Here is a 57671-nt window from a genome sequence, read left to right as displayed (position 1 = left end):
CCTTGCTCAAGCGCTGCGCCACTTCAATCAAGGCCAGATCGCCCGCTTCATGCCCCAGTTGGTCATTCACGGCTTTAAAGCCATCAAGATCCAGATATAACAGCGCTGTGCCGGTTCGCTTCACACGTCCCAGCTCTATCGCCTGCTGCAAACGCAAAGACAGCAGCTTGCGGTTAGGCAAGCCCGTGAGCGCATCATGGTGCGCCACATGGTTCAGCTCCTGGTTCTGGGCAGAAATTTTGTGATAAGCGTCTTTCAAGGAGCCGATCAGGTCCTCGTTTTCAAAACTGATACGGGCCGCCTGCCGCAATGACTGGTTAAAACGATAGGCAATGCCTATCATCAGCAGGTAAAAAATCACACTAAACACTGCCATAATCAAGCTGGACAGGTTTTCGCTAAACGAGAAGACCAGCACCGTTGGCAACATCGCGGGCAAACTAAAGGCAAAAAAGGCAGGGATACACGACGCCATGGTCACCACACCACCCATTACCATCGCCTGAATGGCCGTGATCACAATAATCACCGTCATGGGCGGTGCGTCTTTCACCAGCAACCCCAGCGCGCCCCACGCCAGCCCTGACAGCGCCAGGGTCAGGCAGTAACGATAAGCCAGGGGATAATTGAATCCATGCTTGGCCAGCCGGTGCTGGCAGCGCTTGAGTAGCCACACGCGCAACACAATGACGGCATAGACCACGCTGCACCATAACAAGAACAAATGACCTTTTTCAGAACCCCATTGCGAAAACGCAATCAACAAACCGCCGAACGCACTCCCGATTAAAGGAATGCGCGCTCCCGATAACAGCCTGTGAAATAATGCCTCGTCAATCCGAGCCTGCAAACTCATTAACGCATGACCTCTTCTTTTTTATTCTTACGCCAGTTTTACATACACTGTTTTAACTAATGCTAATGCAAGCCTTTAAAAATAACCAGTTAAATCAAAGGGGTTTTCAATACATTACACCCGTGTTGCATCCAATGCGGCGGCACTGAACACCCTAAAAACAAAAACGGCTTGCAAATATGCAAGCCGTTTTACATTCAAGCGCGCCCTCCTCACAGAGGACGAGAGGCAACACAACTTATGCCTGGGCTGGACGTCTTTTCAACGCAACCAAGCATACCAAGCCAGCCAGCAACATGCCCCAGGAGGCAGGCTCCGGCACCGGCGTCGTCACGATGGAGTTCAGATACCAGGCACTATCCCCTTGCGCTTTGGTCAGGCCTTGCACATGCAGGGCATAGTCGTCCAAATTGACCTGAGAAGCGGAAGCAAATGTCGCCGTCCAGGTAACGGACTCATTCGCCAGTAAGCGGTCATTCGCTCCTTGGCCAAGCACAAACCTAAAGTCCCAACCACCGCCAGGGCCACCACCATTCCCTGCAGTCAGGCTAGTGACACCACCGCTAATATTGCTAATCGTGATATTGCTGGCGCTGACATCCGGCGTTGCTTTGACAGCGATTGACCCGATAAAAGCTTTATTCGTAAACAAGGCATTCAAATCATAGGCGGACAAGGTAAATGTATAGACATTGCCGGTGTTGCTAACTGACAACGAAGCAAAATCAGAGGCTGGTTCATAAGTCCCTGACAACAGTTCGCCATAGGTTTCTACTGCCGCATGTGATGACACCGACACCATCATCGCCAGAGAAAAAATCAAAGAATTAAAAAAGCGCATAAGCTTATCTCCCACTAAAATTATCGCAATAATATTTTCCCGAACAACCATTATTGCAACCTTGATTTTAGCGAGCAAAATATAAAAGCCAATAGCCCGTTAGGGTGTTTTGCAAGACTTAACATTTAGTAAAAAAAACCTGCGTACACCACATGAAAATGGCGGCGTGACTAGCGCTTAAACCCGAGGCGATTGACGCGCAACCCGAGCCAAAAACTGGTCCAGCTGCGCGGCAAAAGTATGCCGGTCAGACGACTGCATCGCGCTCGGACCTTGCGTCTCCACGCCACTCGCACGCAACGACTCCATAAAGTCGCGCATGGCCAAGCGCTCTTTGATATTTTCGGGTGAATAAAACTCACCGCGTGGATTCAGCGCATGACCACCTTTTTCGATCACTTGCGCGGCCAAGGGGATATCTGCCGTAATCACCAGGTCACCCGCTACCAGCGCGGCGACAATGGCGTTATCTGCCACATCAAAGCCTTTATCGACCTGCATCGCCCGTAAATAAGGCGAAGGTGGCACCCGTAACAGCTTGTTGGCAACAAAGGTCGTTGTCATGTGGGCACGCTCAGCCGCCCGGAACAGGATTTCCTTGATCACCACCGGGCAAGCATCGGCATCCACCCAAATGTGCATTAGCGCGCTTTCGGCGGTGTTTTGGCGCTGTTCGCGCCTGGCTTAGACGTAAACAGTGCGCCCTGCGGCTTGTTGCCACCCTGGCGATGTTGCGCCTGGTGACCATTGCGCTGACCGGAGTTCGCATGCCCGGACTTGTGCGGATTGGGTTTATTGCCTTGACCAGATTGGTTAGCACCCGCTTGACCCTGAGCTTGCCTAGGCTGAGACTGTGCCGGTTTAGAAGACTGTTGTTTATTGCCTTGAGGCTGTCTCTGTTGTGATTGTGGCTGCCCCTGTGGTTTCCCTTGGCGCCCACGGCCGTGATTCTGCCCGCGTGGTGGGCGGTCAGGCTCTTCGCTGTTTTTCTCTGGCGCAACAAAACCCTCTACCGGCACCCGCGGAATATCACGCTTGATCAGCTTTTCAATGTCTTTCAGCATGCCAAACTCTTCGCGATCCACCAGTGAAATGGCGGCACCACTGGCACCGGCACGGCCAGTACGGCCAATGCGGTGTACATAGTCTTCCGGCACATTAGGCAGCTCAAAATTCACCACTTGTGGCAACTGGTCAATATCCAGCCCACGTGCGGCAATATCGGTCGCCACCAGCGCCGTGATAGTACCTGCTTTAAACTGTGCCAGCGCCGCCGTACGCGCATTCTGGCTTTTGTTGCCATGAATCGCCATGGCCGGGATTCCGTCTTTGACCAGTTTTTCCGCCAGGCGGTTGGCGCCATGCTTGGTGCGGGTAAAAATCAGCACTTGTTGCCACTGATGATGCTTAATCAAATAGCTGACCATTTCGCGTTTGTGCGCCTGCGACACCATATGCACGCTTTGCTCAATCAATGCATTGGAGGCATTGCGGCGCGCCACTTCCACCAGGTCTGGCGCGTTGAGCAAACTGTCAGCCAGTCGTTTGATATCGTCAGAAAACGTGGCCGAGAACAGCAGGTTTTGGCGCTTTTTAGGCAGCAAGGCCAGCACCTTTTTAATGTCATGGATAAAACCCATGTCCAGCATACGGTCGGCTTCGTCCAGCACCAGGATTTCAATGCCAGACAAATCCAGCGCCTTTTGCTGCACCAGGTCTAGCAAGCGACCCGGTGTCGCCACCAGGATATCCAGCGGTTTGCTCAGGCGGTTGATTTGCGGATTAATGCTGACGCCGCCAAACACCACCATGCTTTTGAGTGGCAGATATTTGCCATAAGTGGTGACGGATTCGCCAATTTGCGCCGCCAATTCACGTGTGGGCGACAAGATCAGGCAACGCGGCCTGCCCTTCACGGCCTGTGCCAATGGCACTTCAGACAAGCGATGCAAAATCGGCAGCGTAAAGCCCGCCGTCTTGCCAGTCCCGGTTTGTGCACCGGCCAGCAAATCGCCGCCACGCAGCACATAAGGAATCGCCTGCGCCTGGATAGGCGTCGGTGAGCTATAACCAGCATCGGCAATCGCGCGCAAGACTGGCGCGCATAAATTCAAATCAGCAAACGTGATGTTTGCAGGGATATTTTCTTGTGACAAAGTAATTCAACTTATAGAAATTGCATGGACGAATTAAAACCAGCCATGCAAGTATTAATAGGCGTTGGTCTGTTGCCTATGGCAACACCAATCTGGACAAACGAATCAAACCTTAAAGAGGGTAACAAAGCCGCTACGTTGATTGGTAAGCCGTAGGGTAAGCGCATTATACCCGCTATTACATAAAATCCTAATCGATTGAATAGACTAGGATTTTATGCAATCCTGGGACATTATCGGCCGGCCGCCATTCTGGCACGGGCAGCATGTAGCTTTTTGTAGCTGTCGATGAGACGGTGGTGCCTGTCCAAGCCTTCCAGTTGCATGCTGGTTGGCGTCAGGCCATAGAAGCGTACGCTACCGGTGACCGAGCCAATCACGGCGTCCATCCGCGACTCGCCAAACATCTTGCGGAAATTGGCTTCGTAGTCAGCGAGCTCCAGTTCATCATCCAACTCAACTTCCAGCACAACATTCAATGCCTGGTAAAACAGGCCGCGTTCCAGCGAGTTGTCGTTGTACTGCAAAAAGGCACCGACCAGGTCATGCGCCTCTTCAAATTGCTGCAAGGCAAGATGAATCAGCAACTTCAACTCCATGACCGTGAGCTGGCCCCAGTCAGTATTTTCGTCAAACTCAATGCCGATCAACGTGGCAATATCGCCGTAATCATCCAGCTCGTTATTCTCCAGGCGCTCCAGCAAGGCTTCCAGGCTGTCGTCGTCCAGGGTATGCAGGTTTAAAATATCCTCGCGGAACAACAATGCCTTGTTGGTGTTATCCCACACCAGGTCCTCAACCGGATACACCTCAGAATAACCCGGCACCAGGATACGGCAAGCCACTGCGGGATATTGACCACCCAATTGGTCATACACGGCAACATAAGCCTCTTTGCCCAACTCAGCCAGCATGCCAAACATGGTCGCCGCTTCTTCAGCGTTCGCATGCTCGCCTTCGCCGGAGAAATCCCAGTCGACAAACTCATACTCTGATTTGGCGCTGAAGAAGCGCCAGGAGACAATGCCGCTGGAATCAATAAAATGTTCAACAAAGTTATTCGGCTCCGTCACTGCTTCGCTGGCAAAAGTTGGCTGCGGCAGGTCATTCAGGCCTTCAAAGCTGCGGCCTTGCAGCAACTCGGTCAGGCTACGCTCGAGCGCGACTTCCATGGTCGGGTGCGCGCCAAAAGAGGCAAATACACCGCCAGTGCGCGGATTCATTAAAGTGACGCACATCACCGGGTACTGTCCGCCCAGCGAAGCATCTTTCACCAGCACCGGAAAGCCCTGCTCTTCCAGGCCTTTGATCCCGGCCACCACGCCAGGATATTTCGCCAGCACAGCTTGCGGCACATCCGGCAAGGCGATTTCGCCTTCGATGATTTCGCGCTTTACGGCGCGCTCAAAAATTTCTGACAAACATTGCACCTGTGCTTCCACCAGCGTATTACCAGCGCTCATGCCATTGCTAACAAACAGGTTTTCCACCAGATTGGTTGGGAAATACACGGTTTCGCCATCCGACTGACGCACAAACGGCAATGAACAGATGCCACGTTGAGCATTGCCGGAATTGGTATCAATCAGGTGCGAGCCACGCAACTCGCCATCCGGGTTGTAAATCTCCAGGCAGTAGTCGTCGAGAATCTCTTTCGGCAGCGCATCTTTACGGCCCGGCTTGAACCAGCGCTCGTTCGGGTAATGCACAAACTCAGCATTGGCAATGTCTTCGCCCCAGTACGCCCCGGCATAAAAATGATTGTTACTCAATCGTTCAATATACTCGCCCAACGCCGATGCCAGCGCGCTTTCCTTGGTCGATCCTTTGCCATTGGTAAAGCACATGGGCGAATGCGCATCACGGATATGCAGCGACCACACGTTAGGCACAATATTGCGCCACGACGCGATCTCGATCTTGATACCCAGACCCGCCAGCAGGCCGGTCATATTGGCGATGGTTTGCTCCAGCGGCAAATCTTTGCCGGTGATATAGGTCAGCGCATCCGTGTCTGTATCCACTGTCAGCAACGCCTGCGCGTCTTCGTCCAGGTTAGTCACTTCTTCAATGATGAAATCCGGTCCGGCCTGCACCACTTTTTTCACCGTGCAACGGTCTATCGAACGCAAAATGCCTATACGGTCTTTTTCGGAAATATCGGTCGGCAACTCAATCTGTATCTTGAAAATCTGCTTGTAGCGGTTTTCCGGGTCAACAATATTGTTGTGCGACAAGCGGATATTATCGGTGGGAATATTGCGCGTGCTGCAATACAGCTTCACAAAATAAGCCGCACACAAGGCCGACGAAGCCAGAAAATAATCGAACGGGCCGGGCGCCGAGCCATCGCCTTTATAGCGGATAGGCTGATCGGCAATCACCGTGAAGTCATCAAACTTGGCTTCCAGGCGTAGCTTATCGAGAAAATTGACTTTGACTTCCATGGGGAGAATTCCAAAAATGCGGCAAAAATGCTGAGGGCGTTATTATCCCTCACATCGCCTGCGCTGTGTTGAGGTCACTGAATACAGATAACAAGCTCGGCCTAAGCCGCTTAGCTTCCGGTATCCGGATGCTCAAGCTCGAGCAGGGTTTTGAGATCCTGTCGCCCTTGCTCCATCACGCTGGACAAGGCCTTGCGGTCATGGCGGATTTTGCGCGTGGCTTCCAGTTGCTCAATATCATGCTTTTCAAATTGCTTGATGATCTTGGCCGCCGCGCTTGCTGTTTCTCCGATTGCCAGCAACGCCTGTCGCGAAGCTTCTAAGGAGGAATAAAACGTCTCGCGTACCGGCTGCAAATCCAGGTCACGCAAGTCAAACGCATCGGTCCGGCTCCGGGCGCGCACCACAATCTTGACCTGCGGCCAACGCTCTTTGACCAGCCTGGCCATTTCCAACGTCGCCGCTGCATCGTTCACCGCAATCACAAATAAACGTGCCTCGGCAATGCCTGCCTCCTCCAACACATCCAAGCGCGACGCATCGCCGTAATAGCAACGCCAGCCAAATTGGCGCGTTAAATCTACCTGGTTTGGGTCGTTATCAATCAGCGTGACACTGATGCCCCTGGCCATCAACACGCGAGCTACAATCTGCCCAAAACGGCCAAAGCCAGCAATGATGACCGCGTTATTTTCGGTAATCGCCTCTTTGGGCGGCTCACCGCATTGCAAGGCTAAAAAGCGGTCATATAACAATAACAACACCGGCGTGATCAACATGGAGACAGCGACAACCGCATTAAGGATATTGTAGGTTTCGCGGGAAATAGAGGCTTGCGTCAAAGCCACGCCAAAAATCACAAATGCAAACTCACCGATTTGCGAGATGGCAACGCCGAATAATAATTTGTCACGCAAGGGATAATGAAACATTCTGCCGAGCCCAACCAGCACCAGAAATTTCATGGCAACAATCAGCAAGGCAAAGCCAAAAATCAGTCCTGGCTGGTTGGTGACTAAATCCAAGTCTACCGTCATGCCGACCGAGATAAAAAACAAACCAAGCAGCAAGCCTTTCACCGGCTCGATATCCAGGCGCAACTCATAGCGGTACTCAGAATCAGCCAACAACACCCCGGCCAAAAAAGTCCCCAGCGCCATCGACAACCCTACCGACGCCATTGCCAGCGAAACGCCGATCACCAGCAATAACGAAAAAGCCACAAACACCTCACGTATGCCGGTTTGCGCGACGATGCGCATGATGGGCCGCAAAATGGTTTTGCTCGCCAAGATAATGACCAGAATCACCGCAATCGACTGCGTCACGGCCCACACATCAAAGCCCGACGCACTCTTGTTAGGCGCAATAAACGCCAGCACCATAAACAATGGGATGACCGATAAATCCTGGAACAACAAGGTGGCAAATGCCGCCTGCCCGCCTGGTGTGCGCAACTGTTTTTTCTCAATCAAGGCCGTCAGCCCAATCGCCGTCGACGACATCGCCACGCCCATGCCAATAATCAGCGCCTCAGCCCATGAAAAACCAAGCAGGTGCGCCACCAATGTCACCAGCGCAATCGTCAGCGTCACCTGCAACCCGCCCAGGCCGAACAACAATTTGCGCAGCTCCCACACCTTTTGCGACTCCAGCTCGAGCCCGATGAGGAACAACATCAACACCACGCCAAACTCGGCGAAATGCAGCATATGCTCAGGATCGGCAATCAGCTTTAAGGCATAAGGGCCAATCAAAATGCCAGCAATCAGATAACCCAGTACCGAGCCCAGACCCAGCCGCTTAAACAGTGGTACTAACAGGATGGCGGACGCGAGGTAGATCGCTGCTTGAACAAGAAAACTAGAGGAATCCATGGTGTACCTTTGCAATGACATGACGCTGCATGGATTGTAGCTAAAATGCCCGCAAAACATGTAGCGGGATCGTCGATTGCATACACTTAAGCTGTGATTAGCGGCTCAATGATGCGAGGAGACAGTCCACGACACTGAAGTTGTAGGCAGGCAATAAAAAAGTCACGCTGATAATATCAGCGTGACTTTTGACTTAACGCACAAATACTTAAGCTGCGTTTTTGCGGCGTGCAACCAGGCCCAACAAACCAAGACCCGCCAGCATCAATGAATAGCTGTCCGCTTCTGGCACAGCAGCAACGTTTGAAGACAGGAATTCGACGCGCAAACCAGTTGGGTTACCAAAACCTTGTGCCTGATTAGTCACTACAAATGACAACGTATTCACGCCTGCAACAAAGTTACCTGCAGTGGCTGAAAAGGTGCTCCATGATGAAAAGCCATTAGAAGTGCCAATCTGATTGCCGTTCAGGTAAACAACTGCAGTATTATCAGCCGCAAACTGCGCATTAAAGCTAGCGGTGGCTGCGTCATAACCAGTCAAATCAAAGGTCGTCGTCCAGGTGTAGAGGCCATCAGCAGAAGGATCAAATGAATCACCCTGGTTAGCCGTAGGTGTTAACCATGAAGAAGTAGCAGTATTCGCCAGCCAGTTGCCCGCAAGTGGAAAGGAACCATTTGCAGTCACATAACCATATGCATCAACTGTGGTGGTTGTGCTTGATAATGCGTAGTTCGTATCTTGTGCGCCAGCTGCAAAGCTAGCGCCCGTATTGTATAAGCCAACAATATCAACCGCGTATGCGTTCACTGAGGCCAAACTCATTGCTGCAACTAACACTAAACTTTTCATCGCTATCCCCTGTTTATTAATTAACATTTACCAACGTCTTATAAATCATAAATAGTACATACGATAATCATTCTAGTGTAAAAGTATTATCATGTCGTTAGCCTGTTTGGGCCAGACCAATCCAAACAACCACTTAACCTCGGCATGGAGAAAAGAAAAACGGCTCGCATGTCTGCAAGCCGTTTTTTTGTATGTTGGCAATGTGGCGGAGATCAAACCCACGACAAATGAATCATGTGTTTAGCCTTCTCCACCAGATAACACACACCATCAATGGCCTTTACCGCTAGGCAGAATATCGGTATTAAAACCAAACACCTTACCCGCCCAGAGAAACACCACCCACACCAGCACACCAAAGGGCAAATAACCTGCAAAGCCCAATAATGGCATTTCAACATTAATATGAATCACATTCACATAAGGGATATCGTAGACCCAGTAATTCGGGTTGGTGACAGGTACTGCCGGATGCGCGCTGCCATAGTTCCAAATCTCCCAGAAAAATCCGTTAAACAATGAGCTGAGTGCCATCAGTAACACTGGGCTCCAGTTGCCATTCGCGACATCGGTAAAAGGTGTCCAGATGCCACGCATCATCAAGATGCCTGCGATACCTATCAGTGGCGCGATCCACATCGCCCAGAACAAAGGATAAGGCCAGAACGGCACGGCAGCAAACAACACAAAGCTCAGGTATAACATTGGCTTTGCCGGGAGAGCCAGCTTAGGGCCTTGGGCATATCGCCCTGCAATCTTTGGAAAAGCATTGAGCAAGGTATACCACTCAAAAATGGCCGGCCACACGGTGGAGTAAGCAAAAATAAAAATCCACACAACCGTGGTATGGCTTAAACCTGGGATGTCTGTATTAGGGTAATACCAGTTACCCAAGGCAAAATAATCGAAATATTCAAAGAAATACCAGCCACCAATTGAGACAACCGCACTAATCAGAAATGTTTTAGGACGACTCGCAAACAGTGAATAGCCTCCAGAATAGCGGTATGCCAGACCATCCAACACAAAAATGAATCCCCACCACATCGGCGTAAAGGCGTAATACACCAAATCACCAAACGGTGTGATGCGCGTCCACATCAACCACCAGAAAAACAATGTGACAACCGCCCCCACCCAAAACCACCAAGGCAATGCAAGTGGTGCAGGCCGCGGGGATGGCGCTGGCGGCTTAAAGCCAAACCATTGCGGAAATATTAAAAAAACAGCAAACGCGGCTTCGAGCAGCGCAACCCCAATAAAAACAATCAGATTAAACCCAGGCGGCTCGGCTACAAACTGTGGTGGAAAAACGCCAAACCCGGGCGGTAGATGCGTGTCTGGATAAGCGAACCAGGATGCTACTAACGGAATCAGTAACATCGCCACAACAGTCATCACCAACGCAGAACGTGTTGAAGTTGAAAACATAGATACCCCTTTTGATCGACAAATTATTTGTGCTCAATCATGAGCCCTTATCAATATTGCATAGTCACCGCCAAATAGCGTGACCGTTTATTTTCATACATAAACACATTCGTCAAACGTATGAACTAAGGTATGTTTTCTGCTTAATCATAATGAGCACGCCAAAGCGCAATAAAGGTTGGAGCAACTACCAAGTGATGTATATCTTCTAATTTGAACTTATGCTTACGAGTGGGTAAGCTTTGAATATACGATGTGTATTTAGACTAAACTCAAACAACAAGGGATGGTAACAATGCGTGCAATTGGAAATTTACTTTGGTTTATTTTCGGTGGTTTTTTAATGGGCTTGGCCTGGTGGCTTTTCGGCATCTTGGCCTTCGTCACAATCATCGGTATCCCTTGGGGAAAGGCCTGTTTTGTCATTGGTCAATTTACCTTCCTCCCATTTGGTCGTGAAGCAATAAGTCGTAAAGATTTAAATCAGAAAGACGATATTGGTACCGGATTACTGGGACTGCTTGGAAACATCATTTGGTTTATCTTTGCTGGTGCATGGCTAGCAATCGGTCATATTGTTTCTGCACTGGCATGCTTCATCACAATTATCGGCATTCCTTTTGGCATTCAACACCTCAAGCTTGCAGTGCTTGCGCTTGCACCAATTGGAAAAACAATAGTGACCAAATAAATTGTCGAGGTAGCGAGATCAACTAATCCAGGGGGGAGCTATTTGCTGTGCGGCTTGACATTCGAATCTAGTCTCAACGCTGGTGCTCCTGCCTGGACAAAAACGCAACCCTATTTACTTCTATTAAATGAACCCCACCCCAGAATGACGAAGATCACAAATGCAATTGTTTGCGCTGCAGCAAAAGCTGGCGCAGCGGGCGTGGGTGCAAGTATTGCTAAAGGAGGTGTTTTGGCTAAAAGCTGTGCAATCAGCACGAATACATTTAAGTACAAGGCCAGAATGCTGGTCACTACAAAAACCTTTCGCCAACCACCACTAAGCCCCTTCAGATAAAGGGCAATACTTGCAACCACTAAAACGGCTAATGAAATTGCACCAATAATGTGGGCTGGCAGAATCGTTGTAAATGGAAAGCCAAACCCAGTCACGTTGGTAAGAATAGTTGTAAACATAAAAGCGTTTATCCAGCGATTGTAATAATGGCCCGACATCAATCCACCGGCCATGATCAAGCCTGAAATAATTCCAACCAAACTTAATACAACGTGAACAAGCACAAAAGTATTTGAAACTGTAGTCATGACACCCTCCCAAATTGTTGATCAATCATCGAGCCGTGAATACTGATATTTCATACCTCTAAAAGAGCTCACCACATCTTGCTTAAATATATGGTCAGCTCTGTCATTGCTATTTAACTTTACGATCCAAGAAATCATGCATCAACTTCGCAATCAGGTCGCCATCCTCCTCTAGTGCAAAGTGCCCTGTATCCAGCAAGTGCAGCTCAGCTTTTGGCAGATCGCGCAAATACGGTGTAGCGCCTTCACCAGGGAATATTTTGTCGTTTTTACCCCAAACGATCAACATAGGTGGCTGGTGCTTACGGAAGTACTCTTGCCATTTTGGATACAGTGGCGGATTGGTACCATAGCTGTAAAACAACTCCACCTGGATATCCTTATTCCCGGGACGATCCAGATAGGCCTGATCAAGCATCCATGTATCTGGGCTCACATGCGCCACAGGGTCACGGAAACCTTCAGTATATTGCCATTTGGTGGCATTCAATTCCAGGACCGGCCGTACTTTTGCCGCATTAGCTTCAGATTTATCTTTCCAGAATGCTTTAACGGGATCCCAAAATGGATTGTCTATACCTTCAACATACGCATTGCCATTCTGCACAACGATTGCACTAATCTTTTCTGGATGCGCAGAAGCTAAACGATAGCCAATCGGTGCGCCATAGTCCTGCACATACATCGCATATTTTGTTAATCCGATTTGTGTTGTGAATTTATCAACCACTGCCGCCAAATTGTCGAAGCTATAGGTAAATTTATCCATGGCCGGCTGATCACTCTGTCCATAGCCAGGGTAGTCAGGGGCAATCACATGGTAGCGATCAGCAAGTTTTGGTATCAGGTTTCTAAACATATGTGACGACGTTGGAAAACCGTGCAGCAGTAACACCGTTGGCGCGTTTTTAGGTCCAGCCTCCCTGTAAAAAATCTTCACACCATCAATGGTCACCGTGCGATACGACGCCGCCGTTTCACTCTGGATGCTTGTGCTTGAAACGGGTGGCGTAGCTAAAACCTCCAAGGGGGTGAGTGCGAATACCGAAACTACTGCACCCAACAGAATTGGAATATTTACCATCAATCTAACAGTCGCGTTTCTCATCATCAGTCAGTCCTTTATTAAATATTAAAAGTGAATCAAGTCATCGATCTCGTCTGATCCGTCAACTTGCGGAGTGACTTAAATTTAACTGATTGATCATTTGTTGAGAATTGGCGCTGAGCGCAATTGATTATTTCGATTGCAGCAATAATCTTCCAGCCTTCCACACCAAGCCAACATCCTGGCCAAGGATTGCGACCGGGACTCGCATCAGCCAGTCCTGATTGGCTAAGGATGACTCAGGGCGTGCGATGCGGGGGAGGGAGTTTAGAACCTCAGGCGAGTAAAGCACCCGATTTGATGAATGGCATAGAGAAAAGAAAAACGGCTCACATTTCTGCAAGCCGTCTTTTATATTTCGGTAAGGTCGGAGCCGAACCTTGCAACCGATTTACAAAGCTTTCTTTTTCCTTTTTTGCGCAAATGCAATTAAACCGAACCCGGTTAACATCAAGGCAAAAGACTCAGGCTCAGGCACCGTTGTTAAAAAACTGCCGGTGAGTTTTACTGCCGTAGCGCCGAATGCATAGTAAGGATTGTCGAAAGTATAGCCCCCTTGCGCAGGTGAAACGACCACCACAGAATCTCCGTATCCAGCATAAAGAGGCAGTCCCAAATGATCGCCAAAGTAGTACACAATATAATCACCTGCACCCAAGTCAAAAGGTGTAAAAGCGGCATGAATATTATAATTTTGACCTGTGCCCGGCCCCAAGAAACGCTCTGTCTGCGTGTACTCACTGGTATTAAAGGTCTGTGAATAGACTAGGCTATAGGATGAAGCATCATAAAAAGCAACCGTAATATCAGATGGAATATCTACAGGCTCAGAGATAGGATCCGTATAAAACAGCCCTTTGTAAAAATCAATCGTCTTTATAGTGGCGGCTGAAGTGAGTGAAAATGTTTCTCCAATATACTGTGAAGGATCATCCCATTGGGTTGGATCTAAACAACTAGCGCTGGAACACACTGCACCAAAAGCTTGAGTCGAACCATAAGGTGCTGATTGATAAACCACACTGTCAGCATGCCCTACTTGCGCTGACAACAACATAGCAAGAACCAATATCCACTTCATCATCCTCTCCTCAAATAATTATTTAAATAGACTAGCTGAGAACTATTAATGCAGTTTTAACAATATTACATTGATGATTGGGCACAACTGATTCTCAATTGTATTCCACATCAATTAAATTTATGGAAATAATTTCATCAGCAGTGAAAACTTGAACACGCCCCAACTGAGAAACTAAAGAAGACCCGGAACTGATCGTTTGGCTATGGCACGAGATCTATGACTATGCGCCGGGCTCTTGGCTGCAAGCGGGTGAACTCCAGAGATGGCTTGAGAGATTAAACTTAAAAACCGCAAAAATCGCGAGATGCTGAAAAACTGAAACGCTGTTCAGTATCGAGAACAGAGAAACGGCTCACATTTCTGCGAGCCGTCTTTTATATTTTGGTAGGATGTGCGGGGATTGAACCCACGACAAACTTATTATTCATTAATTTTTTTACGTCTTTTTATCAAAACTACCAGACCTAAACCTGCCATCAACATTACCAAACTTTCCGGCTCTGGTACCGTTAAAGGAGAATAGTAAAGTCCAAACAGTAAAGGTTTATCTTTATATGAAAAATATCGAGATAAGGTTGGGTCAATGAAGTTAATTGTAACTTCATTTCTGACTATCGGTAAGAAGTCCCCAGTCTCAGAACTTAAAAGAAGTTTACCTTCGGCTGAACTTCCATAACCAGGGACAGCACTGAATTTTAAAGTGAAAGATTTTTCAACAGCAATACCTTTCAAATCGTAAACAATTGGCGTTATATCTGCACCATAAGGTAATGTATTAGTTACGTTAAATATCGTACCATTTATTGTAAATGTAACAAACTCAGGACCAGATTGATCATAAAGATCATAAAGTGTAATGGATTCCAATTTAGCAGCTATTACAGGAAGCACGATAGTCTGTTCAAAACCGTAAAAATAACCCCATTGATCCGAATGCTCCGGATCGACTTCTGCACTCCGAACATAAACTTCACCACCCCATTTTGCAAAATCCTCGAAACTAGGAGGATTAGTAGTATTTCCTAAAAAGTCTGCATAAGCAGGATTTGCAAATAATATTGCTACAGGTCCTAAAAACTTTAGGACAATATTTATGAATTTCCTAAACCTTTGCATTTTCATTTTTAGCCTCTACATAAAAGTTAGTTAAGTATACTCATCGAAGAACTGATTCAGCGTGATCACAGCAAGCCGAGCTTTTTCTTCAACTCGAGGATCTAGATGATTAAAGCCCGGCCCAATGTTGAGATTTTTCTTATCAGGCTCAGACACTCTTGCCTGGACAAACCAGCGTCTGTGCAATGCATCGTGTAATTTATCTGCTTGCAGATAATGCGAATGGAACGTACATTTTAAGAGTAGAGATTAAACAATAAAATCAAATTTGATACAGATCCTCAAGTTGCTGTAGCATTGATATTTATAAACATACTCTTCTCAATGGATTCAAAATATCCTATGTTCCTACCTCCACTACTTATCGGCGAAGATGAAGATGGCAATGTAGATTTTGTCTCGACTAGTAATACCTCGATAAAATATCCAAAGTTTGCAAACAAAAATGCAATGGAGTATTCGCATCTAAAACACTTCAAAGAACTACTTGATACACAACTCCCAGAACTCTCCTTCACTGCGCCAATTCGCGCAAAGAGTGATCCACCAGACTTTTACATAAATCGCAGTGGCAAAAAAATTGGCCTAGAGTTGACTATGCTCATTTTTAGAGACCTCAGACAAGAAGTTAAGTTTTTTGCCAAAATTCAAGAGCGCTTATTAGATAAATACTCACATGGTAAACTTAAAAAGCTAGAAGGAATTGAGATTGATATTGAGTTTTCAAATCACGTAAATAGACCTGCGGTCATTGGTGAAAATATTTTGCAAGAATTGATAGCCTCACTAAACAAGCTCGCCGATAAGCCATTCGAATTTTCAAAAAGAATGACAGACAATGATATTCCTTACCCCCTTTCAGAAACAGACTCAGTTGGAAATAAGCTTATTACATGGACAGTTACTCACTTAGGTTCAATCGAACCCAAAACTGAATTAGGAAAAAGAGCAGGTTTCGAAATTGGACATTCAATTAAACAATATTTGAAAGTGGACTTTATCAATTTGCTAAATAAAACAATCGAAGCAAAAGACATCGAGAAAAACGCTGGAAATGAACTATTAATTTCTGCTGGAATGCCTGATATTGATGGATGGATAACAACTATCGAAGCTATAGGGGTTTCTACATTCTTTGAAGAGTGGCTAAAAAACTTTAAAGGGCCTAAATTTTTAAGTAATATTTATCTGGATCAATGGGGGCAAAATAAAATTTATATTTTATATAAATCATAAATTTGAGGCTTATTGAATCTAGGTATTTTGCATTTGCATGAAATACCAAAAATTAAATTGGATTATTTTCTAATAATCTCTTTGCAACACACTTTAGAGAATCGAACCTCCCACGCCAAGCCAACATAACGGCCAACGATCTCACGCGGGATCACCGTCCGAATAGTCTGCCCCTGATTGCATGGCTATGACTCAAGACGTGCGTCTGTGAGCTAGCTTTTCATCAGCTAGTGTGTGAGTTTCTGAGATTGACTGACAGGTCAACTGGCTAGAAATCCTGAAACGCCGAAATTCTGAGTCGCCATCAGGCATTGAGAAAAGAAAAACGGCTCACATCCCTGCAAGCCGCGTTAGTATTTCTATCTGGAAATTACTTCCAGATGTGCAACACCATTTCATAAAGCAACTCGTGCCGCTCATCTAACTCATTTTGGCCAAACTCATTCATTGCTCTAAAGTTAAGTTTGTATTTTTCAATCATGTTAGAAAAGTCTAATTTGGATTTATAACTATCTTCTCTGAGAGTTTCATTCCAATAAAGTGTATTCGCATAAGATTGGAGCTTTTTTTTGTAACTTTCGTTATTACTAGAAATATTGTCTTTCCCCTTAAGCAAAAGCAATCCACCCAGCCGATTTCTTTCACTTTTGAATTTCTCTTCATCATCATTAAATAGCTTTAAATTCTCATCATTATCTGCAAGTATATGTTCAATGTGAAAGCCGTTTACTGTACCTGTATTTTGAACAAGATCGTAAAGTGAATGTTTCATTTTTAGATTCGTATTGTCTGCAATAAACTTTTCAATTCTGGCAAAGAAATAACGTTTAAACCGTTTATCCAATTCAATACCAGTTTCCTTAAAGAAGCCAGATGATAATGGCGCAGTTGCTGGGACTCCTCTAGCCTCAGTAAGAAGCTCAAGTAAAGTACTATCAAATGCCGGACGAATTGCTGAAATATCTTTGCCACGTATTGCAGCACTAAGCTTGTAAATTGCAACCGCGAATGCATTACTACCGTAACTACGCTGTAACTGAAGTAAACAAAACAATCTATCGACTTCATAGGCAATAGTCTGAATTTTGGCATCTTCTTGTGCATCATTAAGTTCACATGAAGAAAGAATCAATAGAAACTGCATATCCATTTCAGTCAAGCTATTGTAATAGACGTGAGCTGAAGCATTGTTCAAAGTGCTGTCGTTATAATGACCTAAAACTTTTGTATAAAGATCTGTGTAATATTTGAAATCGTTTTGTAGAAACTTTTTTACCTGCTCCGGGTTATGATCAAGCTGTAATTTATTTTCTGAAAAAATCACACGATGGTAATCCTTATCATATCTACGCCCCTCTCCAATAGAGTCCGCAAATTTTGCCCTTAAAAAATAGGTGAAAAACTCATCAATTTCATCTTCATTGAAGGCATTGATCTTCGAAACCTTTTCTTCCCAGAGTTCATTAAGATTGAGGCCATCCAATTCCTCTTTAGAAACTTGTCCTAACAACTTCCCCTTCAATATTTCGTAAGGTTTTAATTTAACCCCTCTATCATTAATCACTTCAAACACCATAGGCACATCTGTTTGCTCTACGTTCAAATTAATCAGAACGAGTCGATGCATAAAATAAAAAATGAAACTTTCTAATTTATGTAGGTCTTTAAACTCACCATCAAGGCGCGTTGAAAGTGTCGAATAATTTTTTACCATATTGAATGCAGTAAGGCCGCTATCGGTATTTATTTGCTCAGTATCCTTTCCAACAAATAAATCCTGCATGGCACTTTTATGCATTTCGTGATTCATCCAGAAATCCGTTTTGTAACCTGATAGCCCTACAATTTTTTGCCCAACCCAGCCTTCAAGCTCTGAATTGAATTTCTTCGCAAGATGTTTCAATTTAATAAGAATTAAAGTTAACGTTGTTAAACGTTGCTGCCCATCGACTACATATAACTTGCCATTAACCAAATTGGTGACATAGGTATTAATGTAATACCACGAGTATTTATTAATAACCTGATCCAAAGGCAGGCTTATATTTTTGTACTTGTTGTACTCCTCATTAAATTTATAGAGTGTATCGTCAAGTAATTGCTTTACTGGCTCACTTGTCCATTTATATTGTCTCTGATAGAAATCAATATAATAGGTCCTGTTAGAAAATAGCTTATCTATATTCTGCGTATCTGGTTGAACATCCATATTTACCCATTTCTTATAAATTGTTGTTGGCTTACTAACTCTTTGATATGTTTAATCAGAAAACGGATTTTGATTACCATAGAAAGCTTAACTTTCAGTAAAGCAGCTATTAAAGAAAGTCTTTGCAGATTTTCTACGCAACCTAATTGCGGCGTGAAGTAAACATCCCTCAAATATTAATCTAAGCAATTATAGCTATCAATACCAAGTCACTCTCGCCTGGATAAATTCTAAGTTACACATTAAGCCAACATAACGGCCAACGATTGCTACAGGGATTCCGTCGTATCAATCAGCCTGTGATTGCCTACCTATGGATCAAGACGTGCGACTATGGTCAGTGTTTAAAACTGCGAGTGGTTGAGTTTCGGGGTCGGCTCGGGGATGGATAACCTGAAAGCCGCCAAAATAACGAAATGCTGAAAAACTGAAATCTGAAACACCGATTGGCATTAAGAAAAGAAAAACGGCTCACATTTCTGCAAGCCGTCTTTTATATTTTGGTAGGGTGTGCGGGGATCGAACCCACGACAAACGGATTAAAAGTCCGCTGCTCTACCAGCTGAGCTAACACCCCATCTGTTTCTTGTCTGCCGCTTGTTTTGCGTCAAATTTGAAAGAACGCGATTATGGGGGATGAATTAAATTTGGTCAATGCTGTTTTTGCTTTTTTTGTATAAAAAGTTTATTTTTTTATTCATCCCCATTTTTCGCTTTACATTCCGGGGAATTTACCGCCCATCATGCTGCCCATCCCGCGCATCATTTTGGCCATGCCGCCTTTGCTGAACATCTTCATCATCTTTTGGGTTTCTTCAAACTGGTTGAGCAGGCGATTTACTTCTTGCACTTGCACGCCGCTACCAGCCGCGATACGTTTTTTACGGGTGGCTTTGATCAACTCGGGTTTGCGGCGCTCTTCTGGCGTCATGCTATTAATAATGCCTTCCAGGCGGCGCAGCGATTTATCGACGTCGTCAGTATTGATTTTTTGCGCCATGCCAGAGATTTGCGCAGGCATTTTGTCCATGAGTGAGGCCATGCCGCCCATCTTTTGCATTTGCATCATTTGCGCTTTAAAGTCTTCGAGGTCGAACTTGGCGCCGGACTTAATCTTATCGGCGACTTTTTGCGCTTCGGCCATGTCGACCTTTTTATGCGCTTCTTCAATCAGGCTTAATACATCACCCATGCCGAGAATACGGCCAGCCATGCGGTCGGGATGGAAAGGTTCCAGGCCATCGACTTTTTCGCTGACACCGATAAACTTGATTGGCTTGCCAGTGACGTGGCGCACAGAGAGTGCGGCACCGCCACGCGCATCACCGTCCAGCTTGGTGACGATGACGCCAGTGAGTGGCAAGGTCTCGCCAAAGGCTTTAGCCGTATTGACGGCATCCTGGCCTTGCATGGCGTCGACTACGAACAGGGTTTCGGTCGGCTTGAGGTAGGCATGCAGGTCTTTGATTTCGGCCATCATGGCTTCATCAATCGCCAATCGGCCCGCCGTATCGAAAATCACCACATCGTAGTAACTCTTTCTGGCTTGCTCCATGACCTGGGCGGCTATGTCTAACGGCTTTTGCTGCGGATTGCTGTCAAAGCAGTCAATCTCCAATTGCTTGGCCAAGGTTTGTAGCTGTGTGATGGCCGCCGGACGGTAAACGTCAGCACTGGCGAGCAATACTTTTTTCTTTTGCTCTTTGAGCAATTTGGCCAGCTTGCCTGAGGTGGTCGTTTTACCAGCCCCTTGCAAACCTGCCATTAAAATCACCACCGGCGGCACGGCCGCCAGGTTGAGGCCTTCGTTGGCCTTGCCCATGAGCGCAGTGAGCTCTTCGTTCACGACTTCAATGACGGCCTGGCCGGGCGTTAAGCTCTGCAATACATCACGGCCATTGGCGCGCTCTTTCACGCGGGCAATAAAGTCTTTAACAACTGGCAGCGCAACATCAGCCTCCAGCAAAGCCATCCGTACTTCGCGCATGGCATCGGCAATATTTTCTTCGGTCAGACGTGCTTGGCCGCGCAGGTTTTTAATCACGCCCTGTAAGCGGCCGGTCAGGTTTTCCAGCATGGAATGCCTTTCTTTCACAATTCATGAATATGCAATGCGTACGATTTTACCTCATGCCAGCCCAAGCCAAAAATAAACTATTGGCTAACGTGATGCGGCTAACCGTTAGCACGCTGGTCGAATGCAGCGAGTTTTGCCATAATGCCAGGCATGACTCAACACCTGCTTCCTTATCTGATTGTGGCTTTTGTTTATATGGCCGTGGCGCTGGATTACTGGCGCATCGCCAAACAGGACAAAGCAATCAACGAACATGCCTTCCCGTTTCAGTTACACAGCGCCATGGTGGCGTTGGGTTTGGTGATGCATGGCGGGTTGTTGTATCGCGATATTTTTGCTATCGGCTCGCTGAACCTTGGCGTGTATTATGCGCTCTCGGCTATTTTATGGCTGACGGTGCTCATCTACTGGCTGGCCGATTTAAAACACTCGCTACGCAGCCTACAAGCGTTTGTGTTGCCGCCTGCGGCCTTATTTGTGCTGATGCCAGGGTTTGCAGTGAAAGACTATTATGTAGACACGCACGGCTTCACCCTGTTTAACCTGCACATTTTAATTGCCATGGTGGCGTATAGCCTGTTTACCTTTGCTGCCTTGCACGCGTGCCTGATGCGCATGGCCGAGCGTGCGCTGCACAAAAAGAACAGCTGGCTGGCCCTGCCTGATTTCCCGCCGCTGATGGTGCTGGATGCCTTGCTATTTAAAGTGTTGCATGTTGGCTTTGTGTTGCTGACCATTACGCTGATTAGCGGCATGCTGTTTAGTGAAGAGATTTTTGGCAAGCCATTGCAGTTCAACCATAAAACCATCTTCTCCATTGCCTCATGGCTGATTTACGCCTGGCTACTGTTTGGCCGCTTTAAATATGGCTGGCGCGGCAAAGTGGCAACACGTTGGACACTGTTGGGCTTTGCTTTATTGCTGCTAGCCTATATCGGCAGCCGCTTTGTGCTGCACGTGGTGCTGGGCCGTTAACAGCAGCCACGCGAATTAACCGGCTTTCCCCTTGCTGTCCGGCACAATCACATACAACACATTGCGCTATGTTTATGTGATTGATAGGTGTGGCACTTTATTCTGCTGACACCTTGTTGTTTGGATGCTCAGCATGAAACCCTCGCTCTTATCGATTACGCCTTTATTCTGCCTGGCCTTGACTGCTCAGGCAGACGAAGTACAACCCCCTGCCAGCCGTAGCCCGGTGCAGCTTAGCGCTTACCTTGAAAGCTACCTGATCCACGACTTTAACAACCCGGCCAATGACAGGCGTCCTGGGTTTGTCTATAGCCACAACGTCACCGACAGCCCCAGCATCAACCTGGGCATGTTAAAAGCAGCATTATCGACTGAGCGCGTGCGCGGCAATCTGGCGCTAGGCAGCGGCAGCTATATGCGCGCCAACTATGCCGCCGAGCCGCATGGCTTACGCAATATTTATGAAGCCAACCTGGGCCTTAAGCTTTCCGGCGAACATGATTTGTGGCTGGATGTTGGCGTCATGCCATCGCATATTGGTTTTGAGAGTGCAATCGGCATTGATAACTGGACGCTGACGCGTAGCCTGATGGCGGACAACTCACCCTACTTTGAAACCGGCGCCAAACTGAGTTACACCACGCCAGACGGCAAATGGCTGGTCAGTGGCCTGCTGCTCACCGGCTGGCAACGCATACACCGCCCTGATGGCAACACCACGCCCGCCATCGGCCACCAGCTCACTTACAAGCCCAGCGACAAGCTCACCATTAATAGCAGCTCGTTTATTGGCAATGACAAATCAGACGCACAGCGCCAGATGCGCTACTTTCATAATTTTTATGTGCAGTGGCAGCTCAATGAGCAATGGGGATTGATCACAGCATTTGATATCGGCGCCGAGCAAGCCGCGCCTGACAGTGATCGTTACAACGTCTGGTTTAGCCCGAATATGGTGCTGCGCTACAGCTACTCAGACCGCCTGCGATTTGCCGCGCGGTTGGAGCACTACCGGGACAAACACGGCGTGATTATCAGCACAGGCACTGAGCATGGCTTCCAGACTACCGGCTATTCAGTCAATATGGATTACCGCCTGAACCCGCGCATGGTGTGGCGCAACGAATTACGCCAGTTAAATAGCCGCGATGCCATTTTTGATAAAAACAGCGCGCGGCAAGTGGACAACAACCTGATGGCCGTGACGGCCCTGACCATCAGCTTTTAAACTGCTAAGCTTAACGCAAGCTGATCAATGGCCAACCGTGCTCGCTGGCATACGCGGTCAATGTCGGATCAGCATCCACTGCCACCGGGTTGGTGACCAGCTTCATCAATGGCAAATCGTTATGTGAATCGCTATAGAAATAACTGGTGTCAAAATCTGCCAGGGTTTGGCCGCGCTCGGCCAGCCATTCATTGAGGCGCGTCACTTTGCCTTGCTGGAAGCTAGGCGTGCCACTCACCCCTCCAGTAAATTGGCCATCGACCATTTCCGGGTCGGTGCCAATCAGGTGCTCAATGCCATAAGCGGTGGCAATCGGCTTAGTGACAAAGCTGTTAGTCGCGGTAATTACCATGCACAAATCACCGTTGGCTTTGTGCTGGTTGACCAGGTCTTGCGCCTTTTGTGTCATCATCGGCCGGATCACATTGGCCATATATTTGGCATGCAGTTCGTCCAGAAACGCTTTCGGGTGCTGCGATAACGGTTGCAACTGAAACTTGAGGAAGGCATAAATATCCAGGTTACCGTTTTTATAATCTTCATAAAACTGCTCGTTGCGCGCCTTGTGTTGCTCGGCATCAAGCAAGCCTTCGCCAATCAGGAATACGCTCCAGTTATAGTCACTATCCCCCGCCAGCAGGGTGTTGTCCAAATCAAATAACGCCAGGTTTTGCTTCATACAATTTAAGTTTCTTTAATGATTAACTAAACAATTTGTTCGTCAGGCACCGCTTCTTTGGTCGCAGTCAGCACCAGGAACACGCCGACCAGAATCACGGCCAGCGCAATATATTCCATCAGGTGAATCTGCTCATCGGCGAACCAGACGCCCACCACAAAAGCGACGATAGGATTAACAAAGGTATTGCTACTGGCGACCATGGGCCGCACATGGTGCAGCAGCCAGTGATACGCCGAAAATGCCACCATGGAACCGAGCACGATGAGGAAAGCAATTGCCGCCCATGACCGTGGTGTGACTTGCGTTGACCAATGCTCGCCAAACGCCAGACTAAACAGCAGTGCAATCAGACCGCCGCACAGCATCTGGCTGGCCGCGCCCATCAGGCCTTGCGGCATGGTCATATGCTTGCTCCAGACTGAGCCAAGCGACCATGAGGCCGCCGCAAACATCAGCAAACCGGCACTCAGCCAGTCGCCTTGCAGGCTACCACGCGTATTCAATAACAAAATGCCGACCAGGCCAATGGCAATGCCCAGCCATTCACGGCGGCTGATTTTATGCCCCCACACGCTGGAGAAAATCGCCATCCAGATCGGTGCCGTGGCAATCGCCAGCGCGGCGACGCTAGACGACACATGTAACTGCACATGCGACACCGTGCCATTACCCAGCACCGGCAGCAACAGGCCGACCCAGGCCGCACCACGCCATTGCACACGCGTAGGCGCGGCATGCCCCATGGCGCGCAAGATGAGGTATAGCAAAGACCCGGCAACCGTGAATCGTATGCCTACCATGGCAAACGGCGGAAAACTCTCAATCGCGTACTTAATCGCCAGGTAAGTGGAGCCCCAAATAAAGTAGGTACAGGTCAACGCAGCGATCACCAGCAACCAATGATTTCTTTGCGTCATTACGACCTATCCAGCCTTTCGTCCACAATGAGATTCAATACAAAAAGAAAACGCCTGCCACCCAACGGCAGCAAGCGTTGATTCAGAACATGCTTACACCTGCGGGTTCAATTTTTCCGCTTTGGCATACAGCTTGTTCAAGCCATTTAAATAGGCTTTGGCCGAAGCCACCACAATGTCGGTATCCGCGCCTTGACCATTGACGATACGGCCACCCTTGGACAAACGCACGGTCACTTCACCCTGTGCATCTGTGCCGCTGGTGATGTTATTCACGGAGTACAGCAACAGCTCAGCATCACTGCCCACCACATTTTCAATCGCCTTAAAGGTGGCATCGACCGGGCCACCGCCATCTGCTTCTGTACGCTGCTCAGCGCCATCGACACTCAAGGTTAAAATTGCATGCGGAATTTCACCCGTTTGCGATGCCACTTGCAGGTAAGACAACTTGAACAGTTCGCGCTCCTGCACCACTTCATCACTCACCAGCGCGTGTAAATCTTCGTCAAAAATCTCAGATTTTTTATCGGCCAGCTCTTTAAAGCGTGCAAATGCGGCATTTAAGGCATCTTCACTTTCCAGCTCTATGCCCAGCTCTTTCAACCGTGTGCGGAAAGCATTGCGGCCAGACAGCTTGCCCAAAGTGAGTTTATTGGCACCCCAGCCCACATCTTCGGCACGCATAATTTCATACGTCTCACGATGCTTGAGCACACCATCCTGGTGGATGCCGGACTCATGCGCAAACGCGTTGGCACCGACGATCGCCTTATTCGGCTGCACTGGATAACCCGTAATGGTAGACACCAGTTTGGAAGCAGGCACGATTTGCGTCGTATCAATGCGGGTGCTTAGGTTGAAAATATCGTTACGGGTTTTAATCGCCATGACGATTTCTTCCAGGCTGGCGTTGCCAGCACGCTCACCCAGGCCATTAATTGTGCATTCCACCTGGCGTGCACCGTTCATGACGGCAGACAGCGAGTTGGCCACGGCCATGCCAAGGTCATTATGGCAGTGGGTAGACCACACCACTTTGTCAGCGCCTTTGACGCGTTTGAGCAAAATGGCAAACCGCTCACCCCACACCTCAGGGATACTGTAACCCACGGTATCCGGCACATTGATGGTTTTGGCACCAGCCTCAATCACCGCTTCAAATACACGCACCAGAAAATCAATCTCAGAACGCACCGCATCTTCGGCTGAAAACTCCACGTCTTCAGTATATTCACGCGCCCACTTCACCGCTTGCACCGCCCGCTCGACCACCTGGTCTTCGCTCATGCGCAGTTTGTTTTCCATATGGATTTTGCTGGTAGCAATAAAGGTATGGATACGGCCTTTGGCCGCATGTTTGATCGCTTCACCGGCACGGCGCACGTCGTTCTCACTGGCACGCGCCAATGAACACACGGTAGAGGTTTTGATCACTTTGGCGATCTCGGAAATCGCCTCAAAATCACCTGGGCTAGCCGCAGCAAACCCTGCTTCAATCACATCTACGCCCAGCTTTTCCAGCTGGCGCGCAATGCGGATTTTTTCTTCTTTGGTCATCGCCGCGCCCGGGCTTTGCTCACCGTCGCGCAACGTGGTATCAAAAATAATAATTTGTTCCATGAATTTTCCTAACGCTAACAAGCCAATTTTACTCGCTTGTCCTACAAATGACCACATCGCTTCCAGTTGGCACTTACGTCCATAAAAAAACGCGCCGGGAAGCGCGTTTTTTATGAGCCAATCTGCTTAAACCGCGTTCTTTGCTGCCAGCCGCTCGCGCGCCCACATGTAATAGCCAGACAAAGCATATACAAATACCACGCTGAACAACACTTCTGGCGGGCTGTATGAAATCAGCACAAAGGCCAGCACCACGGCCAGGATGGCCACAAACGGTACTGAATGTCGCAGATTGATATCCTTACCGCTATAAAACTTGAGGTCAGACACCATGGAACCCGCGGCAAATACCGTCAGGAACCAGGCGATCCATTTCACCTGCAAGGCGCCAAAGAAAATCTCGCGGCCATCGATATTGTATTCATAAGACACCCAGACAAACCCCGCCAACAACGCCGCCGCCGCCGGGCTAGGCAAGCCCTGGAAGAAGCGCTTGTCCTGGAACGGGTCGTCCAGCTTGGTATTGAAACGCGCCAGGCGTAAGGCGGCGCAGGCGCAATAAATAAAGGCGGCAATCCAGCCCAGTTTATTCATCGGCTGCAAGGCCCACACATACATAATGAGCGCAGGCGCCACACCGAACGATACCATGTCAGCCAGGCTGTCATACTCGGCACCAAAGGCACTCTGGGTATTGGTCATGCGCGCCACGCGTCCATCCAGCCCGTCCATCACCATGGCAATAAAAATCGCAATCGCCGACTGCTCAAAATGCAGGTTCATCGCCTGCACAATGGCGTAAAAACCGCCAAACAATGCAGCAGAAGTGAACAGATTAGGCAGCAGATAAATACCACGCTCGCGCAGACTAGTATGCTGCTCGCGTCGTGACAGGCGGTTTTGCGAATCAACCATAAGGGACTTTTTCAGAATTGCGGAATACCAGCATTGTTGCGGGCAATCACAAAAAATGCAAGCGCATCCGGCGATTGCAGCGGCCTGCGCAGCATCAGAAGCAGGCCTTGTAGCTGTGGTAAAATATCTGTTTATTTCAGCCAGTTATCGCACGTTCATGCAGTTTTCCTTACACAATACCGACGGCCTCGCCAGACGCGGCACTGTCAGCTTGCCTCATGGTGAGGTACAAACCCCGGCGTTTATGCCTGTTGGCACTTACGGCACGGTCAAGGCCATGTCACCGCAAGAGCTCAACGACATCCAGGCGCACATTGTCCTCGGCAATACCTTTCATTTGTGGTTGCGCCCCGGGCTGGAAGTGGTCGCCGCGCATGAAGGCCTGCACAAGTTTATGGGCTGGGAAAAACCCATCCTCACCGACTCCGGAGGTTTCCAGGTCTGGAGCCTGGGCGAATTGCGAAAAATCACCGAAGAAGGCGTCAAATTTCAGTCCCCGATCAATGGCGACCGCTGCTTCCTGACCCCGGAAGAATCCATGCGCATCCAGCGCGTGCTCAACAGTGACATCGTCATGATTTTTGATGAATGCACGCCCTACCCGGCCAGCCACGACCAGGCACGCAAATCGATGGAACTCAGCCAGCGCTGGGCACAACGCAGCCGTGATGCATTTAATGTCTATCAAACGCAAACCATAGAACACACCCTCACCATGCTGGGCGGCGCCGAGGAAGTGCAACAATTACGCTCAGACACCACCCCCAGTAACGGCAATGCTTTGTTTGGCATCATCCAGGGCGGCATGTACGAAGACCTGCGTGATATTTCGCGCCAAGGCCTGGAAGCCATCGGCTTCGATGGCTACGCCATCGGTGGCCTGTCGGTCGGTGAGCCTAAAGAAGACATGCTGCGCATTCTGGCGCACACCGCGCCGCAAATGCCGAAAGACAAACCACGCTATTTAATGGGCGTTGGTACACCGGAAGATCTGGTCGATGCGGTCAGCTACGGGATTGATATGTTTGACTGCGTGATGCCTACGCGTAATGCACGCAATGGCTGGCTATTCACGCAATATGGTGATGTCAAAATCAAGAATGCCAGTTACAAAACCGACACACGCCCACTGGATGCAGACTGTGAATGCTATACCTGCCAGAACTTTAGTCGCGCCTACCTGCACCATTTGTATCGCATTGGCGAGATTCTGGGCGCGCGTTTAAACACCATTCATAACCTTCATTATTACCAGGTATTGATGCAAGGCATGCGAGCAGCGATTGAAGAAAATCGTTTTGAAGCGTTTAAGGCAGAGTTTGCTCGTAAACGGGCGGAAAAGCGTTAGCCTCCTTAACTTAGCATTAATGTAAAAGATCGCTCTTCTCGCCAGGCTAGTGGATTAACTTAAAAACTCTTTCGCCTTGTCGGCGAGTCACTTTCTGATGCTTGCCCCTCAGAAAGTAACCAAAGAGGAGGGCACCCAGCCATCACGGCCTAAAGGCTCCCTTGCGTTGTTGGCTACGGCCGCTACGCTTAACATCGCTACGCGAGTTAGCCTACGCCGTAACAGACTGCTGCGCAGTCTTAGTTATCAACAAAATAAGCCGGTCACGAAACTCACCCTAGTAGCTTGCACACTACGCAAGCTGCCGCGGTGCTCAAACAGTCGCTCCCTTCCTCCTTATTTTGTCTCCGCTACTCACCGTGATGGAATGGGATTTATCTCGCCAAACTAGTAGCGTAGAAATTTGAAAGGTTAGAAAACCAAATTCATTTATTAAAATCACCTACCGGTGCGCTCATTAGGTTTTCGGGGTCCCCATCTGCCGCGCCGAGTAGCGCAGGCGAAGTGGGAGTCTTCGGCCATCGGCTGTCCGAGTTCCGCAGTGGCTTGCGGGGTGTGCAAGCCGCCAGGGCGAGTTTCGATGGCCGCCCACTTTGACGAGCAACGCAGGAATCAAGCGGAAGCTGGGATGCACTTTCTTTTGGTTACTTGTTCTTTGTGCAAGCAAAGAAAAGTAACTCGCCAAAAAGGTGAAAAGCAACCGTCAAACCAAAGAACAACCTTTTATCACAATCACTCCACTTCAGTATCACGACACTGGCATCGCAATTAACCACCGCACCCTCACCATCAACACACAATAAAAAAGCCAGCACATCAACACGTGCTGGCTTTTAAACGTTGGCGGACATCACCAACCAAAGTACACATCAGGCCGTTTTGCGCAGGCGCAACCAAACCGGCACAACACCAACCGCAAACAAGGCTAATGGCTCAGGTTCGGGCACCATGGTCGTCGTACGGAAAATCACCTCACCCAAACCAGGCTGTGGACCGCCATCGGTGGTCAGGATTTCCATATGTACGTAACGAGTAGAAACGTCACCAAAAGTAAATGCCTGACCAGGATCTGCGGCAGTGTAATTCGAACCTACCGCAGTAAAGCCACCCAGCAAACCACTGTTGCCATTGCTAAAGTCATTGTCATTATCGGCATATAAATTAAATTGCAATACCGAGCCAGTATTGGCGGTCGCCCATAACCCGATGGCATCAATATTGTATACAGCCCCCAAGTCATAGCTAAAGCTGCCAAAAGGGCCGACACTGAAACCGGAATTCAACGCGGACAGGCCATCGTGCGTCGTACCGGCGACAAAACTGTCAAAGTCGGTCACGCCTGCAATATAGCCTGCAGACAGGCCGGACTGGTTGATCTGATTGACCAAAGCATACGCGCCACCAAAGTCAGCGTTTGAAGCGCTGACTGTCGTTGCCTGCACAATGACCCCCGCTTGTGCGAACTGGCAAGAAATTGCTAAAGAGACTGCTGCCATATACTTAAAATAATGTTGCATACACTCCTCCAATATCATAAAAATAATAAAGATTCACCTTGAACGCGCATGATCAAGACGAACCAACATTAAAATACTTTTACAATTAATGGTCAAGCACTTACGATTGCCATTGCAAATCGAGCGGTGACAGATTAAGAAGGCTCTATGATAGAATCATGCGTTATTTTCAGTATGACCTAGGAATAGATATGTTTATCAGCAACGCTTACGCAGCTGCCGCGCCAGCTACCGACATCATGAGCTTTTTGCCCATGGTGGTGATTTTTGTCTTGTTTTACTTTATGTTGATCCGCCCACAGGTCAAACAGGCAAAACAGCACAAGTCCATGCTGGAAACCTTGAAAGCGGGTGATGAAGTGGCCACCACCGGCGGCATCGTCGGCAAGGTGACGAAAGTCAGTGAAAACTTTGTCAGCATTGAAATCGCTGCGAACACGGTGGTGAATGTGCAGAAACATACGGTACAAACACTGTTGCCACCTGGCACCCTGAAATCCATTTAATCCTAACCACAAGACGCACGCGTCTTTCATTCCGACCAAGAGTTTCTTATGAACCGTTATCCAATATGGAAATTCGTGCTGATCGGCACAGTGTTTATCATTGGCCTGCTATACACGATCCCCAACTTTTTTGGTGAATCACCAGCGGTGCAGATCAGCCCGGCCAAAACGTCACTGAAAGTAGACGATAGCCTGCTGCGAAAAGTGGAAGACACACTGAAACTGGCCAACATTCCGTTTGACGGTTTGTTTATGGATGCCAGCGGCGTGAAAGTGCGTTTTGCCAACACGGATACGCAACTACTGGCCAAGGACAAACTGGTTGGCAACCTGGGTAAAGACTACACCGTGGCGCTCAACCTGGTGCCACAAACGCCGAACTGGCTGCAAAGCATAGGCGCCAAACCGATGTATTTGGGTCTGGACTTGCGTGGCGGCGTGCATTTCCTGCTGCAAGTGGACATGAAAGCAGCGTTGGACAAAGCCGCTGAAAGCACGGTGGGTGACTTCCGCATGTCTTTGCGTAAAGAAAAAATCAACTACTACGGTATTGAGCGCCAGGGCCAGGTGGTAGTGATTAAATTTGAATCAGAAGCCGAAGCCACCAAGGCGCGCAACCTGCTGGCCAAGGACTTTTCTGACCTGACCTACAAAATTGCAGGCAGCGACAAAGACTTTAACCTCACAGCCAGCATGAGCGTGATGGCGCAAAAACGCATCCAGGAATTTGCGCTCAAGCAAAACCTGCAAACCCTGCATAACCGGATTAACGAGCTGGGCGTAGCAGAGCCTATCGTGCAGCAACAAGGCCTTGACCGCATTGTAGTGCAATTACCTGGCGTGCAGGACACGGCAAAAGCCAAAGAGATTCTGGGCCGCACGGCGACTTTGGAAATCCGCATGGTGGATGAAGAAAAGTCTGACATGGCCACACTGCAAAAAGCGCAGGCAGGCCAGGTGCCGTTTGGTGACGAGTTGTTTGCTGACCGTGAAGGCCGCCCGGTGCTGGTGAAAAAGAGCGTGGTGCTGACTGGTGACCGTATTACCGATGCAGGCCCTGGCGTGAACGGCCAGAATGGTTCTTCCGTAGTCAACGTGACACTGGATGGCCGTGGTGCAGGCATCTTTAAAAACGTGACCCGTGAAAACGTCGGTAAGCGCATGGCGATTCTGCTGATTGAAAAAGGCAGTACCGAAGTCATTACCGCGCCGGTGATTAACGAAGAAATTGGCGGCGGCCGCGTACAAATCTCTGGCATGGCCGATGCACAGGAAGCCACCGACATTTCATTACTGCTGCGCGCCGGTGCGCTGGCAGCGCCGATGGAAATCATCGAAGAGCGTACCGTTGGCCCAAGCATGGGTGAAGAAAACATCAAACGCGGCGTGCATTCTACGCTGTGGGGCTTTGCTGCGATTGCGGTGATGATGATTGTTTACTACATGGTGTTTGGTGGCGTGTCCGTCATGGCACTGGGCGTGAATCTGTTGTTGCTGGTAGCGATCTTGTCCATGCTGCAAGCGACACTGACGTTGCCTGGCCTGGCGGCGATTGCGCTGGCACTGGGGATGGCGATTGATGCCAACGTGCTGATCAACGAGCGTATCCGCGAAGAGCTGCGCAATGGCAACACGCCACAAGCCAGTATCCACGCTGGCTATGACCGTGCGTTTGATACCATCCTGGACTCCAACGTCACCACCCTGATTGCTGGCCTGGCCCTGTTTATGTTTGGTACCGGCCCGATCAAAGGCTTTGCTGTGGTACACGTGTTGGGCATTATGACCTCTATGTTTAGCGCCGTGCTGGTCTCCCGTGCACTGGTTAATCTCTTGTACGGCTACCGCCGCAAGATTGAACACCTGCGTATTGGTTAATCACCCGCACGCTGACAACGCATATAAGAGAATAGATTATGGAATTATTCAGAATTAAAAAAGACATCCCGTTCATGAGCTACGGGCGTCTGACCACCTCGATTTCGCTGATTACTTTTGTATTGGCGATCTTTTTCCTGCTGCATCGTGGCTTGAATTACGGCGTGGACTTCACTGGCGGCACCGTGATGGAGGTACACTACCCGGCGGCGGCCAATATCGAGCAAATCCGCCAGGTAATGGATGGTGTGGGCCTCAAAGACGTCACGGTGCAAAACTTTGGCTCCAGCCAGGATGTATTAATTCGCCTGCCTGTGAAAAAAGAGCTGTCGATTGCACAATTGTCCGAAAAAATCTCCAGCGCATTAAAAGCGGCAGATGCAGGTGCAGAAATTCGCCGCGTTGAATCCGTCGGCTCACAAGTCGGTGAAGAGCTGTATGAAAACGGCGCACTGGCATTGTTACTGGTGTGTGCAGGCATCATGGGTTACCTGGCCTTGCGCTTTGAATGGCGCTTTGCGGTGGCCGCGATTATCGCAAACATGCATGACGTCATTATCATTCTCGGTTTCTTTGCCTTCTTCCAATGGGAGTTTAACCTCACGGTACTAGCGGCGATTCTCGCGGTATTGGGTTACTCAGTGAACGAATCCGTGGTGGTGTTTGACCGCGTACGCGAAAACTTCAAAAAAATGCGTAAAGCAAGCGCGGTGCAAGTCATCGACAATGCCATTACGCGCACCATGTCACGTACCATCATCACCCACATGATGACGCAAACCATGGTCTGCTCCATGCTGTTCTTCGGTGGTGAAACCTTGCACAACTTCTCCCTGGCACTGACTATTGGTATTTTGTTCGGTATCTATTCGTCAGTATTGGTCGCTTGCCCGATTGCCATGTGGCTGGGCGTGAGCCGAGCCAACCTGATTGGCGACACGGAGAAAAAACCAAAGGAAGACGAAGCTGCCCTTGCGCCTTAAGTCATTACCTTTTAAGCGGCATTGATAAACCGTCGCGATGCTTGATTTTTAGCCACTGGTGGGTACACTAGTGGCTTCTTGTTTTTAACCCCACTCTTTTGGACAACATCCCATTAAGCTGGCAGATCGGTCTGCTATTGCTCTTGCTGTCGCTGACAGCCTTTTTCTCCATTGCCGAAACCAGCCTGATGTCGCTCAACCGTTACCGGATGCGGCACCTCGCCAAAGAGGGGCATCGCGGCGCCAAACTGGCCAGCCGCCTCATTGCACAAACCGATAAAACACTGGGTGCTATTCTATTAGGCAATACCTTTTGTATCGTGGGCTCCTCTACCTTGGAAGTCGTGATTTCAGAACGCCTATTTGGTGAGGGCGATTATGTGTTGATGTTTGGCTCGCTGGCCATCACCTTTGCCATCTTAGTCTTCAGTGAAATCTCCCCTAAAGTCATCGCTGCTGCACATGCGGAAAAACTCGGCTTTGCCACCAGCTACTTGCTCTACCCGCTGATATGGCTATTCACACCGGTGGTCTGGTTTGTCAATTTATTCGTCAAAGCCTTCCTTAAATTATTGGGTGTACGCGTCAATTTTGACGAGCAGGCGCAATCAGTCACCACCGAGGAGTTGCGCAGTATTGTCAGCGATGCCGGGCAATACATCCCCTCACAAAGCCGCACCATTCTGCTGAACCTGCTAGACCTCGAAGACATTATTGTGGACGATGCCATGACAGCCCATACGATGGTCGAGTTTATAGACCTGGATCACTCGATTGAGCAGATCATGGAGCAATTAGCACGCAGTCACCACTCCCGCCTGCCAGTGCGGCAAGGCGACCACGAAGACATCGTCGGCATTTTGCATGTGCGCAAAGTGCTGCCGCTGCTGCGTGATTTTCACATCGGCAAAGCCCCGACCAAAGCGCTGTTACAGGCTGCCATGAGCCTGCCTTACTATATTCCGTCCGGCACCCCGCTTTACACACAATTGCAACAGTTTCAGAAGCGACATGAACGCATTGCGCTGGTCGTCGATGAATACGGTGAATTCAAAGGCTTGCTAACACTGGAAGACATTCTGGAGGAGGTGGTCGGCGAATTCACCACCCAGTCACCCGAACACGCCAACCATTTCCATCAACATGAAGACGGCAGCTGGCTGGTTGATGGTGGCAGTTTGCTGCGTGACCTCAACCGCAAATTGAAACTCTCCCTGCCTACCGACGGTCCACGCACATTGAATGGTTTAATTCTTGAGCACTTTGAAGGCATTCCGGAACCCGACACCAGCTTTAAAATCGGTGAACATAAACTGGAAATCCTCGACGTACAGGACCGTATCGTCAAGCGCGTCAAAATTTATCTTTAAAAAGCCGGATTTCTCCGGCATCAGGCCCTTGAATTTTTTAATACAAGGCGCAAAATAGGTTCTAAGACAGGTATACAAAACTATGGTACGACCCAAGCGTGAAGGTGATCTGGCTCTTGAATCCCAGATTGCCAAACCCAAGCCTCCAGAGTTATATAAGGTGTTGTTGCTCAACGACGACTACACCCCCATGGAGTTTGTCGTCGCCGTCATTGAACGTTTTTTTAACAAGTCTCGTGAACAAGCGACACAAATCATGCTCCAAGTACATACAGAGGGCATGGGTGTATGTGGCGTTTACCCACAGGATATTGCGGAAACCAAAATGCATCAAGTCTTGGAATCTGCCCGCGAAGCACAACACCCTTTGCAATGTGTGATTGAAGCCGCTTGAAACGCGACCGCCATATGGCAAAGATGCGGAATGGAAACGGCTCCAATCGTATGGTTCACGGTAATTTCCAGTCGTAGCATCCTGAGAATATCGGGCAAATACACTGACATACTTGCGGTTCAAGTCAGGTTGCACAGTGGTAGCATGGTAATGAGAGGATTCTGCCCGGCTTGACTCATATAAAGGTGAGCAAAAAGCAGCAGCGGAGCATTGAATTTTTTGTAAAAAAGCACGATAACAATAAACAGACAGGTTTTACTGGTATTGCATGAAGTTACGTCTGTGAATGAGGCGTTTTTTGTAGTGTAGTGTATTAAGGAAAGTCATCATGATTGCTCAAGAACTTGAAGTTAGCCTGCACATGGCGTTTATGGACGCGCGACAAAAGCGTCACGAATTAATTACGGTTGAGCATCTGTTACTGGCTATGTTGGACAACCCAACCGCCGCAGAAGTCCTGCGTGCCTGCGGAGCCAAGTTTGATACGCTGCGTAGTGAACTGTCCCAATATATCGAAGAGCACACCCCGACAGTAGCCGGGACTGAAGAAGTTGACACACAACCTACCCTGGGCTTTCAACGTGTGATTCAGCGTGCCATGCTGCACGTACAATCCTCAGGCAAAAAAGAAGTCACCGGTGCCAATGTGCTGGTCGCGATCTATGGTGAAAAAGATTCCCATGCCGTATTTTTCCTGCATCAGCAAGGCGTGACCCGCCTGGATGTGGTCAACTTTATTTCTCATGGTGTGGCTAAAATCCAGGAAAATGAGCCCAAGGCATCCAGCACTGAGCAGGAAACTGAAGGCGAAAGCGTCAGCACCGGCGCATTGGAAAGCTTTACCCTCAACCTGAACGCGCAAGTGATTGCTGGCAAAATCGACCCATTGATCGGTCGCAGCCAGGAACTGGAACGCGTGATCCAGACCTTGTGCCGTCGTCGCAAGAACAATCCTTTGCTGGTAGGCGAAGCTGGTGTGGGTAAAACCGCGATTGCGGAAGGCCTGGCTTCACGTATCGTCAGCAATGACATTCCGGAAGTGCTGGAAAACGCCACGGTCTATTCACTGGATATGGGCGCCCTGCTGGCTGGCACCAAATACCGCGGTGACTTTGAGCAGCGCCTGAAAGCCGTCATGAAACAGCTGGCCGAGAAGCCGGATGCGATTCTGTTTATTGACGAAATCCATACCCTGATCGGCGCAGGTTCAGCCAGTGGCGGCACGCTGGATGCCAGCAACCTGCTGAAACCAGCCTTGTCCAATGGCTCACTCAAATGCATAGGCGCCACCACTTATCAAGAATATCGCGGCATCTTTGAAAAAGACCATGCCTTGTCACGCCGCTTCCAAAAGATCGACGTACAAGAACCTAGCGTGGCCGAAACCATTGAGATTCTGAAAGGCCTGAAAACCAAGTTTGAAGAGCACCACAGCGTGAAATACAGCGCCAGTGCTTTAACGGTAGCAGCTGAGCTGTCAGCCAAGTACATCAACGACCGCCATTTGCCGGACAAGGCGATTGACGTGATTGATGAAGCTGGTGCTGCGCAACGCATTCTGCCTAAGAGCAAACAGAAGAAAATCATTGGCAATAAAGAGATTGAAGAAATCATTGCCAAAATTGCGCGCATTCCGCCCAAAAACATTTCCAGTGATGACCGTAACGCACTGAAAACACTGGAGCGCGACCTGAAAGCCGTAGTATTTGGCCAGGACAAAGCAATTGAAGTGCTATCTTCCGCCGTCAAAATGGCGCGTAGTGGCCTGGGCAATAGCAGCAAACCGATTGGTAGCTTCCTTTTTGCAGGCCCGACTGGTGTTGGTAAAACCGAAGTCGCCAAGCAATTGGCTTATGTGCTCGGCATTGAGCTGCTGCGTTTTGACATGTCCGAATATATGGAGCGTCATGCGGTTTCACGCCTGATTGGCGCGCCTCCGGGCTATGTTGGTTTTGACCAGGGCGGCCTGCTGACCGAAGCCGTGACTAAACAACCGTATTGCGTACTGTTACTGGACGAAATTGAGAAAGCACACCCAGACATTTTCAACATCTTGTTGCAAGTGATGGATCATGGCACCTTGACTGATAATAATGGCCGCAAAGCGGATTTCCGTAATGTGACAATTATCATGACTACCAATGCGGGTGCGGAAAACCTGTCTAAATCGAGCATAGGCTTTACCAACAGTAAAGACAGCACCGATGAAGCGGCTGACCTCAAACGTTTGTTTAGCCCTGAATTCCGTAACCGCCTGGATGCCACGGTTTCATTTAGTGCACTCAGCCAGGACGTGATTCTGCGCGTGGTCGACAAGTTCCTCATGCAGTTGGAAGATCAGTTGCACGAGAAGAAAGTCGATGTGACCTTTAGTGACGAACTCAAAGCCTACCTGGGCAGAAAAGGGTTTGACCCACTGATGGGGGCACGTCCAATGGCCAGATTGATCCAGGATACCATTCGTAAGGCACTGGCGGATGAGTTGCTGTTTGGTCGCTTGAACGATGGTGGTCACGTCCATATCGACATTGATGACAACGATCAGATTAAGCTGATTTTTAAAGAAGAAACCATTTCAGCCTAGTCTGGCTGGAACTTTGACACCACGGTGACATCTACTATAATGTCATCGTGGCTTTCCTGCACCAGTTTGGTGCAAAAAAATCCTCAACGCGCTACCAGATCTGCCTATATTGGCCACGAGTGACATAAAATCAATATGTTAGGTGTGTTCGCATTACTGGTATAATTATTGCTGTAAATGTATTGCCTGACAGATATGATTTTGTAATGCAAAAGATATTTTATTTTCTACATGCGTTGTGTTTGATGTTTGCTTTGCAGACAACCGCTGCCGAACCGGCGGTCACAACTACGCTACTAGAAACCGGTATTTCCGCAACCAGCCTTTCCAATGCCATTGATGACAGTTTATCGGCCGATTTTGGCGAAGGATATTGTTGCGTCGACATGCTGGAAATCGCCGAAGTAGACGTCGACAAAATCCTACTACCAGGTTTTAGTTATCCGCTGCATAAAACCACCTACCTCGCGCCTGAACACCGCTTATCCTCCTACCATCTGCTACTCAGTTTCTGGCTAGACCGGCCGCCGCAACTCGCTTAAAAACTTTCCATCTCTTGTTGCCTTGCTGGCAAAGAGCATCATTTTAATTACTAATTAAGGTGACTGTGACATGATGATATGTACAGTCACCTGAAAAAGGATCGTTATGTTAAGTCAGACCCGCTGGCGGAAAGCATGCAGGCTATTGTGGCTATGTTGTTGCATCACTCCCGTTGCGTTTGCAGAAACTACTTTTGACCTCAAAACCTTATTGGACAAAGCCGTCGCCGAAAACCCGATGATGGCCGTGAGCAAAGCACAAATTGAAGCAGCTGCGGCAGGTATCACCGTGGCAAGATCTTTCTACAATCCCGATATGGAACTGATGGCAGGCCCGGCCAGATACCGTGGCGTACCCACGCCAGGCGCCAGCGAAAGAAACTATGGCGTCACCATTTCACAACCCCTGGACTTTCCTGGCACCCGTACTTCACGCCGGGAACTGGCAGAACAACAACTGACTTATGCTGAAAAAGGCATTCAAACCACCAGTTTTGATTTGCGCAACCTGATCAAACAAGCCTATTTAACGGTGCTACTGCGCCAGCAGATTTTGCAAATGCTGGGCGCTAACCTGAGCATCCTGCAAGAAATCCAGAGCAAAATCAAACGCAAAGTCGATGTCGGCGAAGCCGCCAGGTATGAGCTGATTAAGGCCGATACTGAAGTACTGGCAGCCGAACGGGATTACGCCAGTGCGCAAACCCGCATTGATGAAGCTAAGGCAATTTTGCGCGGCATGATAGGCAATATGCCAGATAGCTTCGATGTCAAATCTGAGCTACCGACGATTTCCACCTTACCGGCCATCACCGAGTTACGCAAATCTGCCGAGAACAACCCTTACTTGCAACAGCTGTTTACCGCCAAAGACAGTGCGGAAGCTAAACTCAAGCTGGAGCAAGCCTTGCGTTTTCCTGGCCTCACATTGAAGTCTGACTTTACCCAAGATCCTGACCTGAACACCTTCAGGTTGGGCGTTGTGCTGCCATTGCCGGTGTGGAACCGCCGTGAAGGCCAGATTGCCCAGGCCGCCGCAGGCATAGAGGAAGCAGATGCCAATATCAAGCTGCAACAACAGGTGCTACGCAAAGAGATTGATAGCGCCTACCAGCGCACGGTCATTGCCAGCAACCAGCTCAAAGTCTTTGAGAATGGCTTGTTGCAACAATCAGAAGCAACCCTGAGTCGCGCAGAAGCCGCCTATAAGTTCGGAGAACGCGGCATCCTGGAGTACCTGGATGCACAACGCGTCAATCGTGATGTCAGACGTGACTATCTGATTGCCAAATTCGATTATTTTTTCAGTGTATTGCAAATCGAACGCTTCATCGGTTCGGATTTGGTTCAACCATAAGGGGATGGTCATGTCTCGTGTTTTATTTTCAACTTTGCTCGCTGCCGCGCTGGCAGTGATGTCTACCGCGTGCACCGAAAAACCCGCCCCGGCAGCAGAAACCAAAGAAGTCGTCGATCCCAGCCTGGTCACATTGACCAAAGAACTGGCCGCCAACGTGCGTACCGGTGCGGTAGAAGAATTGGCGTTTATTGATACCCTGCGCATCCCAGGCCGTATCCAGGTCGATGAACAATATGAATCCAGGGCAGGTGCATCTATCACTGGCCGCATCAGCACGCTGGACGTTAATCTGGGCGATGAAGTGAAAGCTGGCCAGAGATTGGCTGTGATCAAAAGTACAGAACTGGCGCAATACCAGCTGAGCTACATCAAGGCCAGCCAGCAGATGCAACTGCAAACCAAAGCCGTCGACCGTGCTAAGCAACTGCTGGAAGCGGATGTGATCAGCCTGGCGGAACTACAGCGCCGCGAAGGCGAGCTCAATGCGGCCAATGCGGAATTAAATGCCGCCCGCGACCAGTTACTGGTATTAGGCATGCCGCCTGCCAGCATTGCCCAACTGGGCTTGCATAACAGTGGCATGTCAACCAGTCAGGTCAACTCTAAAATCACCGGCACCGTGATTGCGCGTAAAGCCAGGCTAGGCCAGGTGGTGGCACCGGCAGAAGAACTGTTTGTGATTGCTGACTTGTCGCATGTATGGGCAGTGGCAGAAATCCCTGAGCAGCAAATTGCGCACATTAAAGAAGGCCAGTCGCTGGATATTGAAGTGCCAGCCTTGGACGATGCTGAACTCACCGGCACGCTGGCGTTTGTCGGTGACATTGTGAATCCAGCCACACGTACCGTGATGGCACGCGCCAATATCAGCAATGAAAAAATGCTGCTCAAGCCAGACATGCTGATTACCATTTTGCTGGAAGCCAAACCAGAAAAAGTGATTGCGATTCCGTCCACCGCAGTGGTGCGTGAAAACAATGCCGACCATGTGTTTGTACAAACCCTAAAACCAACGCAATATAAATTGCTGCCAGTCACCCTGGGCCGTACCTACCAGGGCAACAGGGAAGTGCTGCAAGGCCTGCAACCAGGCGATCAAATCGTGCTCGATGGCGCGTTTCATGTCAACAATGAACGCAAGCGCAAAGAAATGGAGTAAAGCATGATTGAATCTCTGATTAGAGGCGCGCTTAAGCAGCGCCTGATTGTGCTCGTGTTGGCGGTCGGCCTGATTCTGGCTGGCCTGTTTGCGGTTAAAAAACTGTCAGTCGATGCTTTCCCTGACGTGACTAACGTCCAGGTCATGATTGCCACGCAGGCCACTGGCAAGTCGCCAGAAGAAGTCGAGCGTTTTATCACCGTGCCGCTGGAAATCGCCATGACCGGCTTGCCCGGCCTGACCGAAATGCGTTCGGTGAATAAAAATGCCTTGTCACTGATCACGCTGGTCTTTACCGACAGCACTGATGTCTATTTTGCCCGTCAACTGGTGATGGAACGCTTGATGGAAGTGATGGAGCGCATGCCGCAAGGCGTGACGCCTATCCTGGGACCGGTCTCTACCGGCCTGGGTGAGGTCTATCAATTCACGCTGGATAAACCGGATGACGGTAAAAAGGCATTGACCCAGGCTGACCTCACAGAGCGTCGTGCCATCCAGGACTGGGTGGTTCGCCCCCTGCTGCGCGGCATCCCTGGCGTGGCAGAAATCAACTCGCAAGGCGGCTACGTCAAGCAATACCAGGTGCTGGTCAACCCGGACCGCATGACGCATTTTTCGATCAAACTCAAAGATGTATATGAAGCGTTGGCGCGCAATAACGCCAACAGTGGTGGCGGTATTTTGCCGCATTATGCAGAGCAATACCTGATTCGCGGTGTGGGCCTGGTACAAAACCTGGACGACATCCGCAACATGGTGCTCAAGGAAGAGAACGGTATTCCGGTCTATATCCGCGACGTCGCAGAAGTCACCATCGGCCACGAAGTTCGTGTCGGCGTCGTGCTCAAAAACGGCGACACCGAATCCGTCGGTGGTATTGTCATCATGATGCGCGGCGGCAACGCCAAAGAAGTGGTGAGCCGCATTAAAGCCCGCGTCGAGGAAATCAACAGTAAAGGCATGTTGCCACATGGCCTGCAAATTGTGCCCTACTACGATCGCAGCGAACTGGTGGATGCCGCGCTGCATACCGTCACCAAAGTGCTGATTGAAGGCATTATCCTGGTGATTGTGATTCTGTTCCTGTTCCTGGGCGACGTGCGTTCCAGCCTGATTGTGGTCGGCACACTGATTCTCACGCCTTTGATCACCTTTATGGTCATGAACCATTACGGTATTTCCGCCAACCTGATGTCATTGGGCGGACTGGCCATCGCTATTGGTCTGATGGTTGATGGCTCTGTGGTGGTGGTGGAAAACACCTTTCACCACCTCGGTCACCGCAAAGATGAAAGCCGGATTCGTGTGGCCCTGGAAGCAGCGACTGAAGTGGCGACGCCGGTATTATTTGGCGTCGGTATCATCATCCTGGTGTTCTTGCCATTGATGACGCTGGAAGGCATGGAAGGCAAAATGTTTGCGCCTTTGGCCTACACCATTGCCATTGCGCTATTTGTGTCGCTGGTATTGTCACTCACCCTGACACCTGCCTTGTGCTCATACATGCTGAAAGGCGGCAGTGGCGATGACACCAAGCTCATACAGGCCATCAAGCGGCCTTATTTATCGGCGCTGAACTGGGTGCTCAATAACGAGAAAAAAACCATCATGGCGTCCGGCCTGCTGTTCGTCGGCACCATTGCGTTGTTTCCGTTCCTCGGCACCTCATTTATCCCGGAAATGAAAGAAGGCTCCATCGTCCCTGGCATCAACCGTGTGCCGAATATCTCGCTGGAAGAATCCATGAAAATGGAAAACAAAGCGATGAAATTGATCATGGAACAAGTGCCAGGCATCAAGTCCGCCATCTCCGGCCTGGGTCGTGGTGAAAGCCCGGCCGATGCGCAGGCACAAAACGAATCTACGCCGATCATTAGCCTCAAACCGCGTGATCAGTGGCCTGCAGGGTGGACGCAGGATGACATCGCTGAGAAAATGCGCGAAGTGCTGGAGAAGTATATTCCAGGCGTGCAAATCATCATGGCACAACCGATCTCTGACCGCGTCGATGAATTGCTGACCGGTGTGCGTGCGGATGTCGCCGTGAAGATTTTTGGTGAAGACCTGGATGCGCTCAAGCAGAAAGCGGATGAAATCGCTAAGCTGGCCGGTACGGTGACAGGTGCAACGGAAATCAAGGTCGAGAAGGTGTCAGGGCAACAATACCTGAATATCACCATAGACCGTCAGGCGATTGCCCGCCATGGTATCAACGCGTCCGATGTGCACGACGTGATTGAAACGGCGATTGGCGGCAAGATTGCGACCGAGATTTTTGAAGGCCAGCGTCGTTTCTCGGCCGCTGTGCGTTATCCGGAATCTTTCCGCAATAATGAAGAAGCCATCCGCAACATTATGCTGACCTCGCCCAACGGCTCACGCGTGGCGCTGGAAGATCTGGCCGACATTGAAATCAAGGATGGCCCGGCGCAAATCAGCCGCGAACTGGCGAAACGCCGTATCGTCATTGGTGTTAACGTCAAAGACCGCGACCTTGGTGGTTTTGTGGCTGAGCTACAGCAAGTATTAGGACAAAAACTGCAATTACCGGATGGCTATTATCTTGAATACGGTGGCCAGTTCCAGAACATGGAACGTGCCATGGGTCACTTGATGATTATTATCCCGGTGACCATTGCCGCGATTTTCTTCTTGCTGTTCCTGCTGTTCCAGTCTTTACGATTTGCCACCATGATTATCCTGGTGTTGCCATTTGCCTCGATTGGTGGCGTGATTGCCTTGTTTATCACCGGTGAATACTTGTCCGTGCCTGCTTCCGTCGGCTTTATTGCCTTATGGGGCATTGCCGTACTCAACGCTGTGGTGCTGGTCTCGTATATCCGCACCTTGCGTGAAGAAGGTCTGAGCCAGCTCGAAGCCATTCGCAAAGGCTGTGCCCAGCGTTTCAGACCGGTGATGATGACCGCGACCGTGGCCATGCTGGGCCTGGTGCCGTTCCTGTTTGCCACTGGTCCGGGCGCCGAGGTACAGCGGCCGTTGGCGATTGTGGTGATTGGTGGCTTGATTACCTCTACCCTACTCACCCTGATTGTGGTGCCCACGCTTTATCGTAAGTTTGAAGAAAGTAAAATAGAGGCATAATGCTGCCCCAGTGAGTCTATGCGCTAAAGGATATTTTTATGAAAGAAATCAAAGCAGTCATACAACCGGCGAGATTGGCAAAGATACGCTCTGCACTGCGGAATATCAAAGGCTTTCCTGGCATGTCTGTCAACAAAATGGAAGGTTGCGGCCCGCACTTGCAAAAACCAAGTGTGGGGGTGCGCGAAGAACTGACTGATTACAGCCCTAAGGTCTACTTGTATATGGTGGTGCCGGATGAGCTGGTCGAGGGGATTTTACAGACCATTGTCGAGGTAGCACATACCGGCAATATCGGCGACGGTATTGTGTGGGTAACGCCGGTAGAACGTATGATCCGCCTGTCAGAACAGATTATGGTGCTGGATTAAGTCCATGTTATAAAGAGCGCCAGTCCAGCCCCTCATGCTGGCTGGCAATCTGCACCCAGTCGCGGTCGCAATTTAATACCCCACTCAACGCCTGCTGTGCCAACGCAGGCGTATTATTTTTCTCGCTCAGGTGCGCAGCCACCAAATGCTTCAACTGACTGTTATCCAGCTGGCCAAGCAATTGTGCACTGGTTTGATTATCCAGGTGCCCCAACCAGCCGCCCACCCGTTTTTTCAGTGAATGAGCATAAGGGCCGGTGCGCAACATTTCCAGGTCATGATTACACTCTAGCAGCAAACCATCACAGCCTTGCAACATCGCCACAATATGCGGCGTGACACTGCCGACATCCGTCAACACGCCAAATTTGCGCGCTCCATCGCTAAACACAAATTGCGCTGGCTCACGCGCATCATGTGGCACAGGATAAGGACGGACTTCAAGCGCTTTTACGGCAAATACGCTATGCGCATCAATAATATTCACGGTGAGAGATTGAGACTGTGTCGGTAGGTAACGCTGGCACATACTATAAGTGCCATGCGTGAGCCAGACCGGAATCTGGTAACGTGCTGCCAGTTTAAACACCCCACGCGCATGATCGTCATGCTCGTGCGTGACCAGGATGCCTGAGAGTTGTTCCGGTTGCAGATCCAGGCGCGCCAACCGCTGCACGGTTTCTTTCACACTAAAGCCACAATCAAGCAAAAGCCGGGTTTCCCCGGCTTCTACCACAGTGGCATTACCTGCGCTGCCACTGCCTAATGATGCAAATCGCACACCTGACCCCGGTTATTTCAGTTGCTCATACAGCAGGGAAATAATACGGTTAGCCGTCGTTGATGTATTGCGTTTGTTATCCACCGTCAACACATACACATCGGTGGTGTCATCTGCATTTTCCAGCACCTGGATACGATATTGCTTACTGGATTTGTCACCATCTGAGGTGCCTTTCCAGAACCTGGTTTTATCGCCAGGTTTGACTTCTGCCGGTGCCGCTGCTTTTTCGTCCTCATCGCTACCCCAGAACTTCAAGCGCTCCAGCAAGCCTTTTTTCTGCTTTATCGGGTCTTCTGCATCAGTATCCGCATAACGCACATAGAAGATGCCCTCAGAACGGTTCTTGTCTTCCGTGACAAAACCAATGCGATCCAGCGCCAAACCAACACGACGCCAGGCACGGTCGAATGGCTCATTCAGTTTCAAGGTCACACTCTGGTCAGGCTCTTTAATCACATCCGCGCGCTTGTCAGAGGCTACTTGCGTCATCACCTGATCGGCTTTCTGTTCATCCAGGCCCAGTTTCACCATCATGCGACGCAACAACTCGGCATCCAGGTCAGCATCAAACTCCTGACCGGCGTTGTTTTTATTGTCTGCAGCGTTGACACGATAGCCTGTATCAATTCTCCCCAGCTGTGTGTCCACATAAGTTTTACCATCATCAGGTGCTCCTGCCACCGTACGATGTGTCATATAGATTTCGGTCGTGCCTTCTTTTTCACCGCGCTCCAGGCGGGTGCGGAATTTACGTCTGTCAGCAAAGCCGGACAACTTGTCCAGCCAGGCATCGAACTTCTCACCGTAGCCACGATTATCTTCTCTTGGCTTGATGGCATCAGCCTTCAACCACTCGGTTTCAATCACACCCAGTTCCGGATTTTCCACCTTGACTGCAAAGCCTTGATCCAGCCAGAAATCACGCACAATCGGCCAGATTTTTTCAGCCGGGGCATTCACCACCAGCCAGCGTTGTTGCCCAGCTTTAACCATACGCACGTTTTTCATATCGGCCAGGACGGGTTGCGGACCATTTTGCTCTTGCGCATCCTGGTTTTGGCTATAAGCAGAATAGCTGGTGCTGCCAGGCACGTTATACGTGCTGCTGGTGCGCACAGTAGTCAGGTCTGGCGGCACTTCCAGCGGTTTAGACCGACCTGCACCCTTGTAATCAGAGCTGTTATCAATAAACGGGATAGAATCGCAAGCTGCCAGCACCGTCACCAGGCTGACCAGCACGGCCCGTTGTAACCAAACATGATTCATGTATTTCACTTATGTCACCCTAAATTAGTCTTGGCTCAATCAAGCGGCAATTTCTGCCTGCTTCATGGCACTGCGTAATACTTCATGATACTGGCTGGACAAATTCACCAGCGGCAAACGAATGCCGGTCGCAATCAAGCCCATTTGCTGTAATACCCATTTCACTGGAATCGGATTCGCCTCTACAAACAATTTTTGATGCAGGGCAAACAATTTGGCATTGGCCGCTTTAGCCGCAGCGATATCACCATTCAAGGCATGCACGCACATGTCATGCATTAATTGCGGCGCCACATTGGCCGTCACCGAAATCACACCTTTGCCACCCAGCAACATTAACGCCAGCGAGGTTGCGTCATCGCCGCTATACACAGCGAAGTCGGCTGGCACACGCAACAGTAAATCCGTGCCGCGTTCAATACCGCCCGTCGCATCTTTAATGCCGACGATATTAGGCACTTGTGCCAAACGCACCACGGTGTCATTGCTTAAATCGCAGCCGGTACGGCCAGGCACATTGTATAAAATTTGTGGAATGGCGACCGCCTCAGCCACCGCTTTAAAATGCTGGTACAAACCCTCTTGTGAAGGCTTGTTGTAATAAGGCGCGACCAGCAGGCAGGCATCGGCACCCAGGCTTTTCGCTTTTGCTGTCAGTTCAATCGCTTCTGCAGTTGAGTTGGCACCCGTGCCGGCAATCACAGGCACCCGTTTGGCGACATACTCAACCGTGGTTTTAATCAGCAAACAATGTTCGTCAACATTGACGGTGGGGGATTCGCCAGTGGTACCAACGATGACAATGCCATCGGTACCGGCGTCGACATGAAAATCGATCAGCTTTTTGAGCGCGTCCAGATCCAAACGACCATCTTCAAACATCGGGGTCACGATTGCGACCAAACTGCCCGTAAACATACCTAGCGCCATTCAATAATAAAGCAAATATTTTAACTGATTATGCGCCTGAACGCCAAAGAACCCGCTTAGCCACCAGACACGGCCTGCCAGGCCATCGCCAAACCTGCTTTCAGTTATAATGACAGCCTTTGCAACCGGGATGAAATAGCGTTTTTGCCAGGCAGCTAACATGCAGACCACGAGCCGACTCAAGCAGGACACATTGATTGCGCAGATTGACGCCCTGCTGCCGCAAACACAGTGCCGCCAGTGTGGCTACGATGGCTGCAAACCTTATGCGACGGCTATCGCCAGTGATGAGGCAAATATCAACCAATGCCCACCTGGAGGAGACGCAGGCATACACGCATTGGCCACCTTACTGCAACGCCCCTACCAGCCGTTAAACCTCGCCCATGGCGTGACCAAAGCCAAGGCGGTCGCGGTAATTGATGAAGCAAGCTGCATAGGCTGCACGCTCTGTATCAGTGCCTGCCCGGTCGATGCGATCCTCGGTGCTTCCAAACGCATGCACACGGTAATCAGCCAGGAGTGTACCGGTTGTGAGTTATGCCTACCGCCTTGCCCGGTCGATTGCATCAGCATGCAAATGGTAGCTGGCCGTGAAATGGCCATGAATACTGAGGAGGCGGCGCTGGCGCGACGTCGCCACGAGCAGCGACTCAACCGGCAGGCGCTTGAAAAACACAACAAAGCCCAAACCTATCACAAGCCAGCCACGATCCACGCGGAGACAGAGAAAGGCGGCACACCAGCCTCGGCAGACGCACTTAAAAAAGCAGCAATTGCCGCCGCGATGGCACGTGTGAAAGCGCAAAAACTGGGTTAACCACTGCTGTAATCAATGAACTATTTGTTATGAATGCCCAAAAAAGACTGGCGATTTTCGAGAGACTGGCGCAAGCCATTCCTAACCCGACCACAGAACTGGAACACAGCTCGACCTTTGAATTACTGATTGCAGTGATTTTGTCAGCACAAGCGACTGACAAAGGTGTAAACATCGCCACCCGCAAACTGTTCAAAGTCGCCAACACGCCGCAAGCCATCCTGGACCTCGGCCTGGAAGGCTTGGAAAGCTATATTAAAACCATAGGCCTATATCATGCCAAAGCCAACAACGTGCTCAAATGCTGCCAGCAACTGCTGGACCTGCATGGCGGCGAAGTGCCCGACACCCGGGCAGCGCTGGAAGCATTGGCCGGTGTCGGCCGTAAAACCGCCAATGTGATTCTCAATACCGCCTTTGGGCAACCCACCATTGCCGTCGACACACATTTGTTCCGCGTCGGTAACCGCACAAAACTGGCGCCCGGCAAAAATGTGCTGGAGGTCGAACAACGTTTTTTAAGCACCACCCCCAAGCAATTTTTAAAAGACGCGCATCATTTATTGATTTTACATGGCCGCTATACCTGCACGGCACGCAGCCCCAAGTGCGGGGAATGCTGCATTACCGATTTATGTGAATTTCAAGACAAACAAATACACCCGGTGAAGCCACCGGCAGAGAGTTAATCATGGCCTTATTTAATCCCAGCCGCGATGAAGTACGCCAGTTTTTCTTTGACGCCTGGGCCAAGTTCAAACAGCAGAGTGTATTGACCGACCTTGAAAAAGTGGCGGTGGGTATTATGCATATGCACCCCGAATACCACGCGATCCTGGATCATCCAGAGCAATACCTGGAGCAAGCCTATTATCCGGAAATGGGCGAAACCAACCCGTTTTTGCATATGAGCTTGCACCTGTCCATCCAGGAGCAAATCAGCATTAACCAGCCGATTGGCATTACCCAAGCCTACGGCAAACTATGTACGCGCTTTCAGCAAGAGCATGAAGCACAACACGCCTTGCTCGAATGCCTGGCCGAAACCATCTGGCTGGCGCAGCGCAACCACACCGGGCTGGATGCAGCGCATTACCTGAGCTTGATCGAACAGCGCGCCAACATTGCCCCATCTGCCTGAATTATGCTTCAATAGCCGTCATGGCAGCTAACCCGCACGACTGGCTTAACGAACATGGCGATTACTTATATCGCTTTGCACTGACGCGATTGCGCGACCCGCATCAAGCAGAGGATGTGGTGCAGGAAACCCTGCTGGCAGCGATTAAAAGCACTACATTTGCCGAACAATCCAGCCCGCGCACCTGGCTCACGGGCATCCTCAAACACAAAATCATTGACTGTATGCGCAAGCAACTGCGCGAAATCCCGGCTTCAGAACTCCTGACTGAAGAAGATGCCAATATGGATGAATTCTTTGACGACACCGGCCACTGGGCAGAAAAGCCGCAGGCGTGGGATATACCGCATGATGCCTTGCAGCAAAAACAGTTTTTGCAAATTTTGCAGCAATGCATGGCGCGTTTGCCGCAAAAACTGGCGGCCATTTTCACCATGCGCGATGTCGATGAATTAGATAATGAAGAAATTTGTAAGGCATTGAATATCACCGCGACCAATGCATGGGTAATGTTATACCGTGCCCGCATGGGACTGCGAAAATGTCTTGAAATGCACTGGTAACGCATCAAGGTGAAACGGAAAAAGAGATGTTGAATTGCAAACAAACCAGCGTGCTGGTATCGCAATCACTTGACCGCCCACTCACCTGGCGTGAGCGCTGGGCAGTGAGGTTACACTTGCTGATTTGCGTCTACTGCCGACGTTTTACGGCGCAGCTCAAGTGGATTCAAGGTGCGATGCAATCTTGGCAGACTCACGCCACGGATCGCACTGAGGATGTTTTATCAGCGGCAGCACGGGAACGCATTACGCAACAACTGGACAAATTTTACTGATGTCCGCTTTTAAACCCTGTTTTAAAAAGGAACTAACATGACGACACACAAAATGGCTGTAATCACTGGCGCAGTTGCTTTATCCATTGCCGCAGCTGCGGCCCATGCAGGCAACAATCCGTTTGAATTAAAAACACTGGGCCAAGGCTACCAGGTGGCAGATGCCACAGACAGCAAAGCCAAAGAAGGCAAATGTAGCAGCGGTAAATGTGGTGCCGAGAAGAAAAAAATGAAGGAAGGTTCTTGCCACCATGATAAAGCCAAAGAGGGTTCCTGCTCTGCTGACAAGATGAAAGAAGGCAGTTGCTCGGCTGAAAAAATGAAAGAAGGCTCTTGCCACGCTAACAAGTAATCATCGCAAGCATCGCCATGGCACAGTTAGCAGATATTCGCGGTGCGGGCCTAGGGTTAAAGCGTGAGCTGCTGCCCCAACTCATGCAGCAACACGGGCAACCGCATCTAGCGCACCTGCAATTTCTGGAAATTGCCCCCGAAAACTGGATTCAGGCCGGTGGCAAATATGCTGCCGAACTGGACTGGCTGGTCGCGCACTACCCGATCGCCTGCCATGGCTTATGCCTGTCACTGGGCGGGCCAGACCCGCTCAATGCCGGCTTTCTGCAACAGGTCAAACAGTTCCTGTCTGATTTTGAGATTCCACTCTATACCGAACACTTAAGCTATTGCAGCGATACTGCCAATGGCTATATTTACGATTTACTGCCCATTCCCTTTACTGAGGAGGCGGTGAAATATGTGGCGCAACGCATCCGGCAAACGCAGGATATTCTGCAACGCCGCATCGCTGTAGAAAACGCTTCGTTTTACGTCGCAGCGCCACTCTCCCAAATGGACGAAATCAGTTTTATCAACGCCGTATTGGCCGAAGCCGACTGCGACTTACATCTGGACATCAATAATGTCTACGTCAATAGCGTCAATTTTGGCTTTGACCCCTACGCCTTCCTGGACCAGATTCCTGCACAGCGTATTGTCTATGGCCATATGGCCGGGCATTTGCAGGTAGAAGCCAATTTACTGGTGGATACGCATGGGGAAGCGATTATCGACCCAGTGTGGCAGCTGTTAACATACGCCTATGCCAAGCTGGGCGTATTCCCAACCTTGCTCGAACGTGACAGCCATATTCCGCCGCTACCCCTGCTCATGCAAGAGGTTGACCGTATCGCCACCCTGCAGCAACAAACACAAGCTATCCACACACCAAGCTTAGGCAAGGTCGCCTGATGCTTGCATTTCAAGCCTATCAGGCAGCATTCACCGCCCACTTGCGGCAGCCTTCCCTGCATGCCAAACCGACAGGGGTGGACGCCAAGCGCATGCGTGTTTACCGTGAAATCGTGTTCAACAACTTTGAGGCCAGCGTCAGCGCCTGTTTTCCTGTGCTACGTGACATTCTTGGGCCACGCCGTTTTAGCAAACTGGTGCGGCAGTGTTTTGCGTCACAGCCATTTAACAGTCCATTGTTTAAAGATATTCCAGGCTGTTTTATGTCTTTTTTGCGCACGCAGACCCCAGCAGACTATCCAGCCTACACCGCACAACTCGCACACTATGAATGGATAGAGCTGGTACTTAGCCAGCAGGTCACCGCACCACCTGCGTTTGCAGAGGCGGCTACGACAGAATCTACGCTGCTACATCGCGTGGTGCAGTTATGTGAGGCGCACCAATTGCTGCATTATGATTATGCAGTACACCAACTTTCCAAAAAGCACAGTTTGGTTGAGACCATACCGACCTTTTTACTGGTGTATCGTACGCCTGAGTTCAAGGTACACTTTATCCAGCTGAATGCCATGACTTACCAACTCTTGCAACAGCTGCAAACACAAGCCGCCACCTCACATCAACATCTGCTGCAATTAGCGCAAAAAATTCCGCATTTTCCCACTGAGGCTGTCATCGCATTTGGCTTAGAAACGTTATTCTCTTTTTACCAGCAACAAGCCGTAATTGCCGACGGTTTACTATCAAAATAACGGTTTAAATAAGACAGACCGGTCTGCCAAACCAAGCGCAGCTTTGTTACTAAAAGCGACTTTTTTGTCTAAAACCACTGGCAGAAGCGGGAATTTTTATCGCGATAAACATCGGGAATCCATGTTATCTATTGGAAGCTGGTAAAATGAGCATATAAAATATTTACATTAAATTAATCATGCAAAACTCACTCGCCAAAGACGCTTTAAAACAATTTCGAATTATTTTCGGTACTGTCAGACAACATTTTAGAGAAATTGAAGCTTCGTGCGGCATCTCAGGTTCCCAGTTGTGGCTCTTACATGAAATCGCTAGCCATCCAGAATTAGGTGTCTCACGCTTGGCAGAAAACCTCGCTATTCATCAATCCACCTGTAGCCTGCTGGTCGAAAAACTGGTTAAAAAACACCTGGTTGAAAAACAGCGCCTCAGCGAGGATCAACGTAAAGTAGGTCTGATTGTGACCGAAGCAGGCCATACCGTTTTAGCCAAAGCACCACAACCTGTCGATGGCATTTTGCCGCAAGTGCTGGCCACGCTGGATACAGAGGCCCTACAAAGCCTGAACCTCTCGCTCAAGCTGGTCATCGGTAAACTGGATGCACAATCGAATACCTTAGCCAACCAGCCGCTGGCTGACTTGTAACCACCTGCTCCACCCAGAATATAAAAAAGCCGGCAATCGCCGGCTTTTTACTTTGTGACTGAAGGTTGGTTGGTGACTATCAGGCTGGCAACTAATCGCCAAACACCGCAGCTTCGCGCGCATTCGCCAATTTGATTACTTCGGCTTTACCGGCACGATCAAGATCCCACCACTGGCGGATTTCTTCTATGGTTCTAAAACAGCCCTGGCAAAAACCATTACTGTCATCAATGCTACACACCCCGACACATGGGGATGGAATTTCCTGGTCTGACATGTTAAATCCCTTTCGCTGTCTTGCTCAATACACCTTAGCTCAATGCGCCGTGACAGTTTTTAAAACGCTTGCCTGAACCGCATGGACAAGGATCATTGCGACCGACGCGTACGCCTTCTGGCAAGCCCTGTGGCGGCTGTGCCGCATCACCACTATTAGTCAAGGCAGAGTCATAGTCGGTGTGCTGATATTGCAAATTACCCACATCCGCTGCACGCATGGCTTCCTCGGCACGGCGCTCTTCCTCTTCCAGCTCTTCGCGGGAGCGTACTTGCACCTGCATGGTGATCTTGGTGACTTCGCTCTTAACGGTATTCAGCAAAGACTCAAACAACTCAAACGCTTCACGTTTGTATTCTTGCTTAGGGTTCTTTTGCGCATAAGAACGCAAATGGATGCCTTGACGCAGATGATCCAGCGCAGCCAAGTGTTCACGCCAGTGATTATCCAGGCTTTGCAGCATGACTGCGCGCTCGAAATTGCGCATATTGTCGTTGCCAGCCAATGCTTCTTTCGAACCATAACTTTCGTTCGCCGCATCCAAAATACGCTCACGCAAGGTTTCTTCATGCAAGTCTGGATTGTTTTCCAGCCACTCACCGACTGGCAAGCTCATGCTTAATTCGTCCTGTAATGCTTGCTCCAGCGCAGGCACTTCCCACTGCTCTTCCACGCTGCCTGGTGGCACATAGGTATTAAACAGGCTGTTAATCACATCCTCACGCATGGCACGGATGGTTTGGCCAACATCGACAGACTCCAGCAACTCATTCCGTTGCTCGTAAATCACCTTGCGCTGGTCGTTAGACACATCATCGTATTCAAGCAACTGTTTACGGATATCGAAGTTACGGCCTTCCACCTTGCGCTGCGCGTTTTCAATCGCGCGCGTCACCATGGCATGCTCAATGGCTTCACCTTCTGGCATATTGAGGCGGGTCATGATCGCCGCCACACGCTCGCCAGAGAAAATACGCAGCAACTGGTCTTCCAGTGACAGGTAAAAGCGGCTAGAACCTGGGTCACCTTGACGACCGGAACGACCACGTAACTGGTTATCGACGCGACGAGATTCGTGGCGCTCAGTGCCGATAATATGCAAACCACCTGCAGCCAATACGGCATCGTGACGTTGCTGCCACTCGGCTTTCAGTTGGGCGATTTTGCTTTCTTTGTCAGCATCGCTTAAATTGGCGTCATTGCGAATTGCATGAATCTCACCTTCTGAGTTACCGCCCAAGACAATGTCGGTACCACGACCGGCCATATTGGTCGCAATCGTGATCATGCCAGGACGGCCTGCTTCGGCAACGATGGTCGCTTCACGCTCATGCTGTTTGGCGTTTAACACCTGATGTTCCAGCTTGGCTTGCGTGAGCAATTGCGAAATCAGCTCTGAGTTTTCAATCGAAGTCGTACCAACCAATACCGGTTGGCCTTTGGCCTGGCATTGCTTGATATCTTCGATCACCGCTTTGTATTTTTCCATGCCGGTGCGATAGACCTTGTCCATCGCATCTTGTCGCTGCACGGGTCTGTGCGTAGGAATCACCACGGTTTCCAGCGCGTAGATCTGGTTAAATTCATACGCTTCAGTATCCGCCGTACCGGTCATGCCGCTGAGCTTTTGATACATGCGGAAGTAGTTCTGGAACGTGATAGACGCCAGTGTCTGGTTCTCTTTCTGGATCGCCACGCCTTCTTTGGCTTCCACCGCCTGATGCAAGCCATCGGACCAGCGGCGGCCAGGCATCATACGGCCAGAAAACTCATCCACAATCACGATTTCATTATTGCGCACCACGTAATGCTGGTCGCGGTGATACAGGTTCTGTGCACGCAGGGATGCATACAAATGATGCACCAGGGTAATATTGGCTGGCTCATACAAGCTGGAACCTGCGGTCAACAAACCTGTTTGCTCCAGCAATTGTTCCGCGTGCTCATGGCCCGCTTCACTCATGGTCACGCTTTGCGCTTTTTCATCGACCCAGAAATCGCCTTCGCCGTCTTCCACTTGCTGACGGACCAACTGCTTGGCAACTTCATTAATCGCGCCGTATAAATCAACACTGTGCTCAGCCTGGCCAGAAATAATCAGTGGCGTACGTGCTTCATCAATCAGGATGGAGTCAACTTCATCCACCAGCGCATAGTGCAAAGGACGCTGTACGCGCTCCTCTTTACTAAACACCATGTTGTCACGCAGGTAGTCAAAGCCGAATTCGTTATTGGTACCGTAAGTGATATCTGATGCATACGCCTGTTGCTTGGCATCGTGGGGCATTTGCGACAGGTTGATCCCTACGCTCAAGCCCAAAAAGTTGTAGAGCTGCCCCATCCACTCGGCATCTCGCTTGGCAAGGTAGTCGTTGACGGTGACCACATGCACACCTTTACCCGTTAACGCATTCAGATAAGTCGGCAAGGTTGCCACCAGCGTTTTACCTTCACCGGTACGCATTTCGGCAATTTTGCCTGCATTCAGTACCATGCCACCGATCAGCTGAACGTCAAAGTGGCGCATGCCCAGCGCGCGCTTGCTACCTTCACGCACCACTGCAAATGCCTCTGGCAACAATTTTTCCAGGGACTCGCCATTGCTGTAACGCTGTTTAAACTCTTCGGTTTTTGCCCGTAGCTGCTCGTCACTCAAGGCCTGAGTCGCGGGCTCTAACGCATTGATTTGTTTGACGGTTTGCTGATACTGTTTGACCAGTCGATCATTACGACTGCCAAAAACTTTTTTAAACAACGAGGCTAACATGAGTCACACCGATTTCCGCATACGCGGCGTTAAATTGAAATAAACAGAGATTGTATAAGATATAGAGGGGGGTTGTCTCAATTATTGCACGTCAGCAATCATTCCCTGATGCATTTACCGGGTCCAATGCACTGATTAAGAGTGACCCCTGAGGTATTCACGCGGGTCCAGCGGGTTGCCATTGAGACGAATTTCGTAATGCAAATGCGGTCCAGTAGAGCGGCCTGTGCTGCCAATCAAGGCAATCTTCTGCCCTTTCATCACGCGATCACCCGATTTCACCAGCAATCTGGAGTTATGTGCATAACGTGTTTCCAGGCCTGATCCGTGATCAATCTTGAGCAGGTTGCCATAATCAGGCGTTTGTACCGCCGTGGTCACAATGCCGTCCGCCGCCGCATAGACCGGCATACCAACCGAAGCTGGAAAATCCAGACCTTCATGAAAGGCGCGGTGACCATTCAAAGGGTCAATCCGCCAACCATAGCTGGATGAACTGTAAGCCGCTGCGACCGGGCTGCTGTTAGGCAACATTTCGCGCAGCACACTTTTCTGTAACAATTTCGCTTCAATCTTGCCCTGATACTCATCCCTGAAATCCAGGTCGGCCGACATCTGCTCAATCGTGGCTTTCAAGTCCTCTTCGCTTAACGGCGAGTCCTTCACCAACGGGCCACCCTGACCTAATGACTCACTGACCGGGGATTCGCTTGCGGGGACTTCATTCACTGGCGTTCTTTCATTAATTGGCTCTGCGGTCGATTTAACCCCCGCCAATTTGGACAAACGCTGATTTTGCGCATCCAGGCGCAAAATACGCGCCTGCAATTCACCGATTTGCTTGGCATAAGCATCGAGGTGACTTTGGGTAGACAACATGGCGCCACGCAAGTGCGGCGGCAACATGGCTTTAACGCCTTGCGACTTTATCACTTGTTGCGGCGTGATAAACAATAAGGTCAATACGACAGGCACCAGGATCAGCGCCAACACCATACCCAAACTCTCAAACACACCCAGTGTTTTTGGCTTGGCCATTTTTTCTGAAACAATAATGATATTAATCATGCTAAGAACTCTCGCTATTCACCGGCTAGCGATGATGACCCAACGGGTTACTCAACGCTTTCTGGCCTGGTGGTGTACAATATTCACGCATTCTGTGGACAATCCGCCATGTTCAAAATCAATCAGATTTTCAAGCATCATCACGATCTCAAGCCGCTATTACAAGAAGCGGATGATAGGCAGCAATTACAGCAATGCTGGTCAGCAGTGGCCCCGGAATTCTCCAGGTTTTCGCATGTACTGGCGCTACATGATGGTGCATTGACGATTGCCGTACAATCAGGCGCAGCGGCCAGCAGAATCAAGTTAATGGAAACCCAACTCTTGCAAAAAATCCGGGATTTTTGTCAAAATTCCAGGAAAATCAAAGGCTTAAACCTTAACGCAATTAAGGTCAAAGTGCAAGTAAAATCTCGCCCGCAAAGCAAGCATAAACGCATCAAAGCCCCTTCAAATCGCGCTTTAAACACACTCGAAGCCTATGCTAACGAGGCCAATAATCCGGCGTTGGAAGCTGCTTTACGCCACTTTATTGACCAGCAACGTGACGACTGAGTGACGCTTTTTCCACCCTCAAAATAGCCCTGAAAACGCGCTTGTAGGCGCACTTTAATAGTGCAATAATGGCTCAACCTGTTACATTTTATTTACAAATTAAGTAACAGGGTTTTAAGCAGTCATTACGTTTAACGCAGTTTCATCAGGAACAGGAGAAGTCATGTCAGTCGCATTAATGTTAGCCCTCAGTGCTGCAGTGTTGGCGGTGCTCTATGGCGTAGTAATGAGCAAGTGGATTTCAGGCTTACCCGCAGGCAATGCCCGCATGCAGGAAATTGCCGGGGCCATTCAGCAAGGCGCAGCCGCCTATCTATCCAGGCAATACAAAACCATCGCACTGGTAGGTGTGATACTGGCCATTTTAATTGGCGTATTTTTAGGCGCGCAAACCGCCATCGGCTTTGTTATCGGCGCCCTATTATCCGGTGCCTGTGGCTTTATTGGCATGAATGTCTCGGTCAAGGCCAATGTGCGTACGGCACAGGCTGCGACCAATGGCATAGGCGCAGCGCTGGATGTGGCCTTTAAAGGTGGGGCGATTACCGGCAT

The 57671-nt window shown here is 49.6% G+C and carries 54 protein-coding genes and 1 tRNA gene (2 of these 55 cut by a window edge); 28 read left to right on the top strand and 27 right to left on the bottom strand.

Features of this window, described 5'->3' with window-relative positions:
• The 4 genes from ACIDE9_RS06210 to ACIDE9_RS06195 all read right to left on the bottom strand — a co-directional run.
• A protein-coding gene (locus ACIDE9_RS06210; RefSeq protein WP_411993537.1) for a diguanylate cyclase domain-containing protein crosses the window boundary here: on the bottom strand, positions 1 to 856 show its 5' portion. It extends 290 nt beyond the left edge of the window; 856 of the gene's 1146 nt are visible here — the first part of the coding sequence; it begins with the start codon at positions 854 to 856; its stop codon lies off the left edge, out of view.
• Positions 857 to 1094: 238 nt separating this feature from the next.
• On the bottom strand, positions 1095 to 1697 hold the full coding sequence (locus tag ACIDE9_RS06205; RefSeq protein WP_411993535.1) for a PEP-CTERM sorting domain-containing protein: 603 nt from the start codon (positions 1695 to 1697) through the stop codon (positions 1095 to 1097).
• A gap of 177 nt (positions 1698 to 1874) precedes the next feature.
• The gene (locus ACIDE9_RS06200) at positions 1875 to 2339 is read right to left on the bottom strand and encodes a YaiI/YqxD family protein (RefSeq protein WP_411993533.1); all 465 of its coding nucleotides are present in this window, start codon (positions 2337 to 2339) and stop codon (positions 1875 to 1877) included.
• A complete protein-coding gene (locus ACIDE9_RS06195; RefSeq protein ID WP_411993531.1) occupies positions 2339 to 3853 on the bottom strand; it encodes a DEAD/DEAH box helicase in 1515 nt (504 codons plus the stop codon). Before ACIDE9_RS06195 ends, ACIDE9_RS06200 begins: the two co-directional genes overlap by 1 nt.
• 24 nt (positions 3854 to 3877) lie before the next feature.
• Between ACIDE9_RS06195 and ACIDE9_RS06190 the strand changes: the two genes are divergently transcribed.
• On the top strand, positions 3878 to 4009 hold the full coding sequence (locus ACIDE9_RS06190) for a hypothetical protein (protein WP_411993529.1): 132 nt from the start codon (positions 3878 to 3880) through the stop codon (positions 4007 to 4009).
• 77 nt (positions 4010 to 4086) lie between these two features.
• Here ACIDE9_RS06190 and ACIDE9_RS06185 read toward each other — a convergent pair whose 3' ends face one another.
• The 4 genes from ACIDE9_RS06185 to ACIDE9_RS06170 all read right to left on the bottom strand — a co-directional run bounded on the left by ACIDE9_RS06185 (position 4087) and on the right by ACIDE9_RS06170 (position 10461).
• Positions 4087 to 6300 (bottom strand): OsmC domain/YcaO domain-containing protein, encoded by a 2214-nt coding sequence (locus ACIDE9_RS06185; RefSeq protein ID WP_411993527.1) that lies wholly within the window; start codon positions 6298 to 6300, stop codon positions 4087 to 4089.
• Positions 6301 to 6410: 110 nt separating this feature from the next.
• The gene (locus ACIDE9_RS06180) at positions 6411 to 8177 is read right to left on the bottom strand and encodes a monovalent cation:proton antiporter-2 (CPA2) family protein (protein WP_411993525.1); all 1767 of its coding nucleotides are present in this window, start codon (positions 8175 to 8177) and stop codon (positions 6411 to 6413) included.
• A 208-nt stretch (positions 8178 to 8385) separates the two neighbouring features.
• Positions 8386 to 9057 carry a PEP-CTERM sorting domain-containing protein gene (locus ACIDE9_RS06175; RefSeq protein WP_411993523.1) on the bottom strand — a complete coding sequence of 224 codons (672 nt, stop codon included), beginning with the start codon at positions 9055 to 9057 and terminating at the stop codon, positions 8386 to 8388.
• A gap of 243 nt (positions 9058 to 9300) precedes the next feature.
• Positions 9301 to 10461 (bottom strand): mechanosensitive ion channel protein MscS, encoded by a 1161-nt coding sequence (locus ACIDE9_RS06170; RefSeq protein WP_411993521.1) that lies wholly within the window; start codon positions 10459 to 10461, stop codon positions 9301 to 9303.
• Between the two features lie 295 nt (positions 10462 to 10756).
• Between ACIDE9_RS06170 and ACIDE9_RS06165 the strand changes: the two genes are divergently transcribed.
• Positions 10757 to 11152: a YccF domain-containing protein gene (locus ACIDE9_RS06165; protein WP_411993519.1), complete on the top strand. Its 396-nt coding sequence runs from the start codon at positions 10757 to 10759 to the stop codon at positions 11150 to 11152.
• A 110-nt stretch (positions 11153 to 11262) separates the two neighbouring features.
• Here ACIDE9_RS06165 and ACIDE9_RS06160 read toward each other — a convergent pair whose 3' ends face one another.
• The 4 genes from ACIDE9_RS06160 to ACIDE9_RS06145 form a co-directional block, all read right to left on the bottom strand.
• Positions 11263 to 11736: a hypothetical protein gene (locus ACIDE9_RS06160; RefSeq protein WP_411993517.1), complete on the bottom strand. Its 474-nt coding sequence runs from the start codon at positions 11734 to 11736 to the stop codon at positions 11263 to 11265.
• A 109-nt stretch (positions 11737 to 11845) separates the two neighbouring features.
• Positions 11846 to 12847: an alpha/beta fold hydrolase gene (locus tag ACIDE9_RS06155; protein WP_411993515.1), complete on the bottom strand. Its 1002-nt coding sequence runs from the start codon at positions 12845 to 12847 to the stop codon at positions 11846 to 11848.
• Between the two features lie 388 nt (positions 12848 to 13235).
• Positions 13236 to 13925, bottom strand: coding sequence for a PEP-CTERM sorting domain-containing protein (locus ACIDE9_RS06150; protein WP_411993513.1), 690 nt, complete (start codon positions 13923 to 13925; stop codon positions 13236 to 13238).
• Between the two features lie 423 nt (positions 13926 to 14348).
• Positions 14349 to 15050, bottom strand: coding sequence for a PEP-CTERM sorting domain-containing protein (locus ACIDE9_RS06145; RefSeq protein ID WP_411993511.1), 702 nt, complete (start codon positions 15048 to 15050; stop codon positions 14349 to 14351).
• Positions 15051 to 15386: 336 nt separating this feature from the next.
• Between ACIDE9_RS06145 and ACIDE9_RS06140 the strand changes: the two genes are divergently transcribed.
• Positions 15387 to 16280: a hypothetical protein gene (locus ACIDE9_RS06140; RefSeq protein WP_411993509.1), complete on the top strand. Its 894-nt coding sequence runs from the start codon at positions 15387 to 15389 to the stop codon at positions 16278 to 16280.
• A gap of 370 nt (positions 16281 to 16650) precedes the next feature.
• On the opposite strand, the gene ACIDE9_RS06135 is transcribed toward ACIDE9_RS06140, so the two are convergent.
• The 3 genes from ACIDE9_RS06135 to ffh form a co-directional block, all read right to left on the bottom strand.
• Entirely contained in the window at positions 16651 to 18489 is a 1839-nt protein-coding gene (locus ACIDE9_RS06135; protein WP_411993507.1) for a DUF262 domain-containing protein, read from the bottom strand.
• Positions 18490 to 18990: 501 nt separating this feature from the next.
• Positions 18991 to 19066, bottom strand: a tRNA-Lys gene (locus tag ACIDE9_RS06130).
• Between the two features lie 138 nt (positions 19067 to 19204).
• On the bottom strand, positions 19205 to 20566 hold the full coding sequence (gene ffh / locus ACIDE9_RS06125) for a signal recognition particle protein (RefSeq protein ID WP_411993723.1): 1362 nt from the start codon (positions 20564 to 20566) through the stop codon (positions 19205 to 19207).
• A gap of 141 nt (positions 20567 to 20707) precedes the next feature.
• Here ffh and ACIDE9_RS06120 point away from each other — a divergent pair, with 141 nt between their 5' ends.
• Positions 20708 to 21541 carry an inner membrane protein YpjD gene (locus ACIDE9_RS06120; RefSeq protein WP_194752894.1) on the top strand — a complete coding sequence of 278 codons (834 nt, stop codon included), beginning with the start codon at positions 20708 to 20710 and terminating at the stop codon, positions 21539 to 21541.
• Positions 21542 to 21674: 133 nt separating this feature from the next.
• Positions 21675 to 22769, top strand: coding sequence for a porin (locus tag ACIDE9_RS06115; protein ID WP_411993504.1), 1095 nt, complete (start codon positions 21675 to 21677; stop codon positions 22767 to 22769).
• 10 nt (positions 22770 to 22779) lie between these two features.
• On the opposite strand, the gene ACIDE9_RS06110 is transcribed toward ACIDE9_RS06115, so the two are convergent.
• The 4 genes from ACIDE9_RS06110 to pssA all read right to left on the bottom strand — a co-directional run bounded on the left by ACIDE9_RS06110 (position 22780) and on the right by pssA (position 26906).
• Entirely contained in the window at positions 22780 to 23448 is a 669-nt protein-coding gene (locus tag ACIDE9_RS06110; RefSeq protein WP_411993502.1) for an HAD family hydrolase, read from the bottom strand.
• A gap of 26 nt (positions 23449 to 23474) precedes the next feature.
• Positions 23475 to 24368 carry a drug/metabolite exporter YedA gene (gene yedA, locus ACIDE9_RS06105; protein ID WP_411993500.1) on the bottom strand — a complete coding sequence of 298 codons (894 nt, stop codon included), beginning with the start codon at positions 24366 to 24368 and terminating at the stop codon, positions 23475 to 23477.
• 93 nt (positions 24369 to 24461) lie between these two features.
• Complete coding sequence (locus tag ACIDE9_RS06100) at positions 24462 to 25991, bottom strand: 2-isopropylmalate synthase (RefSeq protein WP_194740479.1); 1530 nt, start codon at positions 25989 to 25991, stop codon at positions 24462 to 24464.
• 126 nt (positions 25992 to 26117) lie between these two features.
• Positions 26118 to 26906 carry a CDP-diacylglycerol--serine O-phosphatidyltransferase gene (pssA, locus tag ACIDE9_RS06095; protein WP_411993498.1) on the bottom strand — a complete coding sequence of 263 codons (789 nt, stop codon included), beginning with the start codon at positions 26904 to 26906 and terminating at the stop codon, positions 26118 to 26120.
• A gap of 157 nt (positions 26907 to 27063) precedes the next feature.
• Here pssA and ACIDE9_RS06090 point away from each other — a divergent pair, with 157 nt between their 5' ends.
• Positions 27064 to 28254, top strand: a complete 1191-nt coding sequence (locus ACIDE9_RS06090; protein ID WP_411993496.1) for a tRNA guanosine(34) transglycosylase Tgt — start codon at positions 27064 to 27066, stop codon at positions 28252 to 28254.
• Positions 28255 to 29123: 869 nt separating this feature from the next.
• Here ACIDE9_RS06090 and ACIDE9_RS06085 read toward each other — a convergent pair.
• A complete protein-coding gene (locus ACIDE9_RS06085) occupies positions 29124 to 29771 on the bottom strand; it encodes a hypothetical protein (RefSeq protein WP_411993494.1) in 648 nt (215 codons plus the stop codon).
• A 191-nt stretch (positions 29772 to 29962) separates the two neighbouring features.
• Here ACIDE9_RS06085 and yajC point away from each other — a divergent pair, with 191 nt between their 5' ends.
• From yajC to ACIDE9_RS06030, 11 genes are all read left to right on the top strand, one after another.
• Positions 29963 to 30277, top strand: coding sequence for a preprotein translocase subunit YajC (yajC, locus tag ACIDE9_RS06080; RefSeq protein ID WP_194740476.1), 315 nt, complete (start codon positions 29963 to 29965; stop codon positions 30275 to 30277).
• A gap of 48 nt (positions 30278 to 30325) precedes the next feature.
• Positions 30326 to 32155: a protein translocase subunit SecD gene (secD, locus tag ACIDE9_RS06075; RefSeq protein ID WP_411993491.1), complete on the top strand. Its 1830-nt coding sequence runs from the start codon at positions 30326 to 30328 to the stop codon at positions 32153 to 32155.
• A gap of 38 nt (positions 32156 to 32193) precedes the next feature.
• A complete protein-coding gene (gene secF, locus ACIDE9_RS06070; protein ID WP_411993489.1) occupies positions 32194 to 33138 on the top strand; it encodes a protein translocase subunit SecF in 945 nt (314 codons plus the stop codon).
• A gap of 98 nt (positions 33139 to 33236) precedes the next feature.
• Positions 33237 to 34508 carry an HlyC/CorC family transporter gene (locus ACIDE9_RS06065; protein ID WP_411993487.1) on the top strand — a complete coding sequence of 424 codons (1272 nt, stop codon included), beginning with the start codon at positions 33237 to 33239 and terminating at the stop codon, positions 34506 to 34508.
• Between the two features lie 82 nt (positions 34509 to 34590).
• Complete coding sequence (clpS, locus tag ACIDE9_RS06060) at positions 34591 to 34902, top strand: ATP-dependent Clp protease adapter ClpS (protein WP_411993485.1); 312 nt, start codon at positions 34591 to 34593, stop codon at positions 34900 to 34902.
• Positions 34903 to 35230: 328 nt separating this feature from the next.
• Complete coding sequence (clpA, locus tag ACIDE9_RS06055) at positions 35231 to 37486, top strand: ATP-dependent Clp protease ATP-binding subunit ClpA (RefSeq protein WP_194752884.1); 2256 nt, start codon at positions 35231 to 35233, stop codon at positions 37484 to 37486.
• A 206-nt stretch (positions 37487 to 37692) separates the two neighbouring features.
• On the top strand, positions 37693 to 38028 hold the full coding sequence (locus tag ACIDE9_RS06050; RefSeq protein WP_194752883.1) for a hypothetical protein: 336 nt from the start codon (positions 37693 to 37695) through the stop codon (positions 38026 to 38028).
• A 106-nt stretch (positions 38029 to 38134) separates the two neighbouring features.
• Positions 38135 to 39385, top strand: coding sequence for a TolC family protein (locus ACIDE9_RS06045; protein WP_411993482.1), 1251 nt, complete (start codon positions 38135 to 38137; stop codon positions 39383 to 39385).
• Between the two features lie 10 nt (positions 39386 to 39395).
• The gene (locus ACIDE9_RS06040) at positions 39396 to 40547 is read left to right on the top strand and encodes an efflux RND transporter periplasmic adaptor subunit (RefSeq protein WP_194752882.1); all 1152 of its coding nucleotides are present in this window, start codon (positions 39396 to 39398) and stop codon (positions 40545 to 40547) included.
• 3 nt (positions 40548 to 40550) lie between these two features.
• Entirely contained in the window at positions 40551 to 43652 is a 3102-nt protein-coding gene (locus ACIDE9_RS06035) for an efflux RND transporter permease subunit (RefSeq protein ID WP_194752881.1), read from the top strand.
• A gap of 38 nt (positions 43653 to 43690) precedes the next feature.
• Positions 43691 to 44023 carry a P-II family nitrogen regulator gene (locus tag ACIDE9_RS06030; RefSeq protein WP_411993479.1) on the top strand — a complete coding sequence of 111 codons (333 nt, stop codon included), beginning with the start codon at positions 43691 to 43693 and terminating at the stop codon, positions 44021 to 44023.
• 7 nt (positions 44024 to 44030) lie between these two features.
• On the opposite strand, the gene ACIDE9_RS06025 is transcribed toward ACIDE9_RS06030, so the two are convergent.
• From ACIDE9_RS06025 to ACIDE9_RS06010, 4 genes are read right to left on the bottom strand one after another with little or no spacing between them, the layout of a single operon-like run.
• Positions 44031 to 44804 carry an MBL fold metallo-hydrolase gene (locus ACIDE9_RS06025; protein WP_411993477.1) on the bottom strand — a complete coding sequence of 258 codons (774 nt, stop codon included), beginning with the start codon at positions 44802 to 44804 and terminating at the stop codon, positions 44031 to 44033.
• A 12-nt stretch (positions 44805 to 44816) separates the two neighbouring features.
• The gene (bamC, locus tag ACIDE9_RS06020) at positions 44817 to 46073 is read right to left on the bottom strand and encodes an outer membrane protein assembly factor BamC (RefSeq protein WP_411993475.1); all 1257 of its coding nucleotides are present in this window, start codon (positions 46071 to 46073) and stop codon (positions 44817 to 44819) included.
• Between the two features lie 39 nt (positions 46074 to 46112).
• A complete protein-coding gene (gene dapA, locus ACIDE9_RS06015) occupies positions 46113 to 46991 on the bottom strand; it encodes a 4-hydroxy-tetrahydrodipicolinate synthase (RefSeq protein WP_194752877.1) in 879 nt (292 codons plus the stop codon).
• A 12-nt stretch (positions 46992 to 47003) separates the two neighbouring features.
• A complete protein-coding gene (locus ACIDE9_RS06010; RefSeq protein ID WP_411993473.1) occupies positions 47004 to 47165 on the bottom strand; it encodes a hypothetical protein in 162 nt (53 codons plus the stop codon).
• Here ACIDE9_RS06010 and ACIDE9_RS06005 point away from each other — a divergent pair.
• The 9 genes from ACIDE9_RS06005 to ACIDE9_RS05965 all read left to right on the top strand — a co-directional run bounded on the left by ACIDE9_RS06005 (position 47164) and on the right by ACIDE9_RS05965 (position 52452).
• Positions 47164 to 47823: an RnfABCDGE type electron transport complex subunit B gene (locus ACIDE9_RS06005; protein WP_411993471.1), complete on the top strand. Its 660-nt coding sequence runs from the start codon at positions 47164 to 47166 to the stop codon at positions 47821 to 47823. The two genes, ACIDE9_RS06010 and ACIDE9_RS06005, sit on opposite strands and share 2 nt — an antisense overlap.
• Before the next feature lie 29 nt (positions 47824 to 47852).
• Positions 47853 to 48512, top strand: a complete 660-nt coding sequence (gene nth, locus ACIDE9_RS06000; protein ID WP_194752874.1) for an endonuclease III — start codon at positions 47853 to 47855, stop codon at positions 48510 to 48512.
• Positions 48513 to 48514: 2 nt separating this feature from the next.
• Entirely contained in the window at positions 48515 to 48964 is a 450-nt protein-coding gene (locus ACIDE9_RS05995) for a DUF1841 family protein (protein ID WP_411993468.1), read from the top strand.
• Between the two features lie 20 nt (positions 48965 to 48984).
• On the top strand, positions 48985 to 49527 hold the full coding sequence (locus ACIDE9_RS05990; protein WP_411993466.1) for a sigma-70 family RNA polymerase sigma factor: 543 nt from the start codon (positions 48985 to 48987) through the stop codon (positions 49525 to 49527).
• 26 nt (positions 49528 to 49553) lie between these two features.
• Positions 49554 to 49802: a zf-HC2 domain-containing protein gene (locus tag ACIDE9_RS05985; protein ID WP_194752871.1), complete on the top strand. Its 249-nt coding sequence runs from the start codon at positions 49554 to 49556 to the stop codon at positions 49800 to 49802.
• A 37-nt stretch (positions 49803 to 49839) separates the two neighbouring features.
• Positions 49840 to 50154 (top strand): hypothetical protein, encoded by a 315-nt coding sequence (locus ACIDE9_RS05980; RefSeq protein WP_194752870.1) that lies wholly within the window; start codon positions 49840 to 49842, stop codon positions 50152 to 50154.
• 17 nt (positions 50155 to 50171) lie between these two features.
• Positions 50172 to 51050 (top strand): DUF692 domain-containing protein, encoded by an 879-nt coding sequence (locus ACIDE9_RS05975; protein WP_411993463.1) that lies wholly within the window; start codon positions 50172 to 50174, stop codon positions 51048 to 51050.
• Positions 51050 to 51805, top strand: coding sequence for a DUF2063 domain-containing protein (locus ACIDE9_RS05970; protein WP_411993462.1), 756 nt, complete (start codon positions 51050 to 51052; stop codon positions 51803 to 51805). Before ACIDE9_RS05975 ends, ACIDE9_RS05970 begins: the two co-directional genes overlap by 1 nt.
• Positions 51806 to 51984: 179 nt before the next feature.
• Positions 51985 to 52452 carry a MarR family winged helix-turn-helix transcriptional regulator gene (locus ACIDE9_RS05965; RefSeq protein WP_194752867.1) on the top strand — a complete coding sequence of 156 codons (468 nt, stop codon included), beginning with the start codon at positions 51985 to 51987 and terminating at the stop codon, positions 52450 to 52452.
• 91 nt (positions 52453 to 52543) lie between these two features.
• Here the strand turns inward: ACIDE9_RS05965 and ACIDE9_RS05960 are convergent, their stop codons facing one another.
• From ACIDE9_RS05960 to ACIDE9_RS05950, 3 genes are all read right to left on the bottom strand, one after another.
• Entirely contained in the window at positions 52544 to 52729 is a 186-nt protein-coding gene (locus ACIDE9_RS05960; RefSeq protein ID WP_194752866.1) for a DUF1289 domain-containing protein, read from the bottom strand.
• Positions 52730 to 52763: 34 nt separating this feature from the next.
• Entirely contained in the window at positions 52764 to 55496 is a 2733-nt protein-coding gene (gene secA / locus ACIDE9_RS05955) for a preprotein translocase subunit SecA (RefSeq protein ID WP_411993461.1), read from the bottom strand.
• A gap of 135 nt (positions 55497 to 55631) precedes the next feature.
• On the bottom strand, positions 55632 to 56564 hold the full coding sequence (locus ACIDE9_RS05950) for a M23 family metallopeptidase (protein ID WP_194752864.1): 933 nt from the start codon (positions 56562 to 56564) through the stop codon (positions 55632 to 55634).
• Positions 56565 to 56672: 108 nt separating this feature from the next.
• Between ACIDE9_RS05950 and ACIDE9_RS05945 the strand changes: the two genes are divergently transcribed.
• Positions 56673 to 57119 carry a DUF721 domain-containing protein gene (locus tag ACIDE9_RS05945; protein ID WP_024929446.1) on the top strand — a complete coding sequence of 149 codons (447 nt, stop codon included), beginning with the start codon at positions 56673 to 56675 and terminating at the stop codon, positions 57117 to 57119.
• Positions 57120 to 57282: 163 nt separating this feature from the next.
• Positions 57283 to 57671, top strand: the start of a protein-coding gene (locus ACIDE9_RS05940) for a sodium-translocating pyrophosphatase (RefSeq protein WP_411993458.1). It continues 1642 nt past the right edge of the window; the window shows 389 of its 2031 coding nt (coding positions 1–389); the start codon lies at positions 57283 to 57285; its stop codon lies beyond the right edge, outside the window.

It is taken from the genome of Methylophilus sp. 'Pure River' (assembly GCF_046765995.1).
In the GTDB taxonomy this organism is placed as follows: domain Bacteria; phylum Pseudomonadota; class Gammaproteobacteria; order Burkholderiales; family Methylophilaceae; genus Methylophilus.
This window is presented reverse-complemented; position numbering and strand designations above follow the sequence as displayed.

Coding starts and splice junctions, on each gene's coding strand:
- nth (WP_194752874.1), top strand. CDS start 47,853: ATGAATGCCCAAAAAAGACTGGCGATTTTCGAGAGACTGGCGCAAGCC.
- ACIDE9_RS06155 (WP_411993515.1), bottom strand. CDS start 12,847: ATGATGAGAAACGCGACTGTTAGATTGATGGTAAATATTCCAATTCTG.
- ACIDE9_RS06115 (WP_411993504.1), top strand. CDS start 21,675: ATGAAACCCTCGCTCTTATCGATTACGCCTTTATTCTGCCTGGCCTTG.
- bamC (WP_411993475.1), bottom strand. CDS start 46,073: ATGAATCATGTTTGGTTACAACGGGCCGTGCTGGTCAGCCTGGTGACG.
- ACIDE9_RS05950 (WP_194752864.1), bottom strand. CDS start 56,564: ATGATTAATATCATTATTGTTTCAGAAAAAATGGCCAAGCCAAAAACA.
- ACIDE9_RS05975 (WP_411993463.1), top strand. CDS start 50,172: ATGGCACAGTTAGCAGATATTCGCGGTGCGGGCCTAGGGTTAAAGCGT.
- ACIDE9_RS06045 (WP_411993482.1), top strand. CDS start 38,135: ATGTTAAGTCAGACCCGCTGGCGGAAAGCATGCAGGCTATTGTGGCTA.
- ACIDE9_RS05970 (WP_411993462.1), top strand. CDS start 51,050: ATGCTTGCATTTCAAGCCTATCAGGCAGCATTCACCGCCCACTTGCGG.
- secA (WP_411993461.1), bottom strand. CDS start 55,496: ATGTTAGCCTCGTTGTTTAAAAAAGTTTTTGGCAGTCGTAATGATCGA.
- ACIDE9_RS06170 (WP_411993521.1), bottom strand. CDS start 10,461: ATGTTTTCAACTTCAACACGTTCTGCGTTGGTGATGACTGTTGTGGCG.
- ACIDE9_RS05980 (WP_194752870.1), top strand. CDS start 49,840: ATGACGACACACAAAATGGCTGTAATCACTGGCGCAGTTGCTTTATCC.
- ffh (WP_411993723.1), bottom strand. CDS start 20,566: ATGCTGGAAAACCTGACCGGCCGCTTACAGGGCGTGATTAAAAACCTG.
- ACIDE9_RS06030 (WP_411993479.1), top strand. CDS start 43,691: ATGAAAGAAATCAAAGCAGTCATACAACCGGCGAGATTGGCAAAGATA.
- ACIDE9_RS06165 (WP_411993519.1), top strand. CDS start 10,757: ATGCGTGCAATTGGAAATTTACTTTGGTTTATTTTCGGTGGTTTTTTA.
- yajC (WP_194740476.1), top strand. CDS start 29,963: ATGTTTATCAGCAACGCTTACGCAGCTGCCGCGCCAGCTACCGACATC.
- ACIDE9_RS06140 (WP_411993509.1), top strand. CDS start 15,387: ATGTTCCTACCTCCACTACTTATCGGCGAAGATGAAGATGGCAATGTA.
- ACIDE9_RS06180 (WP_411993525.1), bottom strand. CDS start 8,177: ATGGATTCCTCTAGTTTTCTTGTTCAAGCAGCGATCTACCTCGCGTCC.
- ACIDE9_RS06135 (WP_411993507.1), bottom strand. CDS start 18,489: ATGGATGTTCAACCAGATACGCAGAATATAGATAAGCTATTTTCTAAC.
- yedA (WP_411993500.1), bottom strand. CDS start 24,368: ATGACGCAAAGAAATCATTGGTTGCTGGTGATCGCTGCGTTGACCTGT.
- ACIDE9_RS05995 (WP_411993468.1), top strand. CDS start 48,515: ATGGCCTTATTTAATCCCAGCCGCGATGAAGTACGCCAGTTTTTCTTT.
- ACIDE9_RS06150 (WP_411993513.1), bottom strand. CDS start 13,925: ATGAAGTGGATATTGGTTCTTGCTATGTTGTTGTCAGCGCAAGTAGGG.
- ACIDE9_RS06110 (WP_411993502.1), bottom strand. CDS start 23,448: ATGAAGCAAAACCTGGCGTTATTTGATTTGGACAACACCCTGCTGGCG.
- ACIDE9_RS06175 (WP_411993523.1), bottom strand. CDS start 9,057: ATGTTAATTAATAAACAGGGGATAGCGATGAAAAGTTTAGTGTTAGTT.
- ACIDE9_RS06205 (WP_411993535.1), bottom strand. CDS start 1,697: ATGCGCTTTTTTAATTCTTTGATTTTTTCTCTGGCGATGATGGTGTCG.
- dapA (WP_194752877.1), bottom strand. CDS start 46,991: ATGTTTACGGGCAGTTTGGTCGCAATCGTGACCCCGATGTTTGAAGAT.
- ACIDE9_RS06120 (WP_194752894.1), top strand. CDS start 20,708: ATGCCAGGCATGACTCAACACCTGCTTCCTTATCTGATTGTGGCTTTT.
- ACIDE9_RS05945 (WP_024929446.1), top strand. CDS start 56,673: ATGTTCAAAATCAATCAGATTTTCAAGCATCATCACGATCTCAAGCCG.
- clpA (WP_194752884.1), top strand. CDS start 35,231: ATGATTGCTCAAGAACTTGAAGTTAGCCTGCACATGGCGTTTATGGAC.
- ACIDE9_RS05985 (WP_194752871.1), top strand. CDS start 49,554: ATGTTGAATTGCAAACAAACCAGCGTGCTGGTATCGCAATCACTTGAC.
- ACIDE9_RS06145 (WP_411993511.1), bottom strand. CDS start 15,050: ATGAAAATGCAAAGGTTTAGGAAATTCATAAATATTGTCCTAAAGTTT.
- ACIDE9_RS06100 (WP_194740479.1), bottom strand. CDS start 25,991: ATGGAACAAATTATTATTTTTGATACCACGTTGCGCGACGGTGAGCAA.
- ACIDE9_RS06090 (WP_411993496.1), top strand. CDS start 27,064: ATGCAGTTTTCCTTACACAATACCGACGGCCTCGCCAGACGCGGCACT.
- ACIDE9_RS06185 (WP_411993527.1), bottom strand. CDS start 6,300: ATGGAAGTCAAAGTCAATTTTCTCGATAAGCTACGCCTGGAAGCCAAG.
- ACIDE9_RS06005 (WP_411993471.1), top strand. CDS start 47,164: ATGCAGACCACGAGCCGACTCAAGCAGGACACATTGATTGCGCAGATT.
- ACIDE9_RS06035 (WP_194752881.1), top strand. CDS start 40,551: ATGATTGAATCTCTGATTAGAGGCGCGCTTAAGCAGCGCCTGATTGTG.
- ACIDE9_RS05990 (WP_411993466.1), top strand. CDS start 48,985: ATGGCAGCTAACCCGCACGACTGGCTTAACGAACATGGCGATTACTTA.
- secD (WP_411993491.1), top strand. CDS start 30,326: ATGAACCGTTATCCAATATGGAAATTCGTGCTGATCGGCACAGTGTTT.
- ACIDE9_RS05960 (WP_194752866.1), bottom strand. CDS start 52,729: ATGTCAGACCAGGAAATTCCATCCCCATGTGTCGGGGTGTGTAGCATT.
- clpS (WP_411993485.1), top strand. CDS start 34,591: ATGGTACGACCCAAGCGTGAAGGTGATCTGGCTCTTGAATCCCAGATT.
- ACIDE9_RS06190 (WP_411993529.1), top strand. CDS start 3,878: ATGGACGAATTAAAACCAGCCATGCAAGTATTAATAGGCGTTGGTCTG.
- ACIDE9_RS06050 (WP_194752883.1), top strand. CDS start 37,693: ATGCAAAAGATATTTTATTTTCTACATGCGTTGTGTTTGATGTTTGCT.
- ACIDE9_RS06040 (WP_194752882.1), top strand. CDS start 39,396: ATGTCTCGTGTTTTATTTTCAACTTTGCTCGCTGCCGCGCTGGCAGTG.
- ACIDE9_RS06085 (WP_411993494.1), bottom strand. CDS start 29,771: ATGCAACATTATTTTAAGTATATGGCAGCAGTCTCTTTAGCAATTTCT.
- ACIDE9_RS06200 (WP_411993533.1), bottom strand. CDS start 2,339: ATGCACATTTGGGTGGATGCCGATGCTTGCCCGGTGGTGATCAAGGAA.
- secF (WP_411993489.1), top strand. CDS start 32,194: ATGGAATTATTCAGAATTAAAAAAGACATCCCGTTCATGAGCTACGGG.
- ACIDE9_RS06160 (WP_411993517.1), bottom strand. CDS start 11,736: ATGACTACAGTTTCAAATACTTTTGTGCTTGTTCACGTTGTATTAAGT.
- ACIDE9_RS05965 (WP_194752867.1), top strand. CDS start 51,985: ATGCAAAACTCACTCGCCAAAGACGCTTTAAAACAATTTCGAATTATT.
- pssA (WP_411993498.1), bottom strand. CDS start 26,906: ATGGTTGATTCGCAAAACCGCCTGTCACGACGCGAGCAGCATACTAGT.
- ACIDE9_RS06010 (WP_411993473.1), bottom strand. CDS start 47,165: ATGTTAGCTGCCTGGCAAAAACGCTATTTCATCCCGGTTGCAAAGGCT.